This window comes from Glycomyces sp. NPDC047010, from assembly GCF_040644205.1.
In the GTDB taxonomy this organism is placed as follows: domain Bacteria; phylum Actinomycetota; class Actinomycetes; order Mycobacteriales; family Micromonosporaceae; genus Glycomyces.
In genome coordinates this window covers 1-57,196 of the sequence record NZ_JBEYVY010000009.1, presented here as the reverse complement: position 1 = coordinate 57,196, position 57,196 = coordinate 1, and the positions used below count along the sequence as shown (strand labels likewise).

At 72.5% G+C, this 57,196-nt stretch carries 44 protein-coding genes and 1 pseudogene (1 of these 45 cut by a window edge); 21 read left to right on the top strand and 24 right to left on the bottom strand.

Features of this window, described 5'->3' with window-relative positions:
* Positions 1-409 carry the 5' portion of a catalase gene (locus AB0A65_RS18625; RefSeq protein ID WP_359952688.1) on the bottom strand. 1,058 nt of this gene lie to the left of the window's left edge, so only the first 409 of its 1,467 coding nucleotides appear in the window; it begins with the start codon at positions 407-409; the stop codon falls past the left edge of the window.
* A 235-nt stretch (positions 410-644) separates the two neighbouring features.
* On the opposite strand from AB0A65_RS18625, the gene AB0A65_RS18620 reads away from it, so the two are divergent.
* Positions 645-1,418, top strand: coding sequence for a MarR family transcriptional regulator (locus AB0A65_RS18620; RefSeq protein WP_359952686.1), 774 nt, complete (start codon positions 645-647; stop codon positions 1,416-1,418).
* Between the two features lie 79 nt (positions 1,419-1,497).
* Here AB0A65_RS18620 and AB0A65_RS18615 read toward each other — a convergent pair whose 3' ends face one another.
* The 4 genes and pseudogenes from AB0A65_RS18615 to AB0A65_RS18600 all read right to left on the bottom strand — a co-directional run bounded on the left by AB0A65_RS18615 (position 1,498) and on the right by AB0A65_RS18600 (position 6,453).
* Positions 1,498-3,504, bottom strand: a complete 2,007-nt coding sequence (locus AB0A65_RS18615; RefSeq protein ID WP_359952685.1) for a glycosyltransferase — start codon at positions 3,502-3,504, stop codon at positions 1,498-1,500.
* Positions 3,505-3,703: 199 nt separating this feature from the next.
* Positions 3,704-4,645, bottom strand: a pseudogene (locus AB0A65_RS18610) (HAMP domain-containing sensor histidine kinase); the annotation flags it as partial.
* A 455-nt stretch (positions 4,646-5,100) separates the two neighbouring features.
* The gene (locus AB0A65_RS18605; RefSeq protein WP_359953047.1) at positions 5,101-5,790 is read right to left on the bottom strand and encodes a response regulator transcription factor; all 690 of its coding nucleotides are present in this window, start codon (positions 5,788-5,790) and stop codon (positions 5,101-5,103) included.
* 135 nt (positions 5,791-5,925) lie between these two features.
* Positions 5,926-6,453, bottom strand: coding sequence for a twin-arginine translocation signal domain-containing protein (locus tag AB0A65_RS18600; protein ID WP_359952684.1), 528 nt, complete (start codon positions 6,451-6,453; stop codon positions 5,926-5,928).
* Between the two features lie 165 nt (positions 6,454-6,618).
* Between AB0A65_RS18600 and AB0A65_RS18595 the strand changes: the two genes are divergently transcribed.
* On the top strand, positions 6,619-9,171 hold the full coding sequence (locus tag AB0A65_RS18595; RefSeq protein WP_359952682.1) for a helix-turn-helix domain-containing protein: 2,553 nt from the start codon (positions 6,619-6,621) through the stop codon (positions 9,169-9,171).
* On the opposite strand, the gene AB0A65_RS18590 is transcribed toward AB0A65_RS18595, so the two are convergent.
* From AB0A65_RS18590 to AB0A65_RS18575, 4 genes are all read right to left on the bottom strand, one after another.
* Positions 9,139-9,789 (bottom strand): hypothetical protein, encoded by a 651-nt coding sequence (locus AB0A65_RS18590; protein WP_359952680.1) that lies wholly within the window; start codon positions 9,787-9,789, stop codon positions 9,139-9,141. The genes AB0A65_RS18595 and AB0A65_RS18590 overlap by 33 nt on opposite strands.
* An 81-nt stretch (positions 9,790-9,870) precedes the next feature.
* On the bottom strand, positions 9,871-10,824 hold the full coding sequence (locus AB0A65_RS18585; protein ID WP_359952678.1) for a DUF389 domain-containing protein: 954 nt from the start codon (positions 10,822-10,824) through the stop codon (positions 9,871-9,873).
* A gap of 49 nt (positions 10,825-10,873) precedes the next feature.
* Positions 10,874-11,137 (bottom strand): GlsB/YeaQ/YmgE family stress response membrane protein, encoded by a 264-nt coding sequence (locus AB0A65_RS18580; RefSeq protein WP_359952677.1) that lies wholly within the window; start codon positions 11,135-11,137, stop codon positions 10,874-10,876.
* A gap of 59 nt (positions 11,138-11,196) precedes the next feature.
* On the bottom strand, positions 11,197-18,159 hold the full coding sequence (locus tag AB0A65_RS18575) for a DUF5979 domain-containing protein (RefSeq protein ID WP_359952676.1): 6,963 nt from the start codon (positions 18,157-18,159) through the stop codon (positions 11,197-11,199).
* A gap of 177 nt (positions 18,160-18,336) precedes the next feature.
* Between AB0A65_RS18575 and AB0A65_RS18570 the strand changes: the two genes are divergently transcribed.
* The 4 genes from AB0A65_RS18570 to AB0A65_RS18555 all read left to right on the top strand — a co-directional run bounded on the left by AB0A65_RS18570 (position 18,337) and on the right by AB0A65_RS18555 (position 21,492).
* Positions 18,337-18,810: a MarR family transcriptional regulator gene (locus AB0A65_RS18570; RefSeq protein WP_359952674.1), complete on the top strand. Its 474-nt coding sequence runs from the start codon at positions 18,337-18,339 to the stop codon at positions 18,808-18,810.
* A 117-nt stretch (positions 18,811-18,927) separates the two neighbouring features.
* Positions 18,928-19,971: an LLM class flavin-dependent oxidoreductase gene (locus tag AB0A65_RS18565; protein ID WP_359952672.1), complete on the top strand. Its 1,044-nt coding sequence runs from the start codon at positions 18,928-18,930 to the stop codon at positions 19,969-19,971.
* Complete coding sequence (locus AB0A65_RS18560) at positions 19,968-20,597, top strand: NAD(P)-binding domain-containing protein (RefSeq protein WP_359952671.1); 630 nt, start codon at positions 19,968-19,970, stop codon at positions 20,595-20,597. The genes AB0A65_RS18565 and AB0A65_RS18560 overlap by 4 nt, the downstream gene beginning before the upstream one ends.
* A gap of 52 nt (positions 20,598-20,649) precedes the next feature.
* A complete protein-coding gene (locus AB0A65_RS18555; protein ID WP_359952669.1) occupies positions 20,650-21,492 on the top strand; it encodes a maleylpyruvate isomerase family mycothiol-dependent enzyme in 843 nt (280 codons plus the stop codon).
* Between the two features lie 12 nt (positions 21,493-21,504).
* Here the strand turns inward: AB0A65_RS18555 and AB0A65_RS18550 are convergent, their stop codons facing one another.
* Positions 21,505-22,071, bottom strand: coding sequence for a helix-turn-helix domain-containing protein (locus AB0A65_RS18550; protein ID WP_359952667.1), 567 nt, complete (start codon positions 22,069-22,071; stop codon positions 21,505-21,507).
* 94 nt (positions 22,072-22,165) lie between these two features.
* On the opposite strand from AB0A65_RS18550, the gene AB0A65_RS18545 reads away from it, so the two are divergent.
* Positions 22,166-23,086, top strand: coding sequence for an NmrA/HSCARG family protein (locus AB0A65_RS18545; protein WP_359952665.1), 921 nt, complete (start codon positions 22,166-22,168; stop codon positions 23,084-23,086).
* A 20-nt stretch (positions 23,087-23,106) separates the two neighbouring features.
* Here AB0A65_RS18545 and AB0A65_RS18540 read toward each other — a convergent pair whose 3' ends face one another.
* Both AB0A65_RS18540 and AB0A65_RS18535 read right to left on the bottom strand, forming a co-directional pair.
* A complete protein-coding gene (locus AB0A65_RS18540; protein WP_359952663.1) occupies positions 23,107-24,693 on the bottom strand; it encodes a Na+/H+ antiporter in 1,587 nt (528 codons plus the stop codon).
* Between the two features lie 45 nt (positions 24,694-24,738).
* Complete coding sequence (locus tag AB0A65_RS18535; RefSeq protein ID WP_359952661.1) at positions 24,739-26,121, bottom strand: tryptophanase; 1,383 nt, start codon at positions 26,119-26,121, stop codon at positions 24,739-24,741.
* A 116-nt stretch (positions 26,122-26,237) separates the two neighbouring features.
* Here AB0A65_RS18535 and AB0A65_RS18530 point away from each other — a divergent pair, with 116 nt between their 5' ends.
* Positions 26,238-26,720: an Lrp/AsnC family transcriptional regulator gene (locus AB0A65_RS18530; RefSeq protein WP_359952659.1), complete on the top strand. Its 483-nt coding sequence runs from the start codon at positions 26,238-26,240 to the stop codon at positions 26,718-26,720.
* 8 nt (positions 26,721-26,728) lie between these two features.
* Entirely contained in the window at positions 26,729-27,157 is a 429-nt protein-coding gene (locus tag AB0A65_RS18525) for a hypothetical protein (RefSeq protein WP_359952658.1), read from the top strand.
* Between the two features lie 36 nt (positions 27,158-27,193).
* Here the strand turns inward: AB0A65_RS18525 and AB0A65_RS18520 are convergent, their stop codons facing one another.
* A complete protein-coding gene (locus tag AB0A65_RS18520) occupies positions 27,194-27,649 on the bottom strand; it encodes a hypothetical protein (protein ID WP_359952656.1) in 456 nt (151 codons plus the stop codon).
* Between the two features lie 204 nt (positions 27,650-27,853).
* Here AB0A65_RS18520 and AB0A65_RS18515 point away from each other — a divergent pair, with 204 nt between their 5' ends.
* A complete protein-coding gene (locus AB0A65_RS18515) occupies positions 27,854-29,044 on the top strand; it encodes a molybdopterin molybdotransferase MoeA (protein ID WP_359952655.1) in 1,191 nt (396 codons plus the stop codon).
* Positions 29,045-29,152: 108 nt separating this feature from the next.
* Here AB0A65_RS18515 and AB0A65_RS18510 read toward each other — a convergent pair whose 3' ends face one another.
* Entirely contained in the window at positions 29,153-29,665 is a 513-nt protein-coding gene (locus AB0A65_RS18510) for a winged helix-turn-helix domain-containing protein (protein WP_359952653.1), read from the bottom strand.
* A 99-nt stretch (positions 29,666-29,764) separates the two neighbouring features.
* Here AB0A65_RS18510 and AB0A65_RS18505 point away from each other — a divergent pair, with 99 nt between their 5' ends.
* The 9 genes from AB0A65_RS18505 (at position 29,765) to AB0A65_RS18465 (ending at position 39,047) form a co-directional block, all read left to right on the top strand.
* Entirely contained in the window at positions 29,765-30,358 is a 594-nt protein-coding gene (locus AB0A65_RS18505; RefSeq protein ID WP_359952651.1) for a helix-turn-helix domain-containing protein, read from the top strand.
* A gap of 134 nt (positions 30,359-30,492) precedes the next feature.
* Positions 30,493-30,876, top strand: coding sequence for a group 1 truncated hemoglobin (locus AB0A65_RS18500; protein WP_359952650.1), 384 nt, complete (start codon positions 30,493-30,495; stop codon positions 30,874-30,876).
* Positions 30,877-30,880: 4 nt separating this feature from the next.
* Complete coding sequence (locus AB0A65_RS18495; RefSeq protein WP_359952648.1) at positions 30,881-31,987, top strand: globin domain-containing protein; 1,107 nt, start codon at positions 30,881-30,883, stop codon at positions 31,985-31,987.
* 13 nt (positions 31,988-32,000) lie between these two features.
* Positions 32,001-32,609, top strand: coding sequence for a DivIVA domain-containing protein (locus AB0A65_RS18490; protein WP_359952646.1), 609 nt, complete (start codon positions 32,001-32,003; stop codon positions 32,607-32,609).
* A 282-nt stretch (positions 32,610-32,891) separates the two neighbouring features.
* The gene (locus AB0A65_RS18485; RefSeq protein ID WP_359952644.1) at positions 32,892-33,893 is read left to right on the top strand and encodes an SAM-dependent methyltransferase; all 1,002 of its coding nucleotides are present in this window, start codon (positions 32,892-32,894) and stop codon (positions 33,891-33,893) included.
* 305 nt (positions 33,894-34,198) lie between these two features.
* Positions 34,199-34,681: a neocarzinostatin apoprotein domain-containing protein gene (locus AB0A65_RS18480; protein WP_359952642.1), complete on the top strand. Its 483-nt coding sequence runs from the start codon at positions 34,199-34,201 to the stop codon at positions 34,679-34,681.
* A gap of 66 nt (positions 34,682-34,747) precedes the next feature.
* On the top strand, positions 34,748-37,072 hold the full coding sequence (locus AB0A65_RS18475) for an HtaA domain-containing protein (RefSeq protein ID WP_359952640.1): 2,325 nt from the start codon (positions 34,748-34,750) through the stop codon (positions 37,070-37,072).
* A gap of 54 nt (positions 37,073-37,126) precedes the next feature.
* Complete coding sequence (locus AB0A65_RS18470) at positions 37,127-37,975, top strand: NAD(P)H-binding protein (protein WP_359952639.1); 849 nt, start codon at positions 37,127-37,129, stop codon at positions 37,973-37,975.
* Positions 37,976-38,024: 49 nt separating this feature from the next.
* Positions 38,025-39,047: a GTP-binding protein gene (locus tag AB0A65_RS18465; protein WP_359952637.1), complete on the top strand. Its 1,023-nt coding sequence runs from the start codon at positions 38,025-38,027 to the stop codon at positions 39,045-39,047.
* A gap of 9 nt (positions 39,048-39,056) precedes the next feature.
* Here the strand turns inward: AB0A65_RS18465 and AB0A65_RS18460 are convergent, their stop codons facing one another.
* Positions 39,057-40,775, bottom strand: a complete 1,719-nt coding sequence (locus AB0A65_RS18460; RefSeq protein WP_359952636.1) for a dihydroxy-acid dehydratase — start codon at positions 40,773-40,775, stop codon at positions 39,057-39,059.
* Between the two features lie 257 nt (positions 40,776-41,032).
* On the opposite strand from AB0A65_RS18460, the gene AB0A65_RS18455 reads away from it, so the two are divergent.
* A complete protein-coding gene (locus AB0A65_RS18455; protein WP_359953045.1) occupies positions 41,033-41,749 on the top strand; it encodes a GTP pyrophosphokinase family protein in 717 nt (238 codons plus the stop codon).
* A 5-nt stretch (positions 41,750-41,754) separates the two neighbouring features.
* Here the strand turns inward: AB0A65_RS18455 and AB0A65_RS18450 are convergent, their stop codons facing one another.
* Positions 41,755-42,930, bottom strand: coding sequence for an FAD-dependent monooxygenase (locus AB0A65_RS18450; protein ID WP_359952634.1), 1,176 nt, complete (start codon positions 42,928-42,930; stop codon positions 41,755-41,757).
* Between the two features lie 102 nt (positions 42,931-43,032).
* On the opposite strand from AB0A65_RS18450, the gene AB0A65_RS18445 reads away from it, so the two are divergent.
* Positions 43,033-43,623 (top strand): TetR/AcrR family transcriptional regulator, encoded by a 591-nt coding sequence (locus AB0A65_RS18445; protein ID WP_359952632.1) that lies wholly within the window; start codon positions 43,033-43,035, stop codon positions 43,621-43,623.
* Between the two features lie 5 nt (positions 43,624-43,628).
* Here AB0A65_RS18445 and AB0A65_RS18440 read toward each other — a convergent pair whose 3' ends face one another.
* The 8 genes from AB0A65_RS18440 to AB0A65_RS18405 all read right to left on the bottom strand — a co-directional run bounded on the left by AB0A65_RS18440 (position 43,629) and on the right by AB0A65_RS18405 (position 57,082).
* On the bottom strand, positions 43,629-44,186 hold the full coding sequence (locus AB0A65_RS18440; RefSeq protein WP_359952630.1) for a dihydrofolate reductase family protein: 558 nt from the start codon (positions 44,184-44,186) through the stop codon (positions 43,629-43,631).
* Between the two features lie 47 nt (positions 44,187-44,233).
* On the bottom strand, positions 44,234-45,274 hold the full coding sequence (locus tag AB0A65_RS18435) for a DUF916 domain-containing protein (RefSeq protein ID WP_359952628.1): 1,041 nt from the start codon (positions 45,272-45,274) through the stop codon (positions 44,234-44,236).
* Between the two features lie 53 nt (positions 45,275-45,327).
* Positions 45,328-45,933 carry a hypothetical protein gene (locus AB0A65_RS18430; protein WP_359952627.1) on the bottom strand — a complete coding sequence of 202 codons (606 nt, stop codon included), beginning with the start codon at positions 45,931-45,933 and terminating at the stop codon, positions 45,328-45,330.
* Positions 45,934-45,998: 65 nt separating this feature from the next.
* Entirely contained in the window at positions 45,999-50,333 is a 4,335-nt protein-coding gene (locus tag AB0A65_RS18425) for a family 43 glycosylhydrolase (protein ID WP_359952625.1), read from the bottom strand.
* A 114-nt stretch (positions 50,334-50,447) separates the two neighbouring features.
* A complete protein-coding gene (locus AB0A65_RS18420; protein ID WP_359952623.1) occupies positions 50,448-53,333 on the bottom strand; it encodes an immunoglobulin-like domain-containing protein in 2,886 nt (961 codons plus the stop codon).
* Between the two features lie 100 nt (positions 53,334-53,433).
* Positions 53,434-54,462: a sugar ABC transporter permease gene (locus tag AB0A65_RS18415; RefSeq protein ID WP_359952622.1), complete on the bottom strand. Its 1,029-nt coding sequence runs from the start codon at positions 54,460-54,462 to the stop codon at positions 53,434-53,436.
* A complete protein-coding gene (locus AB0A65_RS18410; protein ID WP_359952620.1) occupies positions 54,459-55,520 on the bottom strand; it encodes an ABC transporter permease in 1,062 nt (353 codons plus the stop codon). The genes AB0A65_RS18415 and AB0A65_RS18410 overlap by 4 nt, the downstream gene beginning before the upstream one ends.
* Positions 55,517-57,082 carry a sugar ABC transporter ATP-binding protein gene (locus tag AB0A65_RS18405; RefSeq protein ID WP_359952619.1) on the bottom strand — a complete coding sequence of 522 codons (1,566 nt, stop codon included), beginning with the start codon at positions 57,080-57,082 and terminating at the stop codon, positions 55,517-55,519. The genes AB0A65_RS18410 and AB0A65_RS18405 overlap by 4 nt, the downstream gene beginning before the upstream one ends.
* Positions 57,083-57,196 lie beyond the last annotated feature (114 nt).

Sequence of the window (57,196 nt, the reverse complement as noted above, 5' to 3'; positions counted from 1 at the left end):
CCGGGGTGTTGTTGCCGACGAGGTCGTAGTTGCCCTCCTCGGTGTAGAACTTCAGCGCGAAGCCGCGCGGGTCGCGCACGGCGTCGGCCGAGCCGAGGTTGCCCGCGACGGTGGAGAAGCGCAGGAACGTCTCGGTCGCTTTGCCGGGCGCGGAGAGGAACGCGGCGCGGGTGTACGCGGTGACGTCGGCGGTCGCGGTGAAGGTGCCGTAGGCGCCGGCGCCGCGGGCGTGGACGACGCGCTCGGGGATGCGCTCGCGGTTGAAGTGGGCGAGCTTGGCGAGGAGGACCTGGTCCTGGACGAGGAGGGGCCCGCCGGGCCCGGCGGCCTCGCTCTGGTTGTTGCTGCTGACGGGCGCGCCGGTCTCGGTGGTCAGCGGTCCTGCGGTGGTGTCGAACTCGGTGCTCACGTGCGAGCCTCCTCTGCGTGCGGCTGGTCCCCGGCTCCGGCGGCGGGCGTTCCTTGCTGGATTCGATCCTAGCTTAGACTTCGTCTAAATCAAGGGCGGATGAGCAGCGTGACACAGACAACGAAGGGTCCTGCAAATAATCGAAGGTACCTGTTGTCTTTTGAAGGTTCCTTCGTTTATGATGTACGAAGGAACCTTCGGAGATCCCGGAGGTCCGTACCGAAGGGAAACAGTCATGTACGACGAACATGATGAGAACGACACGGAGCGCGCCGACGAGGCCGCTCCCGCATGGGACGACGAGGAGACCGGCCGCAACCTCGGCGGACGCCTCGCGTACCTCTTCCTCCTGCTGCGGCGCGGCGACGCGCACCTGCGACGCGGGGACCACCCGCGGGCCGGGGCGTTCCAGGGCCAGGGACGGGTGCTGCACCTGCTCTCGCTCCAGTCGCCGATCGCGCAGAAGGAACTCGCCTACCTGCTGGGCATCCGCTCGCAGTCGCTGGGCGAGCTGCTGGGCAAGCTCGAAGAGGCCGGACTCGTCCGGCGCGAACCGAGCCCGGAGGACCGCCGCACCAGCATGGTCGACCTGACCGAGGCGGGCCGCACGGCCGCCGAGCAGCGCGAGGAGACCCCCAGCGCCGACCCGTTCACCGTCCTGAGCGACGAGGAGCAGGACCAGCTGGCCGGGCTCCTCGACCGCGTCATCGGGGCGATGGAGGAGCGGCTGCCCGGCGGCGCCGACGCGCACATGCGCAAGTTCAAGCAGATGGCGTTCGGCTTCGAGGGCCGCGGCGGACCGGGGTTCGGCCCCGGTTTCGGTCCCGGGTTCGGCCCGGGCTTCGGTCCCGACTTCGGCGAACGGGGCCGGCGCGGACACCACGGGCACCGCGGCGAGCGGGGCGAGCGGGGCGAGCGCGGCCGTGACCGCGGCGAGCGCGGCGACCGTGGACGCGGTGAACGCCGCGACCGCGACCGCTCCCCGCGCGGTGAGCGATGGGGCCGGTGAGCGCCCCGCTCCCCCGCCACCACCTACGAGAGCACTGAGGGCTCCGCGGAACACCGCGGAGCCCTTTCGCGTTGCGGCGCTAGGCGACCGCGACCGGCTCCGGGACGACGGCCGGAACGTTCGCGATGTCGAGGTAGACCCGCTCGTACTCCTCCAGCGTGGCGTCGAGGTCGTGGGAGGCGATGAGGTCGAGGCTCGCCTTGCCCATGGCCGTGCGGGTCGGCTCGTCGGCGAGGATCGCGCCGAGGCGCAGCGCCAGTTCGGCGGTGTCGCCGGGCGGGTAGAGCCAGCCGTTGCGCCCGGGGCGCACCAGGTGCGGGAGGGCCATCGCGTCGGCGGCGACGACCGGTTTGCCCGCGGCCATGGCCTCCATGGTGGCGATGCTCTGGAGCTCGGCCGTGCCGGGCATGCAGAACACGTGGGCGCGCTGGTACGCCTGCACCACTTCGTCGTCGGTGATGAAGCCGTGGAAGACGACCCGGTCGGCGATGCCGAGGTCGGCGGCCTGCCGCTCCAGGCGCGGGCGGGCGCTGCCGTCGCCGACGAGTTCGACGCGCACGTCCTCGGGCAGGGACGCGGCGGCCGTCAGCAGCTCGTCGACGTTCTTCTCCGCTTCCAGGCGGCCCACGAACAGGACCGTGGGCGCCGCGGCGAGGCCGGTCGAGCCGGCGTAGCGCTCGCGGTCGATGCCGCAGGAGATCGCCATGACGGGCCGGTCGAGGCCGTTGCGCTCCAGCAGTTCCGCCGCGCGCGGCGTCGGCGTGGTGCAGACCGTGGCCTTCTCGTAGAGGCGGGTGAGGTCGCGCCAGGCGGCGGCCGCGATGAGGCGGTGGGTCCAGCGCGGCGCGGGCCACATGAGGTTCTCGGGCATGAAGTGGTTGGTGGCGACCAGCGGCGTGCCGGCGGCCGTCGCGGCGCGGACGGCGCTGCGGCCGACGAGGAAGTGCGCCTGGGTGTGGACGAGGTCGGGTTCGATCTCGGCGAGCAGCGCCGGGACCGCGCGGGCCGCGCGCCAGGGCGGGCAGAACCGGAACGTCGGGTGGAAGGGGGTGCGGACCGAGGCGATGCGGTGGACGGTGACGCCGTTGACCGCGGCGGTGAACGTGTCGTTTCCGGTGGAGGGGCAGACGACGTGGACTTCGTGGCCGCGCGAGACCAGGCCGGTGGCGAGGCGGTGCGCGAAGTTCGCGGCGCCGTTGACGTCCGGCCAGTAGGTGTCGGCGGTGATGGCGATCCGCAGCGGGCCCTCGCGGCGCTCGGGTGTCGCGGCGGGCGCGCTGCGGGGCGGGAGGGCGCGGGCGAGGACCACGAGCCCGGTGACGGCGAGGGCGGCGGGCGCGGTCATCGCGACGAGCGTGGTCCCGGAGGTCTCGGCGAACGCGAGGCCGCCGATGAGGACCGCGACGAGCGGGTCGACGATCGTGGTGGCGCCCACGGCGGTCGCGGCGGGCCCGGCCGCGTACGCCTTGTGCAGCAGCCAGGCCCCGGCCAGCGCCGCGACCGCGGCTTCGGCGAGGACCAGGACGAGCAGCTCGGCGGCGATCGGGGCGACGGCGGCCGCGCGGACCAGGGCGGACGTGAATCCGAAGAGGACGGCCGCGGCGACGGCGAGGAGCAGGGCACGGCTCGCGCCGGTCGCGAAGCGGGCCGCGAGCGCGGCGGCGGCCGCGGCGAGCAGGGTCCACTGGGCGGCGCCGATGTCGGGGGCGGGCACGACGGTGCCGGTGCCGAAGGTGGACAGCACGGTCAGGCCGACGACGCCGAGGACGCTCATCGCGAGGGCGAGCGCGACGGTGCGGGTGAGGGCGACGCCGGTGAGGACGACGGTGAGCACCAGGGCGAGCATGCCGATCGGCTGCACGACGGTGATCGGGGCGAGGGTGAGGGCGATGATGTGGAGTCCGGCGCCGAGGACGACGAGGCCGTTCCCGAGGTACCACTCGGGGGTGCGCAGGATGGTGCGGAGTGCGGACAGGCGCAGGACCGGGCCGGTGGTCGACCGGTGGACGGCCCCGTGCTGGAGGTGGGCGGCGCCGGCCATGCAGCTGGCTCCGGCGGCGGCGAGAACGATGGCCAGGATCAGCATGAGGTCCTCTCAGATCGCGGCACTTGCGGGCGGGGGGTGCGCACGGGTCCGGGACCCGTGACCCGACTCTCGCGGCCGCGGATGAAAACTTCTTAAGAGAGGTCGCCGAGTTCGTTAAGAACTGGCGCAGCCGCCCGCTGACCGGCAGGCGCACCCGCAGTTCCGCACCGCCCGAAGGCGAGGCGCCCGCCTCAGCGTCGCCGCCGTGGGTGGCGACGACCTGGGCGACGATCGCGAGGCCGAGGCCGGAGCCGGGCATGGAGCGGGCCTCCTCGGCGCGGTAGAACCGCTCGAAGACCTTGGGCCGGTCGGGTTCGCCGATGCCGGGGCCCTCGTCGGCGACGGTGAGCACGGCGCGGCTCCCGCTCGCGGAGATGCGAAGGCGCACTTCCACTATGGCGCCTTGGGGGCTCCACTTCGCGGCGTTGTCGAGGAGGTTGAGGACCATGCGGGCGAGGCCGCCGGGCTGGCCGTCCATGACGGCGGTCGCGGTGGCGACGGCGAAGACGATGCCGGGCCAGCGGGCGCGGGCGCGCGTGACGGCCCCGTGGACGACCTCGGCGAGGTCGAGGGGCACGAGCGGTTCGGGGTCGGTGTTCTCCATGGCGAGTTCGACGAGTTCGGCGGTGAGCGCGGTCAGCTCCTCGGCCTGCGCGCCGAGGTCGCGGAGCAGGCGGGCGCGGTCCTCGGCGGCGAGGGTGCGGCCCGAGACGGCCTGCGTCTCGGCGTAGGTGAGGAGTTCGACGTTGTTGCGGAGGCTGGTGAGCGGGGTGCGCAGCTCGTGCCCGGCGTCCTGCACGAGCTGCTGCTGCGCGGCCTTCGCGGTGTTCAGCGCGGTCATCATGCGGTTGAACGCCGTTGCGAGCCTGGCGATCTCGTCCTGGCCGTCCACGGTGATCGTGGAGTGGAGGTCCTGGGTGCGGGCGACGTCCTCGACGGCGCCGGTGAGGCGGTGGAGCGGGCGCAGGCCGGTGCGGGCGACGCCCCAGCCGACCACGCCGGACAGGAGCGCGCCGAGGAACCCGACGTAGGCGACGAGGAACAGCAGGTCCTCAAGGACGCCTTCGATGCCGGTGACGAGGCGGGCGACCTGGACGGCGCCGTCGTCGGTGCGGATGGTCGCGACGCGGTAGACGGTCATGCCCCCCGGCCCGGCGTCGGCGATCTCCAGGCCGATGCCGTGGTCGGCGAGGAGGGGCGGCGGCGGGTAGACGCCGCCGAGCCACTGGGAGCCCTCGGTGCTGGAGACGGCGAACCCGTCCTCGTCGAGGAAGCGGACGATGATCGGCGGCGGCGGGCCGTCGTAGGTGAGGAGCCGCTGCGCCTCGGCGGGCAGGTCGTCCATCTCGCGCCAGTCGCTGGCGGGGAGGTCGGCGGCGTACATGTCGTGCAGGGCGTCGTCGGGGGTCTCGGCCTGCGCGGCGGTCTCGGCGTCGTTCTGGAGCTGCATGTCGAGGTTCTCGTACATGCGCTTGCGCATCATGTACCAGGCCGAGAGCGACACGACGGCGACGGCGAACATGACGCCGATCGCGGTGAGCAGCGCGACCCGGGCGTGCATGCTGAGGCGCCCGGGGCGGGGCCGCCGGCGCAGCCTCACAGGGCCGCTTCGCGGAGCACGTAGCCGACGCCGCGGACGGTGTGCAGGAGCCGCCGCCCGCCGTCGGCCTCCAGCTTCTTGCGGAGGTACCCCAGGTAGACGTCGAGGCTGTTGGAGCCGCCGCCGTAGTCGAAGCCCCAGACGTCCTCGAACAGGACGGACCGGGTGAGCACCTGCCGCGGGTGGCGCATGAACAGTTCGAGGATCGCGAACTCGGTGCGGGTGAGGCGCACCTGGCGGCCCGCGCGCTCGACCTCGCGGGTGACGGGGTTGAGGGTGAGGTCGTCGAAGCGGAGCTCCGGGGTCTCCTCGGCGAGGGCTTCGTACCTGGTGCGGCGCACCAGGGCCCGCACGCGGGCGAGGAGCTCCTGGAGGGCGAAGGGCTTGGCGAGGTAGTCGTCGGCGCCGGAGTCGAGGCCCGCGACGCGCGCGTTCACGTCGTCCCGGGCGGTGAGCATGAGGACCGGCACGAGGTTCCCTTCGGCGCGCAGCAGGCGGCATGCCTCCAGGCCGTCGAGCACGGGCATGGTCACGTCGAGGACGACGCCGTCGGGGCGGTGCTCCCGGATCGCGTCCAGGGCCTCGCGGCCGTCCTTCGCGGTGCGGACCGCGTACCCCTCGAAGCGGAACGTCCGCGACAGCGAGTCGCACACGGCGTCCTCGTCGTCGGCGATCACGAGCAGCAATGCCACCACCTCCGTCACCGATGCTCTGCCGCCGCGTCGAGCGGGGAGTGAAGCGGCGGCCAACAGAATGCGAAGGATTCTATGGCGCGCGGGCCACCCCGGGCCGCCGGGCGGCGGTCCCGGGGCGGGCGGCGGTCAGTTGTCGCGGATGCGGTCGTAGCGCCAGGGGATGTAGTTCTGGGCGCGCAGGTTCGCGGTGGTGACCTGGACGTGCCGCATGTCGAGCTCGGGCGTCGCCAGGTCGTAGATCCAGATCTTGCCGCTCGTGGTGCTCCACTTGTGGAACAGCATGCAGTGGTTGTCGTAGGAGTTGACGATGTCGCCGGGCTTGAGCTGGCCCCAGTTGATCCGGGTGCACAGGTCCGGGAGCGTGCGGGTGCTGTGGCCGGGGGTGGCGCTGTGCCAGCTCATCGAGACGAAGCCCGAGCAGTCCTGCCGGTACGTGTGCGCGCCGTCGATGTCGGTGGCGCGGCTGCCGCCGTTGTACTGGATGTTGCGGTTGTACCAGTTCTGCGCGCGCTCGATCACGTCGGCGCGGACGATGTTGCCGAGGTACGCGGCGTTCGCGGGACTCCCGACGGCGATCACCGGGACGGCCGCCGCGGGGACGAGGGCGGCGGCCTGGAGCAGGCGGCGCCGGGAGAGGTTCGGTCGTTCGGTCATGACGTGCTCCTCAGAGGGGGGACGGCCGGTACGGGATCGTCCGGCCGGTCCCCCTCATCCTTCGCGGACGGGCCCGCGGCGGCGAGGCGGAACGACGGCGGGATACCGGCGGCCCGGGCCGTGGGAACGCGGGAGCCCAGTGGAGGGGCGGCCTATCATTGCCGCATGCCCGAAGCCCATGTCAATCTCCGGCCGCTGCGCCTGCGGGCGATGATGTCGCAGGAGGAGCTGGCGCTGAAGGCGGGCGTCGGCACGCGCACGGTCCGCGACATCGAGTCCGGGCGGGTGCGGCCCCAGCCGAAGACGCTGCGCCTCATCGTGGACGCCCTGGGCCTGGACGAGGACGGCCTGGCAGAGCTGTACGGCGGCCCCGCGGCCCCGCGGGCCACGGCGCCGGTGACGCTCCCGTCGGGCACGGCACAGTTCACCGGGCGCGCCGCGGCCCTCGCGGTCCTCGACGCGGCCCCGCCGCTCGTGGTCCTGACCGGGGTCGGCGGCGTCGGCAAGACCATGCTCGCGCTCCACTGGGGGCACCGGTCGGCGGCGCGGTTCCCCGGCGGGCGCCTCTACATCGACTTGCGCGGCTTCGGACCCGAGGGGGCCGCGACGGACCCGGCCGAGGCCGTCCGCCACCTGCTCGCCTCCCTCGGCGTGGAGGCCGGGCGCCTCCCGGCCGCGCCCGAAGCGCAGATCGCCATGTACCGCAGCGTCATGGGCTCGGCGCGGCGACTCCTCATCCTCGACAACGCCAGGGACGCCGCCCAAGTTCGGCCGCTCCTGCCGGACGCCGCGCAGGTCCACACCGTCGTCATCAGCCGCCGCAGGCTCGTCGGCCTCGCCGTCTCGCACGGCGCCGCGGTGGTCGAGGTCGAAGCGTTCGGTTCCACTGAGGCGGCCGTACTGCTGGAGCAGCGGCTCGGGTCCGCCAGGATCAAGGCCGAACCCGAAGCGGCGCAGCGGATCACCGACCTGTGCGCCGGACTCCCGCTGGCACTCGCCATCGCCACCGCCCGGGCCGCGGCGCAGCCGGGCCTGCCGCTGGGCGCCGTCGCGGACGAACTCGACCGCTCGCGGCTCGACGCGCTCGCCGTGGACGAGGACTCGGTGGACCTGCGGGCCGTGTTCTCCTGGTCCTACCGGGCCCTCGAACCCGACGCGGCGCGGCTGTTCCGGCTGCTCAGCCTCGTCCCCGGGCCCGACTTCGGGACCGACGCGGCCGCCGCGCTGCACGGCGGCCCCGAGGCCGCCCGCGCGTTCCGGACACTGGTCGAAGGCCACCTCGTGGAACCCGACGGCGGCGGCCGGTACCGGCTGCACGACCTGATCCGCCTCTACGCCGCCGAACTCCTCGAAGCCGAAGCGCCACAAGAAGACCGCGACGCGGCCCTGGACCGGCTGCTCGACTGGTACCTCCAGAGCGCGGGCGCGTGCCGCTCCGCGCTCTACGGCGCCATGGTCGGCCTGGAGCTGCCCGAGCCGCTCCACGCGTACGCCGCGCCCGAGCATCCCGCGCAGTGGCTCGCCGCGGAGTGGGAGAACCTCTGCGCCGCAGTCGAGTACGCCGCCGACCAGGGCCGGGCGCCGTTCACGTGGCTCATGGCCGACGTCGTCCGCGGGTACGCGTGGCTGAACATGCTCGGCGCCGACGGCGCCCGCCTGAGCCGCACGGCCCTCGAAGCGGCCACCGTCGCGGACGACCGGCTCGGACGCGCCGCCGCCGCGATGGCCCTCGGCTGCTCGCTTCTGCGCCTCACCGAGTACGACGAGGCCATCGCGCACCTGCGCGAGGCCGCCTCCCTTGCGCGCCAAGCCGACTGGCCCGCGGGCGCGGCCTCGGCCGAAGGGAACCTCGCCGTCGCCTGCTACCACCGCGGCCGCATGCCCGAAGGGCTCGCGCACGCCCAGAACGCCCTCCACGCCTACCGCGAGATCGGCGAGCACCGCGCCGAGACCACCAACCTCCACTGGCTCGGCCTCTTCCACTCCCTCCTCGGCGAGCTCGACACCGGCATCGGCTACCTCGAACAGGCCGTCAAGCTCACCAAGGCCGCGGGCAACGACGCGATGAGCGTCATCGTCCTCACCCACCTCGCCGAGATCGAGGGCTTCCGCGGGCGCCTCGACATCGCCAACGCCCACCTCGCGGAGGCCACCGCGCTCCTCGGCGGCACCGGCGGCGTCGACAGGACCGGCGACCTGCCCGGCGTGCGCGCCCGGCTCCTCCTCACCGCCGGGAGGACCGCCGAGGCCCGCGAGCTGGCGTCCCAGGTCGTCAGCGAACGGATAGAGGCGGCCGACCACCGCATCAGGGCCGCGGGCATGGTCACGCTCGCGGCGGCCTGCGACGCCGAAGGGGACGCGGCCCAGGCCGTGGCCCTGTACGACCGCGTGCTCGCCATGACCGAGCACGACGCCACGGTGTTCCACCGCGTGGAGGCGCTGGCGGGCCGGGCCGCGGCGCTGCTCCACAATGGCGACTCAAGTGCGGGGGCGGCCGCCGAGCTGGCGTACCGGACCGCGCGGGACGCGGGTTACCGGTTCCTCGAAGGGCGCGCACTGAACGTCCTCGCCGCGGTCGACCTGGAGGCGGGGCGCGTCGACGCGGCCGCCGAGCGGGCGCGCGAGGCGCTCCGGATCCACCGCGAGACCGGGCACGGGCCCGGCGAGGCCGTCTCGGTCCAGCTCCTAGCCGACTGCGCAGAACGGCAGGCGCAGTAAGACGTTCGCGGTGTCCCGCACCGGTTCGGGCTCCTCGGGGGCGGCCGGGCGCAGGGACTTGCGGCGCCTGATCACCCACGTGAGCACGCCGCCCGCGCCGAGGAGCGCGGCGATCCAGCCCACGAGGGACTCGACGTCGGGCCCGGCGATCGTGGCCGCCAGCAGGCCCAGGCCCACCGCGTACACCGCCCACAGGCTCGCGCCGAGCGCGGCCATGCGCGCGTAGGGGACCCGTTCGGAACCGGCCGCGACCCACGCCAACGCGGTGCGCCCCGCGGGCAGGAACCTGGCGGCGACGGCGGCCCGGTACGGGTGGGCGTCCACCGCGTGGCGAAGGGCCCGTTCGACGTCGAGGACGGTGCGGGTCACCAGGCCGGTGACCGCGCGCGGCGCGTCGGTGCGGCGACCGCTGCGGACGGCGCGGAAGATCCGGTGGCCGAGCACCTCGCCGAGCCACGAGGACCCGGCCGCGGCGATCAGGACCGCCGCGATGAGCGCGGGCTCGTCCCGGCTGAATCCGACGACGGTGGTCACGACCGCGGAGCTGGGGACCACCGGCAGGAAGAAGTCGGCGAGGACGACCCCGCCGACGAGCATGAGCGACAGGAGAAAGGTCATCGGTTCCGCACGCAATCACACCGGGGTGGCCGGCAGGGGACGACCGGGCCTCCGGGGGATGAACGGCCCATGGCCGTCGTGTCAGCGCCCTCGCGGCACGGCGGACGTGTTGAGGCCGAGCTCGAAGCGGTTCCAGAGGAACCGCTGGACGAGGAGGGTGCCGATCCCGGCGACGACGAGTCCGGCGAGGTTGACGCCGAGCTGGACGAGGGACGCGCCCACCTCGTCCCAGTGCGCGAGGGCGATGGCGACGGCGATGTTCCCGGCCGCGGGGACGGTGGTGACGGAGATGAAGACGCCGACGAGGGCCTGGGACTTGCGGGCGGTCATCGAGAGGATGCCAGCGACCCCGGCGAGGACGGCGACGATGAACGACCAACGGTCGGGGTGGATGATGAAGCTGGTCAGGGGCCGGTCGTCGAGCATCGACGGCTCGATCCAGCCGAAGACGCGGCTGACGGCGGCGCACGCGAGGGTCACGGCGATGGCGACGGCGAAGCCGACGAGGAGCGTGCGGGCGGCCCGGCCGATGAGCGGCAGGTCGCGGCGCATGGCGCCGAAGCAGAACGCGGCGACGGGCCCGAAGTCGGGGCCGAGGACCATGGCGCCGACGATGAGGATCGGCTGGTCCAGGAGGGCGCCGATGGCCGCGATCTGCACGGCGAGGGCCAGGAACACCAGGTAGGACCAGGTCAGGCGGGTCTCGGCGGCGGTGCGCGCGGCGAGTTCCTCCCAGATGACGGCGTCCTCGGAGTGGCCGGGCGCGTCCGCTTCGGCCTTGTCGGCGGCGTCGGAGATCGACAGGTCGATCTCCTCGACGGTGATGGCGCCGGTCTCCTTGAGGCCCAGGGCCCGCAGGTCGGCGAGGATCTCGTTGGCGCCCTCGCGGGCCACGTCGAACTCGACGCAGTCGCCGGCGGGGTCGACCGCCGCGCCGGGCAGGCGGATCACGTTGGCGACCGCCGGGCAGTCGACGGCGGCGGTGAGGACCTCGCCGGTCAGGGCGGCCGGGGTGATGACTCGGACATGCAGCACAAGGGGCATTGTGCCCCATCGCGCCTACCCGGCCGCCGACCGGCGGGCGCTAGTGGGCGGTCTTGCCGCGGCCCGAGGTGATCGCCTCGGCCACGCCGATGAGCAGCACCGACGCGATGACCGCGACGATGAAGCCCAAAATGTTCAACTCCCAGATGTCGCCGGTGCCGAGCAGGTTGGCGACGGTGCCGCCGATGACGGACCCGACGATCCCGAGCACGAGCGTGGCGATGATGCCGAGCGACTGCTTGCCGGGCTTGATCAGGCGCGCGAGCGCACCGATGACGAGTCCGGCGACGATGAATCCGATCATGGCGACCTCCCGTGGTCTGTGGATCGTCCTGTCTCCTCTGTTCCCCCGCCGCGCGGGTTTCACACCCGGCGCCGCGTCCCGAGGAGCAGTCCCGCGCCGACGACCAGGAAGACCAGGGCCGCGGCGGCCGCGGAGCGCAGGTCCGTGCCGGTCACGGTCAAAGTGGAACCGTCCCAGGTGTTGGTGACCTCGGCGGCGTCGCAGGTGTCGTCGTCGCAGGCGGCGACGGTGAACGTGCCGCCGTCGGCGCCGTTGACGCTGAGCGCCGTGCGGTCGGCGCCGCCGTCGCCGGGTTCGGTGAGCGTGCAGTCGGCGCCGACCGGGAGGTCGGTGTACGCGGCGGTGCCGCCGCCGGTGATCGTGCGCTCGGCACCGCCGGGGACGTCCACGCTGGAGCCGTCCAGTGTGCACTTGAGGCTGACGGTGAACTCGTCGCCGCGGTGGTCCGCGGCGCCCGCGCCGTCGAGGCGCTTGGCGACCGCGAGGCCGCCGAGGTCGAACCGGTTGGTGACCGTCAGCTCGGCGGTGTCGCGGAACGGGATGGTTGCCGGGTTCTCGCCGGTGACGGTGACCTCGGTGGCGCCGCCGGTCTGCGTCTCGGTCGCGGTGCACACCGAGCCGGTCGGCAGGCCCTCGTAGAGCGCGGGTTCGTCGGCGGTGAACTCGCGGGTCGGGCCGCCGGGGACGGTCACGGCCACAATGCCTTCGCCGGTGTCGAACGTGCAGTCGAGCGAGACGGTGAAGGGCCCGGCGCCGTACAGGTCGGCGCCGTTCCCGGTGACCTCCTTGGTGATCCGGAGCGAACCGGAGGAGAGCACGTTGAAGGCGTAGAGCGTGGAGGTCGTCCCGGAGCCGACGGTGACGGACCTGGGCAGGATCGCCGAGAGCGTCGCGCCGCCCTTGCCGGTCTCGACGGCGGTGCACGCCGCGCCTTCGGGGAGGTCCGCGATGGTCGCGTCGAGCGGCCTGGTGCCGCCGAGGACGATCGATCCCTCGTAGACGGTGCGGGTGCCCGAGTCGTCGTCGAGCGTGCAGGTGACCTCGATCGTGAAGGGGCCGGGGGTGACCGGGCCGGTGCCGGACCCGAAGACCTTCTTCAGGAGCCGGAGCGAGCCGGTGCCGAAGGTGTTCGACATGGTCGCGATGTTGACGGAGCCGTCCGCGTCGGCGGAGAGCGTGATGTCGGCGCTGGAGCCGTTCGTGGTGACCGCGTTCCCGCCGTCGTCCACGGTGATCGCGACGTCGGCGCCCTTCGCGTCGGTCTCGGCGACGGTGCAGGCCGCGCCCGCGGGCAGGCCGGTGAAATCGGCGGTGGCGCCGTCGCTCAGCTCGGCGGTCATCGGGTCGTCGGCGCTGTAGCCCGTGGCGTAGACGGGCTCCCCGAGGAACGTGCAGTCGACGCGGACGGTGAAGGGCCCGTAGGTGATCGGGTCGCCGTTCTGGTCGACGGCCGCCGAGTCGACGCTCTTGCGCACGACGAGTCCGGCGAGGTCGTAGGTGTTCACTGCGACGATCGTGAGCGGGTCGTCGGTCTCGCGCGTGACGGTGACGGTGGTGGTCTCGAAGGAGGTCGCGCCGTTCGCGTCGTCCTCGGTGACGGTGCACTCGGCGCCGTACGGGAGGTCGGTCACGGTGACGGTCTCACCGGCCGTCACGGTCTGCACGGCGTCGTCGCCGAGGTCCACATCGTCCTCGACGCGGGTGCCGACCGCCGAGCGGCACTTCAGGTTGAGGACGAACTCCTCGGGCGCGTACGCGGCGCCGTCGCCGGTGACCTCCTTGCGGATCGCGAGGTGGCCGGTGGCGAGGGCGACGCCGACGCGCTCGCCCTCAGTGAGCGGCAGCTCGATCGACGCCTCGGTGCGGCTCCCGGTCTGGGCGATGCCGCCGACCGAGGCGGAGTTCCAGGCGATCGTGTCGGGGCCGTCCTCCGGCGAGGCCGCGGGCGCGGTCATGCGGAACTCGAACCCGACCTTCTCCAGCGGGTCGAACAGGTCCCCGTCGGGGAAGACCGCCTCGTAGCGCAGCGCGGTGACGCTCTCCAGGATGTCCTCGGTGAACGCGGGCCCGCCGTACTGCGGGAACGGGGTCCAGGAGATCGCCGGGCAGTCGACGGCCTTCGTCCTGGTGCACTGCTTCGGGTCGGCGGTCCAGTACAGGCGCAGCACGGTCCCGGCCGGGACCGGCGTGGTCAGGCGCGCGGTGCCCTCGAAGACGGGGCGCCACGCGGAGCCGCGCTGGTTGGGGTTGATCGCGCCGGTGTCGCCGGGCGCGGGCAGCTGGTCGAAGCCGGTGACCTCGCTGAGGGAGAGGTTCCCGGAGTTGGTGGCCTCGAAGCGCCACCAGTGGTCGCCGCCGGGCTTGAGGATCGGCACGCACGGCGACTTGTAGAACCCGGCCGAGTCCGGCGTGCAGTCCGCGGCGTCGGTGCCCGCGTCGGTGGAGAGGTTCCCGAGTTCGTCGTCCTCGGCCATGACGGTCTTGACCGAGCGCATGGAGGCCGCGGCGGTCACGGTGACCGAGGCGGTCGCCTTGCACTCGCCGGTGGCCGCGTCCAGGGTGCCGTCGCACTCGTCCCAGGGCCGGTCGCCGCTCACGCCGACGGTGTTGGCGACGACCGTGCCCGCGGCGACGCCGGGGCGCACGGTCAGCTGGATGGTGATCGTGTAGGTCTGGCCCACTTCGAGGACGGAGCCAGCGGGGAACGTGAACTCGATCCGCTCGACGTTCCCGGTGATGTCGGGCGCGACGTCGGCGGCGTCGGTCGGCAGGGCCGTGCCGCTCGGGGGCTCCGGGGCGTCGCCCGCGAGCGCGTACGCGAACGCGCCCTCGCCGCCGGGATATTTATCCTCGTCCCACCGGAGCTGGGCGCCGGTGGCGTCGGTCGGGAGCACGTCGGTGATCACGGGGTCCACGACCGCGCGGCTGCCGGTGTTGGTGATCTGGAGCGTGTACGGGACGGCCGCGGAGGGGGCCTTGACACCGCCGTCGACCGCGCCGTCGGCGAGCTTGACCACCTTGACGGCGTTATTGACGTGCCGGTACAGGACCGTGGCCGTCGCGGAGTCCTCGGCGCTCACGGGCTCGCCGTCCACGATGACCGCGCCCTTCGCGACGACGTCCACGGTGTTGGTGGCGATGCCCGCATCGGACTCGCCGGGCGCCGGGTCGTTGCCGGCCAGGTCGGACTGGACCGGGCCGCCGGTGCGCAGCTCGTCGCGGCGGACGAGGGCGACGTTGACGGCCTGGAGCGGGTTCGCCGGGTTCTCCCAGATCTTCCCGTCGGCGCGGGTGAAGGTGAACCGCAGGCCCTGCACGTCGGCGGCGGCGACGCCGTCCGGCAGCGCGAGCGAGGTGGCGGGCGTGCCGTTCGTCCAGGTCGCGCCGGTGACGGTGACGCCCGAGCCGTCGTCGGTGAACGTGCCGCCGGTGAGGACGTCGACTTGGACCCGGTCGATCGGGGCCGTGAACTTGAACGTGCCGAAGCCGGAGAAGTCGTACTGGTTCCACAGCAGCGGCTCGTCGTCGGTGAGCGTCATGAGGTTCGCGCGGGTGGTGCCGCCGGGCCTGCCGGTGATCGTCATCGTGACGGGGCCGTTGGAGGGCTCCACGATCTGGGTGGGGCTGAAGGACTTCCCGGCGGTGACGGTGAGGTCGACGCCGGTGAGCACGATCGCGGCGTCGTCGGTGGCGGTCGGCTTGTCCTCGTCGGTGCCGCCGAGGTCGGCGACCTTGGCCTGCACGTCGTTCGCGACCGGCGAGTCGGCGGTGGTGACCGCGTCCCCGGTGGAGCGGTGCGTGGCGCGCAGGCGCAGGTCGAGCGTGAGGCCCGCGGTGGCGCCCGCGTCGATGCGGCCGTCGTGCGCGACGGTGATGCCGACGGCGTCGGCGAGGTCGGCCTCGGTGAGCGCCAGCGCCTCGTCCGCGGTGTACGCGCCGGTCGTCCCGTCCGCGAACGTGAGGGTCACGGTGGTGGAGGTGGCGCCGTCGGGGACGGTGATCGCGACGATCTGCTTGAGGTCGAACACGTCGAACGGGTCGTCCGTGTTCGGTTCGGCGATGGTGAGGTTGTCGACCTTCGCGGCGGTGCGGTTGGTCGCGGTGATCGAGACGCGCCCTGACGGGTAGCTCGCGGCGTCGGTGCCCGTGGGCGGGACGCCGAGGGGTCCGCCGGTCCAGTCCTTGGCGACGTCGACGTTCAGGGGCACGTCGATGATGAGCACGTCGTCGGCGCCGGTGTCGGTGACGACCTGGTCGCCGCCGGTGGAGCCGGTGGCGCGGGCGGTGTCGTGGACCTCGCCGGGCGATCCGGCCACGTTGTACTCGCGGGAGCCGAGGACCGGGTCGGGGTCGGCCTGGGGGTCGCGGACCTCGTCGCGGATCTGGAAGGTGAGGCGCAGGGCGCGGTCGTTGCCGCTGGAGCGGGAGACGCCGTCGCCGACCTGCGGGAGGGTCGGGTCGGCGCCGATGCGGTCGGCGCGGGTGGGGCTCTCGGTGAAGACGAGGCGGACGCTGGTGGTGGACGCCTGCTCGGCGGCGGTGAGCGTGTAGCCGGGGAAGGTCCCGTCGCACGCGTCGGGGCAGGGGTCGCCGGAGGCGCGGACCCATTCGGTGCCGTTCCACAGTTCGACGCGGTCGACGGCGTCGTAGGTGAGCCAGGGGTCGTCGGCGGCGCTGACGGCGTCGATCGCGACGAGGTCGAAGGCGTTGAAGAACGAGTCGCCGACGGCGGTGGTCTCGGGGTCGGCGACGTCGGAGATGACGACCTGGTCGAGGCCGGAGTAGCCGCCGGTGGACCAGTTGATCTGCGCGTCGATCCGGTCGCCGGAGCGGGCGGTGATGGTCTTGCCCGCGCCGGGTTCGGTTTCGAGGAAGGTCTTGTCGATGAGGGAGCCCTCGCCGGGGTCGACCGGGATCAGGTCGACGGTGGCGCAGGCGTCGTCGGGGCGGGGCGCGGTGACGTCGTCGCTGGAGGCGGCGGCGGAGGCGCAGTCCGTGATGGTCTCGTCGGACCCGGCGGCGGCGCCGGAGCCGTCGCGCTTCTGGTCGCGGAGGGCCGCTTGGAAGTTCGGGGACACGGAGGTGCCGGGTTCGAAGCCGTCGGGGTCGTAGTAGTCGAATTTCAGGCCCTGGATGTCGTCCTGGAGGTCGGCCGGGATCGGGATGTTGACGACGGCCGCGCCTTGGAGGTCCTCGGCGCCGGGCAGGACGACCCACTGGGTGCCGTCCCAGTAGGACACGGTGAGGGTGGCGCCCGCGGGGATCGCGGTCTGGGTGATGGCGGTGGCGTTGAAGCTGTTCCAGAACGGGTCCGGGTCGGGGTTCGGCGGGACGGTGGCCGGGTCCTGGACGACGATGTGGGTGGCGTCGGCGGTGGAGGCCGGGAACGGCGAGACGCGCGACGGGAGCTGGACGACGACCTTCTCGCCCGGGACGGAGTTGATCTCGGTCGGGGTGATGCGCTTGCCGACCTCGACCGCGAGGCGCGCGGCGAGGGTGGTGAGCGTGTCGGAGGCGGTCGCGGAGCCGGTGTCGTCGCCTTCGGCGACCTCGACGAGGACCTGGTTGGCGTGGACGGTCTCGTCGGCGGTCTGGTCGGGGTCGGTGTCCACGGTGAACGGGATGGTGGCCTGGGCCCCGGCGATGATGTCGCCGGTGTAGACGACGGTGAAGCCGGTGACGGTGCCGTTCGGCGCGGGGAGCGTGTCGGGGTCGGTGGCGTCGAGGGTCTCGGTGGTGCCGTCGTCGTAGGTGTAGGTGACCGTGGCGGCGGTGGCGCCGCTGGGCCAGGCGACGCCGTCGGTGAAGCCGGTGAAGGTGAGGCCGTTCGTGAACGGGTTGGCCGTGGACGGGTCGGGCTCGGTAATGGTCATGGTGTCGACCGCGGTCCCGGCGTTCGTGCCGGTGAGGGTGACGGTGGACGGGTCTCCGGCGGCGACGGGGTCGGGGTCGAAGGTCTTGGTCGCGGCGGCGGCGATGTCGAGCGGGACGATCGTGTAGTCGGCGGCGGCGTCCCCGGTGGCGGTCTGGCCTTCGGCGGCGGTCTCGGCGGTGACGGTGTTGGCCGCGACGGTCTGGGCGTCGATGTCGGTGACGTTGTCGCGCTGGACGAGGTCGATCTGGACGCCCGCGGTGCCGCCCGCGGGGAGCGGGTCGCCGCTGGAGTCGGTGTAGGTGAGGCGCACGCCGCGCACGTCGGCCGCGTCCACGCCGTCGGGCAGGACCGCTTCGGGGCCTGGCGTCCCGGCGACCCAGGCGCCGTCCACCCAGACTTCGACGAGGACCTGGTCCGCGCCTTCGGGGAGGGTGGTGTCGCCGAAGCCGGTGAAGGCGAGGTAGTCGAAGGGGTTGGGGCTGGCGGCGGGGTCGGTCGGGTCGGTGATGGTGAGGGAGTCGACGTCGCCGTTGGAGGCGTCGGTCGCGCCGAGGGTGAGGGTGGTGGCGGTGCCGGGTCGGGCGACGGCCTGGTCGGGGTCGAAGGACTTGGTTGCCTCGACGGCGAGGTCGAGGGGGACGGAGGGCGTGACGGTGGCGCTGCCGCTCTTGCTCGCGGCGTTCGAGGCGGTGACCGTGGCGTTGTTGGTGACCGGGATGCCGTCGGCGGAGTGCGGCAGGTCGGGGTCGACTTTGACCTGGATCTGGACGGTCGCGGTCGCGCCGGCGGCGAGGCCGGTGGTGCCGTCGCTGAAGCTCTGGTCGAACACGACGGTGACGGTCTGGCCGTCCACCGTGGAGGCGCCGGTGCCGCCGGTGACCTGCGGGGCGCCCTGGACGATGAACTCGGAGGGGACGACGTCGGTGAGCACCGCGTCGGCGCAGCTGGGCGTGAAGGAGGTGCAGCCGATGACCACGGTGTACGTGAAGGTCTCGCCGGGCTGGACGGTCTCTGCGGAGGCGGTCTTGGCGAGCGTCAGCGTCCCGTCCTGCTGGGCCGAGGCGGCCGTGGCCGGGACGAGCAGCATGACCAGGCCCACCGTCAGCGCGAGGAACGCAGCCGCCGTCTTCCGTCCGAACGACCGCATGGACACCTCCGCTATCGACGACCGGCCACTGTGCACGGGGCACAGCCTTCGGGACGGTATCACTCCCGGTGACGAAGAGATGTCGGAAAGTGCGGACCGTCCTCTGTCCGCGCCCGCGCGCCTTCGCCCCGCGGGTGCATAATTGACGTATCAGCTACCCGGAACCGGAGGTCGCCCATGTCGCAGCGCAGAGGCCGCACCGCGCTCACCCGCACCGAGCTCGACAGCTGGCGCGTGTTCGTCGAGACCACCGACGACCTGCGCGCGACCCTGGCCGGGCGGCTCCAGTCCGAGAGCGGGATCTCGGCCGGGGACTACCGGGTGCTGCTGGAGCTGAGCGAGGCGCCCGGGCGGCGCCTGCGGTCCTCGCACCTGGCCGACGCGGTCGGCTGGGAGCGCAGCCGCCTCTCGCACCACCTGGGGCGCATGGAGAAGCGGGGCCTGATCCGGCGCGAGGCCGCCGCGGGCGACAACCGCGGCGCCGAGGCCGTGCTCACCGACGAGGGGCGCGACGCGCTGCGCCGGTCGAGCGTCCCGCACTTCCACGCCATCCGGGAGCTGTTCCTCGACGCCCTCACCCCGGACCAGCTGGCCGCGGCCCGCGACGTGGCCGAGACGCTCCGGGACCACCTCGCCGCACTGGAGCGGTAGCGGCCGGGGGTGTCGCGCGCCGCACTCGGGGCCCGAATAGTTGACGCGTCATCGACAGGCTCTTATGATTGACACGTCAACCAGTCTCCGGCCCCGGGCCGGGAGAAGGAGCGCACCGTGAACGCCATCGAGTTCGGCATCGACAGCTTCGGGGACCTGCCCCGCGACGAGGACGGCCGGGTCGTCTCGTACGCGGAGGCCATCCGCGCCACCGTCGAGGAGGCCGTGGTCGCCGACCAGGCCGGCGTCGACGTCGTGGCCCTCGGCGAGCACCACCGGCCCGAGTTCGCGATCTCCTCCCCCGAGACCGTCCTGGCCGGGATCGCCGGGAGGACCGAGCGCATCCGCCTCTCCTCCGGCGTGACCGTCCTCAGCTCCGACGACCCCGTGCGGGTCTTCCAGCGGTTCGCCACGGTCGACGCGCTCTCGAACGGGCGCGCGGAGATCATCCTCGGCCGCGGCTCCTTCACCGAGTCGTTCCCGCTGTTCGGGTACGACATGGCCGACTACGACGTGCTGTTCGAGGAGAAGATCGACCTGTTCCACAAGCTGCTCGACGAGCGGCCCGTCACGTGGAAGGGCACGCAGCGCGCGGCCCTCGTCGACCAGGACGTGTTCCCCAAGACCGAGTCCGGCCGCCTGCCCACCTGGGTCGGCGTCGGCGGCAGCCCGCAGTCGGTCGTGCGCACCGCGAAGTACGGCTTCCGGCTCATGCTCGCCGTCATCGGCGGCCCCGCCGACCGCTTCGCGCCCTACGTCGACCTGTACCGCCGCGCCACCGACCAGCTCGGCACCACCGCCTACCCGGTCGGCCTCCACTCCCCCGGCTTCGTCGCCGACACCGACGAGGAGGCCAAGGAGCTGTTCTACCCCGGCTACAAGGTCGTGCGCGACCGCATCGGCGCGCTCCGTGGCTGGCAGCCGCTGCGCCGCGAGGAGTTCGACAGCGAGGTCGCCCACGGGTCCCTCTACATCGGCTCGCCCGAGACGGTGGCCCGCAAGGTCGCCGCCGCAATCCGCGCGCTCGACGTCGGCCGCTTCGACCTCATCTACTCCGCGGGCGGCGCGATGTCCGCGAGCGCCCGCCTGCGCGCCGTGGAGCTGTACGGCGACAAGGTGATCCCGATGGTGAAGGACCTCCTGTCGGACGGCCCCCGATGAGCCTCCCGCAGACCGTGGGCGTCCTCGGCGCGGGCAAGGTGGGCACCGTCCTCGCCCGCCTCGCGGTCGCCGCCGGGTACCGGGTCCGCATCGCCGGTTCGGGGGACCCCGCGAAGATCGCCCTCACCGTCGAGGTCCTGGTCCCCGGCGCGGAGGCGGTCGCCCCCGAGGAGGCCGTGCGCGGGGCCGACATCGTGGTCCTCGCGCTGCCCCTGGGCAAGTACCGCACCATCCCCGACCCGGGCGGCGCGCTGGTCGTGGACGCCATGAACCACTGGTGGGAGGTCGACGGCCCCCGCGAGCGGGTCCTCGACCCGGGCGTCACCTCCAGCGAGGCCGTGCGCAAGCACCTCGGCGCCGACCACTACGCCAAGGCGTTCAACCACATGGGCTACCACGACCTCCAGGCCGAGGCCCGCCCCGCGGGCGCGCAGGGCCGCAAGGCGATCGCCGTCGCGGGCGACGACGACGCCGACACCGCGGCCGCCGCGTCCTTCGTGGACGCACTGGGCTTCGACCCGGTCCTCGCCGGCCCCTTGTCCGAGGGCGCCCGCATGGAACCGGGCACCCCGGTCTTCGGCGCGAACGTCGCGGCCCCGGAGCTCCGGAAGCTGCTGGGCGCCTGAGGCGTGCCGCAATCCGGTTGAGGACCGGCGTGGCGCCGGGCAGAATCCGGGCATGACTTCCGCGCTTGACGACCTCGCCTGGCTCGGCGGACCGATCGACGCCCGCCCCCTCTTTGCACCCGAGCACGGCGCGCTGGTGTCGCTCCTGCGCGGCCTCTCCGCCGCCGACTGGACGGCCGAGGCCGTGCCGGGCTGGACCGTGCGCGACCTCGCCTCGCACGTCCTGGCCGACTGCTACGGGCGGCTCAGGAGCCGCGACGGCCACCGGGGCGGGCCGGAGTTCGCGCCGGGCGAGACGCTGGAGGCGTTCATCCACCGCGTCAACGACGAGTGGGTCGCGGCCTTCGCGCGGGTCAGTCCGGCGGCGCTCACCGACACCCTCGACCTGATCGGCGGGCAGACCGCCGCGTACTTCGCCGCGGCGGACCCCGACGCCCCGGCGCTCGGGGTGTCGTGGGCCGGGGCCGACCCGGCGCCGATGTGGCTCGACACCGCCCGCGAGTTCACCGAGATGTGGACCCACCGGCAGCAGATCCGCCGCGCCGTCGGGCTCGGCACCGACACCAATCCGCGGTTCCTGTCGGTCGTCCTGGACGCCTTCATGCGGGCGCTCCCGCACACCATGCGCGCCGTGGACGCTCCACAGGGCACCCAGGTGCGAGTCGGCGTCGACGGTCCCGCGGGCGGCGTCTGGAACGTCACCGCGACCGGCGGCCGCTGGTCCCTCGCCGAGCCCGCCGCGGAGCCCGCGGCGTCGGTCGGGCTCGACGCCGAGACCGCCTGGCGCCTCTGCACCCGCGGCCTCGAACCCGACGCGGCCCTGGCCCGCGCCCGCGTCGAGGGCGACGCCGACCTGGCCGCGGCCGCCTGCCGCATCGTGTCGATCGTCTACTGACGGGCGTTCAACTCAGGGTGTCGGGCCGAGTCCGGTGAAGGCGAGCCGGAACAGCCGGTGCGCCTGCGCGGCCGGGTCGGGGTAGTGCTCGGTCGCCATGGCGATGCCCGCGATCAGTGCGAGCAGGTCGGCCAAGGCGGCCTCGGGCGACACGGTGCCGTCCCGCACTGCGTCCCGAAGCAGCGGCGTCGCGGCGTCCTCCAGTGCCGCCGCGCACCCGTTGACGTGCGCGGGATCGACCTCGGCGCTGTCGGGGACCAGGACGGCCGCCAGGCCCCGGGCGGTCGCCGAGTAGTCGACCACCTCGTCCAGCCACGCCAGGAGCACCGACCGGCTGTCACCGGTCCCGGCCAGCTCCCGGGCCCGCTCGCTCAGGTCCTCGATCCGCTTGTGGGACACGGCCTCCAGGAGCGCCCTGCGGCTCGGGAAGTGCCGCCGGACCGTCGCCGACCCGACTCCCGCGACCCGCGCGATCTGCTCCAGGGACGCGTTCGCGCCGTGTTCGGCGACCTCGTCCACGGCCACGGCGAGGATGCGCCCGTAGTTGCGCCGAGCATCGGCGCGCCGCCCCTCGGGCATCGCTCCACCTCCAGGTTTGCAGAAACGGCGGGGTCCGCCATATCATAGCCGGAGCAAAACGGCGGACCCCGCCGTTTCTGATCCGAGGAGACCCATGACCACTCCCACCGCACCCGTCCTCGTCACCGGCGCCACCGGCAAGCAGGGCGGCGCGACCGCCCGCTCGCTGCTCGCGGCGGGCGTGCCCGTCCGCGCCCTCGTGCGCGACCCCGGCGCCGGACGCGCCCGGGAACTCCAGGCCCTGGGCGCCGAACTGGTCCCCGGCGACCTGCTCGACCGCGACTCGGTCGTCCGCGCCGCGACGGGCGCCCGCGCCGTGTTCTCGGTTCAGCTGCCCGCCTTCACCGGCGACGGCTTCGACTTCGCCGGGGAGGTCGCCCAAGGCGTCAACCTCGTCGAAGGCGCCCTCGAAGCCGGGGTGCCGCAGTTCGTGCACACCTCCGTCAGCGGGGCCGGCGGGCACACCGGGGTCCCCGGCTGGGACGAGGGCCGCTGGGACTACATGGCGCCGACCCTCGGCGCCAAGAGCGCGGTCCAGGACCGCGTCCGCGAAGCCGGGTTCCCGCACTGGACCCTGCTCAAGCCCGCGTTCTTCATGGAGAACTTCCTGCCGTCCATGGCGTTCCTGTTCCCGCGCGGCCTCGACGGCGGCCTGGTGAGCGTCCTCCACCCGCACACCCGCCTGGCGGTCGTCGCAGTGGACGACATCGGCACCGCCGCAGCGGCGGCCCTCGCCGATCCCGGGCGGTTCGACGGCGTCGAACTCGAACTCGCGGGCGACTTCCTGACGATGGGCGAGATCGCCGAGGCGCTGTCGGACGCCCTGGGCCGCAGGCTCGAAGCGCCCGACATGGACGAACGGGAGGCGCTGGCCGCCGGGATGCCCGCGATGGGCGCCTCGCACCAGTGGATGAACGACGTCCCCCAGCCCGCGCGCCCCGAGTTCGCGCGGGCGCTGGGCCTGCCGCTCACCGACTTCGCGACCTGGGCGAAGCGGCACATGCCTGCCGCGTGAACCGCAGCCGACGGCGCCGTCTAGTCCTCGTCGTCGTCGGGGGCGGCGATGAGTCGGACCTCCTCGATGTCCAGGGACGCCTGCATGCGGCGCAGGACGGCGTCGTCGATGCGGCGCTCGTTGCGCAGCCGGATCATGGTGGTGCGCTTCTCGGCGATGACGGCGAGGCGCAGGCGGTTGTAGTCCTCGTGCAGGCGCGCGGCCTCGGCGGGGTCGCCGTCGGCGCCGGTGTCGAGGGCGTCGAGGTGCTCGCGCATCTCGGCGTCGAGGCGGCGGACGGTCTCGGGGTCGGCGTCGGTCTCGTCGGCGAGGCGCGGCAGGGCCTCGATCGCGGCCGTGGTGGTCTCGGTGCGGGCCAGCGCGAGTTCGTCGTCGAAGCGGGTGTCGGCGGGGAAGCGGGCCCAGCGGATGACCGCGGGGAGGGCGAACGCGGGCATGAGCATCACGATGATGACGCCGAACGTCACGAAGACGATCGTGTCGCGGTCGGGGAAGGGCGCCCCGGAGTCGAGGAAGTGCGGCACGGCCAGTGCGACGGCGAGGGAGACGGCGCCGCGGAAGCCGCAGAGGCCCGAGACGATGCGGGAGCGGTCGCTGACGCGCAGGAGCTTTTGCTGGGGGCGGCGGTCGACGGCGCGGATGAGGTAGGCGGCGGCGAACAGGAACGCGATGCGCGTGGCGATCATGACGGCGGCGATGGCGACGACCATCGCGAGGGCGCGGAGGAGACCCGTCCCGTCGAGGCCGCGGACGGCGGGGTGGGCTTCGATGCCGATGAGGACGAACAGGGCGCCGTTGAGCAGGAACGTGACGAGGCCCCAGAACGCGAAGACCTGGCGCCGGGCGGGCGCGGTGCCGTAGATCGGGCTGGTCTGGCTGACGATGAGTCCGGCGGCGACGGCGGCGAGGACGCCGGAGGCGTGGATGAGTTCGGCGAGGAGGTACCCGGTGAAGGGGATGAGGATGAAGATGGTGCTGGCCGCGAGGGTGTCGGTGAGGAAGCGGCGCACCCAGACGCCGACGGCGGCGGCGAGCGCGCCCGCGGCGATGCCGCCGGCGTAGGAGACGAGGAGCTCCCATCCGATGTGGAGGGCGCTGAGGTGCTGCTCGCCCACGACGACGCCGACGGCGAGGCCGAAGACGACGAGGGCGGTGCCGTCGTTGATGAGGCTCTCGGCGCGCAGGACGGTGAGGTTGCGGCGGGGCAGGAGCCGGGAGACGACGCCGACGGCGGTGGCGTCGGTGGGGGCGAGGGCGGCGCCGAGGACCCAGGCAGGGCCCCAGGGGAGGCCGAAGGCGTGGGCGGTGGCGGCGACGGCGCCCGCGGTGACGACGACGAGGAGGGTGCCGCTGAGGAGGATGCCGCGCCGGAACTTGCGGATCTCGCGCAGGGGCGTGTTCATGGCCTCCCACCACAGGAGGGCGGGGAGGAAGAGGAGGAGGACGACGGCGGAGGGGAGTTCGAGGCCGGTGAAGGCGGGGATGAATCCGAGGAGGACTCCGGCGGCGAGCAGCAGGATCGGTGCGGCGATCCCGCTGCGCTGCGCGCCGACGCGGCAGGCCACGAGGGCGGCGCCGATGACGACGATCAGTTCGAGTCCGAGCATGGTGTGGATTCTCCCAAGCCCGGGGGCGGGCCGGGCCCGCTTGGCTCAGGCGATCGGCTCGAATCGGGCCGTGAAGTGGCGCAGGGCCTTCGGTTCGTCGGTGATGCGGTAGCCGGGGAGGCGGTGGGCGCGCTCAGCGAGGCGTTCGCACACTTCGATGACGTAGTCGATGTGGCTCTGGGTGTAGGTGCGGCGGGGGATGGCGAGGCGCACGAGGTCCATGGCGGCGGGCGCCTCGGTGCCGTCGGGCCTGCGGCCGAACATGACGGTGCCGATCTCGCAGGTGCGGACGCCGCCGATCTCGTAGAGGGCGACGGCGACGGACTGGCCGGGGTAGTGGAGCGGGTCGACGTGCGGGAGGAGCGCGCGGGCGTCGATGTAGACGGCGTGGCCGCCGATGGGGTTGAGGACGGGGATGCCGGCCTTCTGGAGGGCTTCGCCGAGGTAGGCGGTGGAGGTGATGCGGTAGCGGAGGTAGTCGTGCTGCACGGCCTCCTTGAGGCCCTGGGCGAGCGCTTCGAGGTCGCGTCCGGCGAGGCCGCCGTAGGTGGGGAAGCCCTCGGTGAGGATGAGGACGTTGCGGCACTCCTGGGCGAGGTCGGGGTCGTCGAGGGCGAGCCAGCCGCCGATGTTGCCCATGGGGTCCTTCTTGGCGCTCATGGTCATGCCGTCGGCGAGGGCGGCGATGTCGCGGACGATGTCGGCCACGTCGCGTTCGCCTTGGCCCGCTTCGCGTTCGCGGATGAACCAGGCGTTCTCGGCGAACCGGCAGGCGTCGAGGAAGAGGAGTTTGCCGTACCTGTCGCAGACCTCGCGCACGGCGCGGAGGTTGGCGAGGGACACGGGCTGGCCGCCGCCGCTGTTGTTGGTGATGGTGACGAACACGCACGGCACGTCGGGGCCGCGGGCGGCGAGGAGCGCGTCGAGGGCGTCCAGGTCCATGTTGCCTTTGAAGGGGTGGGGCGAGGCGGGGTCCTTGCCCTCGGCGATGACGAGGTCGACGGCTTCGGCGCCGGTGGCCTCGACGTTGGCGCGGGTGGTGTCGAAGTGGGTGTTGTTGGGGACCACTTTGCCCGGTCCTCCGAGGACGGACATGAGGATGCGCTCGGCGGCGCGGCCCTGGTGGACGGGGATGACGTGCTCGAAGTCGAAGAGCTCGCGCACGGCGTCGCGGAACGTGAAGTAGGAGGGGGACCCGGCGTAGGACTCGTCGCCGCGCTGGATGGCGGCCCACTGGTCGCGGCTCATGGCGCCCGTGCCGGAGTCGGTGAGGAGGTCGATGAGGACGTCGTCGGCGTGGAGCTGGAACAGGTTGCAGGAGGCGGCGGCCAGGTGGGCCTTGCGCTCCTCGGCGGTGGTCATGCGGACGGGTTCGACGGTGTGGATGCGGAAGGGTTCGATGATCGTGCGGAACACGGGCTCGCTCATGCGGACACTATGGCACCGTGCGGGCCGGGGCTGAAGGTGAAGCGCGACATGCGAGGGGCGGGATGAGTTATGTTCGCAACCTGTTCCCCTGATCGACTTTACGAACGGAAGACGGCATGGATCGCATGGACTGGCGGCTGGTCGAGGAGCTCCAGGCGGACGCCCGGCTCTCCTACAACGAGCTGGCGCGGCGCGTCCACCTGTCCGCGCCGACGGTGGCCGAGCGGGTGCGGAGGCTGGAGGCGGCCGGGGTCATCAGCGGCTACCACGCGCATGTGGACCCGGCGGCGGTCGGCCTCCCGGTGCAGGCCGTGGTCGTCATGGACTGCTACGGGCCGCGGTGCCTGCTGCGCGACCCGGAGGTGCCGTCGTGGACGCAGATCAGGCAGTTGTTCCGCATCACCGGGGACGGCTGCTCGGTCCTGATCGCGGCCGTGCCGTCGATGGCCGAGTTCGAGTCCTTCATAGACCGCCTCGCACGCTATGGCCGTCCCAGTAGCAGTATGGTGCTCTCCCAACCGCTTTCGTGGGCGCCGGTCGGGGCGCCCGAGAGCGCGGGGCCCGACCGCCGGTCCGGCGGTCACACCTCTCATCCCTAGGAGAGCCCATGCGCAGACGCATTGCAGCCCTGATCGGGACGCTCGCGACGGCGTTCGCGATCGTCCTGGCGACCGCCTCCCCGGCGGCCGCGTACGAGATCAACTACGCCACGGACGTCGACTGGAACACCGACTACGCCAAGGTCTGCACCATCGACACCTACGTCTTCGGCGCCGGCCAGGCGTGCGTGCAGCCGACCGGCGACGACATCTGGGTCAAGGACAACGACAAGAACGGCTACCAGGTGGCCGTGTACTGGGACGACCTGAACTCGGCCCGCGCGGGCAAGTGCGTCGACGATCTGGGCGTCGACAAGGCGTGGGTCCTGTGCAACAAGGACTGGACCGAGGGCCACACCATCCGCTGGCGCTTCGCGTGGGAGACCGCGAGCGGCTGGGTCATCCCCGACGCCCCCTACTGGGACACCAAGGTCTAGCGGGATCTGAGGGGACCGGCCGCGGCCGGTCCCCTTTCACTGTCCTGAGTAGGCGTCGAGGCGGATGGCGACGACGCCGCTGACGTTCCGGGCGCCGCACGAGTCGCCGGGCACGGCCAGGTGCGGGCCCTCCAGATCGAGGGCGAGGCCGTCGCGGACCAGGCCGAGCACGATCGGGCCGTTCCCGAACTCGGGGTCGATCTCGCCCCACGAGAGCACCGCGCGGTGCCCGTCCGAGGCGAGAAGCGCCACGAAGTACCGCAGCCGGGCCTTGCGGTCCTCCCCCGCGAACTCGGGGACGGCCAGCGCGAGGGCGTCGCGCAGCAGGGGGCCGCGCATCCGGTGGCTGCGGGGGCCGGTGGAGCGGCAGGTGTAGACCACGTCGAGCTCGTGCTGCGGCAGTGCGCCCAGGTCGGGGACCGTCCAGGTCCGCGGTTCGCGCACGGCGCCCGAGACCGTGACGGCGGCGAGCGCGCTTCCAGCGGCGGCCATGGCGCCTCCTTCGCATCCGGGTGCGTCTTCAGCGTATGTCGGATATCCGCAGAAGCCATCCCCAAGGCGGCTTCGGCCTTGCAGACGCCCCAGCCGGGCCTACGGTGGAGTGGCAGGTGCGAACCCGGGCCTCCGCACGGCGGCGCGGGCGTGATGTGCACCGACGGACCCGCGGGCGACATCCGCAGATGGGAAGGTACCGCCATGGTCGACGCCCTCACCACCGCCGAACCGGCGACCCGCCGGGACATGCCCTGGCCCGCGGCCCGCGAGGCCGCCCACGCCGCCGCCGAGCCGCTGGGCCCCGTCGCGGTCCCGCTGCGCGGGGCCGCCGGGTCGGTCCTCGCGGCGGACCTCGTCGCCCCGACCCCGCTGCCGGGGTTCGACACGGCCGCGATGGACGGCTACGCGCTGAACGGGCCGGGCCCGTGGCGCCTCGCGGGCGAGGCGGTGCCCGGGAGCCCTTGGCCCGGAAGCACTCTCGTTCCGGGCGCGGCGATCCGGATCGCCACGGGCGCCGTGGTCCCCGCCGGAGCACACGCGGTCCTCCCGGTGGAGCACGGCGTGCTCGACGGCGACTCGCTCACCGGCCCCGAGCTACCCGCGGGCAAGCACATCCGCTACCGCGGCGAAGACGCCCCGGCCGGGGCCCGGCTCGTCGCCGCGGGGACCCGGATCGGGCCGTCGCTGCTGGGCCTGGCCGCGGCCTGCGGGTACGACGCGCTCCAGGTCGCGCAGGCGCCGACCGTCCGGCTCGTGGTCACCGGCGACGAACTCGTCCACGCCGGGATCGCGCCCGCGGGCCGCGTCCGCGACGCCCTCGGCCCGCTCCTGGAGTCGTTCCTCCCGCGCCACGGCGCGCTCGTCACCGAGTCCGTCCACGCCCCCGACCACCCGGGCAGCGCGCTCGCCGACGCGGTGACCGCCCCCGGTCCGCACGTCGTGGTCGTCGCCGGTTCGACGTCGGTCGGCACCACCGACGGCCTCCGCCCGCTCCTGCGCACGCTCGGCGCCGACCACCTCGTGGACTCGGTCGCGTGCCGTCCCGGCCACCCCCAGATCCTGGCCCGCCTCGACTCCGGCGCATACGTCGCCGGCCTCCCCGGCAACCCGTTCGCGGCCCTCGCCGCCGCCTACACGACCCTCGTCCCCCTCCTCCACGGCCTCACCGGCCGGCCGCTCCCGGCCCTCCCCCACGCCGTCCTCTCCACCCCGGTCCCCGCCCTGCCCGGCCGCACCCGCATCGTCCCGGTCACCTGGAACGGCCCCACCGCCCACCCCCTCGGAAACCCCCGCCCCGCCTTCCTCAACGGCGCCGCCACCGGCAACGCCCTCGCAGTGATCCCCCCGAACGCCGCCCCAGAAGCCCCGGTCCCCCTGCTCCTCCTCGACTGACCCGGTTCCACACCGGCACCACTTTCTCTCCACATCGGGCGGGCATGATCGTCCTCGTTCATCGCGACCACCCACTAGGAGAACGAATGACGAAACTCCGCCGCGCCCTCATCGGCGAGCGGACGCGGAGAGGCGGCCCTGCATCCGCAGCAGACGTCCCGTCATGTAGTGGGCGTGGGCTTCTCCGGTGCGATCGCCCGCGGCCCGGCTGTGGGCCATGGCGCGCTCCAGGAACACCTGCGCCTCGTCTCGGCGCCCAAGTTCGATCCAGGACCCGGCCAGCAGACGCGAGAGCGTTGCCTGGGCGACCTGGTCGTCGAGGCGGCGGACGGCGGTGAGGGCCTCGAACCGGGCCGAGTCGAGCGCGTCGGGCGGGATCTGGAGCAGGTACCCGCCGCCCTTGCCGTGCAAGGCGATCCGGTCGTCGGCGGCGAGGCGCCGGCGCAGCTGGTAGGCGTAGGTGCGGAGCGTGGCGACGGCCGCCGCGGGCGGGGCGTCGCCCCACAACTGGTCGACCAGCCAGTCCCGGTTCGCCACCACGTCGGGCTTCAACAGCAGCAGCGCCAGGAGGGCCTGCGGCTTCGCCGTCAGCGACGGCCCGCTGCGCCGCCATCTTCTCACCCCGATCCCCGGCGGAGGCCGCCTCCCCGGGGGCGACCTTCCGTTCGGTAGGGGCTGGCTATGCTGGGGCCGCGAGCGGAGGCGAAGGGGCGGGGAGCGATGGGCGAGGCGGCGGGGACGCGGGACCGGATTCTGGAGACGGCGCGGGAGCTGTTCAGCGCCAACACGTACCGGGCGTCGACCATGCGCGAGCTCGCCGCGCGGCTCGGGATCACCAAGCCCTCGCTGTACCACCACTTCACGTCGAAGTCGGAGATCCTGGAGCACCTCGTGCGGGCCCCGATCGAGGCGCTGGCCGCCGCTGTCGACGCGGCCGAGCAGGCCGGGCCCGAGGAGGCCGGATCGGTGCTGCTGCGCGGGTGCATCGCGGTGGTCACCGAGCACCGCGAGGTCATGCTGCTGCTGTTCCGGGACGCGTCGGTGTACACCGACGAGAGCTCGACGCAGATCGTCGCCGACGTCGTGAGCACTGTGGACCGGGCGGTCGCGGTCCTCGCAGGGCCGGAACCGGACTGGCGCAGGCGGCTCCGCGCCGCCCAGGCATTCGCGGCCGCGACGGACCCGGTGGGCCAGTTCGCCGACGCGCCCCTGGACGAGCTGCGCGAGGAGCTGTACCTCGGCGCCGCCAGTCTGCTCGACCAGCCCTCGGCGGTAAGCGTTCGGGAACGGTCCGCTGACGGGTCGAGACACTAACGGTGACCGTCCACTTACGATTTACTATCGCAACAAAGGAAGTGCCGAAAACATGAGTGGCACTATGGATCTTGAGGGGGATCGTCGGTAGGCTCTGGCGCGTATCTGATATCACGCTTAAGGATGATCGCCCCATGAATGCAGCCGATGAGCAGCAGATGTCCCCGTACGACCGGATCGGCGGCGCCCCCGCCGTCACCGAAGCGGTGGAACGCTTCTACAAGCGCCTCCTGGCCGACGACGAATTGTCCGGGTTCTTCTCGGGCAGCGACATGCCGCAGCTCAAGCGCCACCAGGTGGCCCTGATCTCCCAGGTCCTCGACGGGCCGAAGTCCTACGCCGGGCGCGAGCTCGCCGAGGCGCACCGGAGCATGGACATCTCGGTCGGCCAGTACAAGGCGGTCGGCGCGCACCTCACGGCGGTCCTCGAAGAACTCGACGTCCCGCAGGACATCATCGACACCGTCAACGAGGTCCTCGCCTCCGTCGCCCCCGACGTCATCGGGGCGGACGACTAGGCGCATGATCGACGCCGACCGGTTGAAGAAGAACTGGAGCCTGGTCGCCGCCCGCGGCGACCAGGTCCCCCTGTACTTCTACTCGACCCTGTTCCTCTCCTATCCCGAGACGCGCGACCTGTTCCCCATGAACATGGCCGCGCAGCGAGACAAGCTCGTCAACGCCCTCGGGGCCGTCGTCTCCAACGTCGACACCATCGACGCGGTCGTCCCCACCCTCCAGGCCCTCGGCCGCGACCACCGCAAGTTCGGGGCGCTCCGCGGCCACTACCCGGCCGTCGGCGAGGCCCTGCTCGCGACCCTGGAGCACTTCAGCGGCGCGCACTGGACGCCCGCCATCGCCGCCGACTGGGCGGCGGCCTACGAGCTCGTCGCCGCGACCATGGCCGACGCCGCCGACGCGGCCGCGCACTACACGCCGGCCTGGTGGGACGCCGAGGTCGTCGGCCACGAGCGCCGCGACCTGGAGACCGCGATCATCACCATCGCCCCCGGGACGCGGCTCGACTACGTTGCGGGCCAGTCGGTCTCGCTGTGCACGAGCCTGCGGCCGCGGGCCTGGCGGCAGTACTCCCCCGCCAACGCGCCGCGGAACGACGGCACCATCGAACTCCACGTCAGGGCCGTCGACGGCGGCGAGGTCTCCTCCGCGCTCGTCTCCCTGCTCCGGCCCGGCGACTCGCTGCGCGTCGGACCGGCATTCGGGTCGGGCCTCACGCTGCGGCCGGGCTCGGGCCCGGTCGCGATGATCGCGGGCGGCACCGGCGTCGCCCCGATGAAGGCGCTCATCGAGCAGATCGCCGCGACGCCGCGGCCGGTCAGCCTGTACTGGGGCGCGCGCAGCCCCGCGGGCCTGTACTGCCTCGACCAGATGCAGGCGCTCGCGGCCCGGTTCGAATGGCTGGAGCTCGTCCCGTGCGTCGACGAGGACATGTTCGGTTCCGGTGTGCGCGTGGGGTCCCCGGCGGAGCTGGCCGTGGCGCACGGGCGCTGCACGGGGGCCGACGTGTACCTGTGCGGGCCGACCGGGATGGTCGAGTCGAGCGGGAAGTACCTGGTCGGCGCCGGCGTCAGGGCGGACGCCATCCACTTCGAGCCCACGGGCGCGTGAGAGAGGACGTTCCATGGTGTACAACTATCGGTCGCGCGATGTGAAGGTCACTGTCGGACAGGTCAACAACGCCAGGTTCTCGATGACGAGCCTCACCAGGCGCGGCTACCAGCCCGACGAGGTGCACCGGTTCCTGGAGCTCGTGGCGGACGAGCTGGCCAGTCGCGACCAGCGCGAGGCCGCGCTGCGCACCGACGCCGAGAAGCTGAAGGAGGCGCTGCGGTCCTGGCAGTCGCAGCAGAGCTCCCTGCGCTTGCAGGCGGCCCTCCCGACCACGCCGACCTCGACGGCCGTCAACCTGGTCTCCCAGGCGCAGCAGCAGGCCGAGAGCTACGTCAACCAGGCGCAGCACTACTCGCGGCAGATCATCGCGCAGGCCCGGTCCCAGGCGTCGGAGCTCATGCGCCAGACCCAGGAGCGCGCCAAGGACGAGGCGGACCGCGCCGTGGCCGAGTACCGCCGCGACAACGCGGGCCGGCGCAACCAGGAGGCCGAGGACCGGATCAGGCAGCTCGTACGGGCCCGCAGTTTCCTTGAGGCCGTAGAGGTCGCCGAGGAGCAGCTGCGCCTCACCCGCGAAGGGCTCGAACAGGAAGTGGCGAAGCTCCAGCACGAGAGCTGAACAGAGGCGAGACGACGGCGGGTCCTGGTCCAGGACCCGCCGTTCAGCCGTGAACCCGCCAGCGCCCGGCACCGGGACGGGGACCGCGCCGGTGTCGGCGGCGCGGCGCAGCACCTCGGTTTCGAGCGCGAAGCGGGAACGTGCGGAGGCAAGTTCGTTTGCACGATCGGGGGGCGGGGGAATCGGCTGGGATAGGATAGCGGGCGCGGATCGGGGCCGGGAATGGTCCGGGGGCACAGGGTTGAGGGAATTGGAATGGCATTGCGGAAATCGTTGGTCTCCATGGCGGCGGATTCGATCGGGAACGCCAAGGAGGAGATATTCCGGAGTGTCGACGACGTGGTCGAGATGCGGCGGATCGGCGCTGAGTGCGCGATTGTCGAGACGCGGTACTCGACGGCGGAGGACCTGTCCGACATCGTGAATCGGGTGCCGCTGGTGTTCCCGCGGCATGTGACGAACGTGGTCGCGGAATTCGATCCTTCCGATTCGGGACTGGCCGACGTGGCCGATGCGGTCGATTCGGCGATTCGGGAGCAGCACCGTTCCCCGGAGGTCTCCCTCCAGGTCTGGCAGAGCGGGAAGACGGTCTACGGGTTCAATCGGCGCGAGGCCTGGGACGCGGCGGCGCAGGTGCTCGCCGATCGCGGTTTCACGGTGTCGCGGACGGGGGCCGAGTACGCGGTGTCGGTCTGCTACACGCCGAAGACCGCGGTGGTCGGGTTCAACCGGGTCGCCGACAGCCTGAGCTCGTGGCCGGGCGGCGAGGTGCGGCTGTCGCGGCCGCCGGAGCAGGTGTCGCGGGCCGAGTTCAAGCTCGAAGAGCTGTTCAAGGAGTACGACCTGCCGTTCGCGGACGGCGGGACCGCGCTCGACTACGGGGCGGCGCCCGGGGGCTGGACGCGGATCCTCGCCGAGCGGGGCTTCAGGACCACCGCGGTGGACCCGGGTGACCTGGACCCGACGGTGCTCAAGCGGCCCGACGTGGTGCACGAGCGGACCACCGCGGGGAACTACCTGCGCAACAGCGACCGTCGCTTCGACCTGATCGTCAACGACATGAAGATGAGCCCGGACCGGTCGAGCCAGCTCATGATCGACAGCCTCCCGCTGCTCAAGCGGCACGGGATGGGCATCCTGACCTTGAAGACCGGGGTCCACCACGCCCTCGCCCAGCTCGACGCGTCGTTCGCGATCCTGCGGCGCGGGTTCACGATCGAGTTCGCCAGGCAGTTGCGGCACAACCGGAACGAAGTGACCGCGGTGCTCCGGTCCCTGGACTGAACGGAAAGCAGTCGACCGATCACGGCCCGTATCACAGACACGGCCCGTTAGGTAAGGCTTGCCTAAATTCAGGATCGCCGTTATGGTCTTCCTGGGCGCGGGAACAGTCCCATGCGGACCGTCCGCGCTCGGGAGCCCAACGGCGGCTTGGCAGTCACCGGAGGAGCGCCGGGGCGAGCACTTTCCACAGACCTCGCCCCGGCCGCCTCGCGGCTCCCTCCACACCCGTTCGGCACCGCCGTCCGGGCCTTGATCGAGGACGAGGCCGCAAGGCCGACTCCACTGTATAGAAGAGAGTGGAGCGCATGGCATTCCGTCATGACACCCGTAACCCCCGCTACCGCCGCGCCGTCGGCTGGGCCCTCGGCGCGACCGCCGCCGCCGCGATGGTCCTCGGCGCCGCGTCCCCCGCGGGCGCCGCGACGATCACCACCCCCGGGTCCCCGCTGTCGGTGGTGGACGACCAGAACGTGACCCTGACCGGCACCGGGACGCCCGGCAACTACGTCGCGGTCGCCCAGTGCGACTTCACCACCGGCGGGTACAACGCCTCCGACTGCAACGCGGCGGGCAGCCAGTACCCGATCCAGATCGACGCGAACGGGAACTGGTCGGCCACCGTCAAGGTCGACGACACGTTCACCAACTCCAGCTTCTCGGGCCTCCCGCCGACCCAGGCCGCGAGCGACTGCTACGCGGACGTCTGCCAGATCCAGGTCTCGGAGTACACCTCCTGGCCGCCCGCGGGCGCCCCCGCCGGCTTCGACAGCATCGACCTCGTCTTCTAGTCGCCGAGGCCCGGCCCGCAGGGAAGCGCGGGCCGGGCCGCACCCGTCTCCCCGAACGGCTCGACCATGACCGCACCCTTGCGCCGCCTCGCGGCCGTCCCCCTGCTCATCGCCGCGCTCGCCGCCCCGCTGCTCCTGGCGACCGCCCCCGCCGGGGCCGAACCGGCCGCGATCGAGGCGGGCTCGCTCACGTGGGGCCTGCGCCAGTCCTGGCGCACCTACATCGGGCCCGAGAACGTCGAGACCGCGGGCGGCGCCGCCTCTGACGCCGCCGGGATCGTCACGTTCCCCTTGGCGGACGGCACGTTCGACGAGGCCACCGGCGCCACGGTCCTCGACTTCACCGGGAGCGTCCGGTACACCGCCCACTGCGGCCACTACGCGAACGGGACGCCCGAGGACTGCGCCCTCGACCTGACCCTCAGCGACCTGCACGCGGTCATCGACGCGGGAGCGCAGACGCTCTCGGCGCACGTCCTCCAGCGCCCGCTGACCACCGGTGACGACCCGCCGCCGCTCGAAGACCTGGGCGTGGTGGACCTCGTGGACCTCGACCTGCGGGGCTTCACGCCCGAGACCGGCGGCGGGACCACGACATGGGACGCGCTGCCCGCGTTCCTGAACGCCGCGGCCGTGCCCGTCTTCGGGTCCTACCAGGCCGGGGCCGTCATGGACCCCGTGACGATCCGGTACGAGGGCCCCGGCGGGCTCCCGGACTTCGACGAGGAGTGGACCGCGCCCGGCACCGTGCTCATGGAGCAGACCGCCTCGTTCACCGACACCGGCTCGTGGGCCAAGGCGAACTACCTGTTCCCCGACGAGGCCAACGGCGTCGTCCACGCGATCGGCGACCTGCCGCCGACCTGGACCGCGTTCGCAAAGGCCCTCGACGCGGACACGCTCCGGCCGGTCGGCGACAGCGGGGGCTTCGGGACCGGCCTCACCGCGGGCACCTCGGTCGCGGCCTTCGACGCCGATACGAGCACCGTCTACACCGTCGCCAAGGGGACCGTCGCGGAACTGTGGGCGCTGACCTGGCGGCCCGACACGGGAACCTATGCGCCGCAACTGGTCGACTCCCTGCCCGCCGACGCCGTCACCGGGACGGCGCTGGTGTGGGACGACTCGGCCTCGCGCCTGTACCTGCGGGTGCGGACCGGCGGCGCCCAGGTCCTCTACGCCTGGCAGCGCGAGGGCGCGGGCTGGGCGAGGACCGAGTACCGGCTCCCGCAGGTCGAGGGCTGGAACCCGAACACGTACTACAGCGAGGCGAACGCGCGGTCCTTCACCGCGGCCGGGGACGGCTCGCTCCTGCTCGCCCGCGCGGTCGCCCGCACCGCGACCAACCAGGCGCTCTACGACCCGACCGTGCTGCGCCTGCGGTTCGACGGTGATCAAGTGGCGGTCGAGGAGGTCCCCGGGAGCGGCACGAACCGGCCAGCCGCCGAGGTCGGCAACCTGTCCCCCGTCGCCATCGCGGTCGACGGCGACCGGATCGCGATCGTCAGGTCGAATGCGGGCCTGTCCTCCAGTGTCCAGTTCGGTTCCACCGCAAGCGGTTCCGTGGTCCTCGACGCGGAGACCCACGACCTCGGCGTCGCCGCGGCCACGCTCACCGCCGCGTTCGACCCCGCGAGCGACCTGCTGTGGGTGAAGAACCACGGCAGCGGCGCCCACTTCGCGCTCGACGCCGCAGGGGACGTCAAATCCGCGTTCACCATCAGCGGCGGCGGCTTCACCGCCCCGCTCGCCGTCACCGCCGACCACGCCGTCATCACCTCCTGGCGCGACGCGGGCAGCGTCCCGGGCACCGCCCGCTTCGACCGCACCGCCGTCTCCCCCGGCATCGCCGCCGATCCGGCCGACACCGCCGTCACGGTGCAGGGCCCGAGCGGGACGGCCGAAGCGGTCTTCGAGGCCACCGCGTCCGAAGACGCGACGGTCCGGTGGCAGACGAAGGCACCTGATGCGCTGTCCTACAGCGACATCGACGGCGCCACCGACCCGGTCCTGCGCACCGCGGTCGACGCCTCCCACGACGGCCGGCTGTTCCGGGCGGTCTTCACCAACCCCGCCGGATCGATCGCCACCGCACCGGCCGCACTGACGGTCACGGTGGAAGAGGTCCCGACCTCGGAGGAGCCCTCGACCCCGGGCAGTCCCTCCCCCACCGAGTCCCCCGACGACCCGAAGCCCTCGGTCCCCATGCCCGACCCCACGGACATCGCCGACACCGACGGACCCGGAGGCGCCCCGAACAACCCCGGCGGCCCGAAGCTCCCGGTCACCGGCGCCAGCCTCGCGGCCCTCCTCGCCGCGGCCGCGGGCCTCATCGCGACCGGCGCGATCCTCATGGCGCGGAGAAAGAGGACGGTCCCGCGCGAGGTCTGATCCGGGCGGCGCGCATACTCGGCCGAGGAGTTCGGACTGATTGGAGTGCAACGGATGTCGAGTGACGAGTCTGCTTACCTGGTCGCCGGGGCGACCGGGAACGTCGGGGCCGAGGTCGTCCGGGCGCTGGCCGCTCAGGGCCTGCGCGTGAAGGCGCTGGTCCGCGACGCGGGCCGAGCGAAGCTGCCTGACGGCGCGGAGGCCGCGGTCGGGGACCTCGACCGGCCGGAGTCGCTGGAACCGTGGCTCGGCGGCGTCGAAGGAGTGTTCCTGCTGCCCGGGTTCGCCGACATGCCCGGGGTGTACGCGCGGCTCCGGAATGCCGGAGTCGAGCGGGTCGTGCAGTTGTCCGGGAGCTCGACCGAGGTCGGGAACCCGGAGAACGCGGTCACGGCGATGATGATCGGGTCCGAGGCCGCCGCGCGCGAGTCGGGGCTCCGCTGGACCGTGCTGCGGCCCAACGGGTTCATGTCGAACGCGCTCCGCTGGCTGCCGCAACTGCGAAAGGGAGACGTCGTGCGCGCGCCGTGGGGCGACATCCCCGTGGCCTGCATCGACGCCGCCGACATCGCGGCGGTCGCGGTCGCGGCGCTCACCGGCGACGCGCACCACGGGCAGGTGTACCGGCTCTCCGGCCCGAGGGCGATGGTCCCGGCCGAGCAGGTCGCCGTCCTCGGCGAGGTGCTCGGGCGGCCGCTCCGGTTCGAGGGGCTCACGCTGGAGGAGACCCGGGCGGAGCTTGAGGCCACCATGCCCGAGAAGTACGTGCGGGCGTTCTGGGAGTTCTACGTCGAAGGCACGCTCGACGAGTCCGTGGTGTACGCCGACGTCGAGCGAGTGACCGGGCGCCCGCCTCGGACGTTCGAGGAGTGGGCGCAGGCCCACTCGGGCGACTTCACGTAGCCGCCGGTCGTCGGCCGGGCCGGTGCCGGGGGCCGACTACGGTGGACCGGTGGCGAAGAACGAGGGCGGGCGGGACCGGCGCGTGCCGGTGGTCGTGCTCGCGGGGTACCTGGGCGCGGGCAAGACGACGATGCTGAACCACCTGCTGTGCCGGCCGGGCGCCCGGGTCGGCGTGGTGGTCAACGACTTCGGCGAGGTGAACGTCGACGCCGGACTGGTGACCGGGCAGGTGGACGAGCCGGTCTCGATCGCCGGGGGCTGCCTGTGCTGCATCGAGGACCTCGGCGCCCTCGACGCGGCCCTGGAGAAGCTCACGCACCCGAGGTTCGGCCTGGACGTCGTCATCGTGGAGGCCAGCGGCATCGCCGAACCCGGCGCGCTGGCGAAGATGATCTACTTCAGCGGCGCCAAGCGGGTGCGGCCCGGCGGGGTCGTGGACGTGGTCGACGCCGTCGAGTACTTCAACACCGTGGACCGCAACACGAACCCTCCGAGCCGGTTCGCGGCGGCGACGCTCGCCGTCGTCAATAAGTGCGACCGGCTTCCCGAGGACGAGGCCGAGGACGCGCTCAGCGCGATCGAAGCGCGCATCCGCACCTCGAACCCGGACGTGCACATAGTGCGGACCTCAAGGGGCCGTATCGATCCGGCGCTGGTGTACGACACGGCCTCGGCGGACGACCCCGAGGACGAGCTCCCGCTCGCGGCGCTGGCCCGCGAGGCGCACCGGGACGAGGCCGGGCACTCGCACGCGAAGTCCGTGACCGTGCGCGCGTCGGGGCCGGTCAGCCCCGCGGACCTCCTCGAACTGCTGGAGCAGCCGCCGCCGGGCGCCTACCGCATGAAGGGCGCGCTCCAGGTGGCGGCGGGCGCGCGGCCGCGCGGGGTCCTCGTGAACGTCGTGGGCGGCCAGATCGACCTCGCCGCGCACGAGGCAGGACCGGGCGGCGAGCTGGTCGCGATCGGGGCCCACCTGGACGCCGAGGCCGCGCGGGCCCGGATGGAGAAGGCGCTCGCGCCCTCGGACGACGCCGCGGGCCTGCGGCAGCTCATGCGGTACCGGCGCGGGTAGTCAACGGGCTCAGTGGGATTCGCGGTGGACCTCCGAGCCGCTCGAACCCTGGAGGAAGTCGAGGTCGGCGCCGGTGTCGGCCTGAGTGACGTGGTCGATGTAGAGGCGCTCCCAGCCGCGGACGGGCTTCGCGTAGCCGTCGAGGGTGGCCGCGCTCGGGGCGCGGGCGGCGAGTTCCGCTGCGGGGACGTCGATGTCGAGGCGCCGGGCGGCGACGTCGAGGATCACCGTGTCGCCGGTCCGGACGAGCGCCAGAGGCCCTCCGGCGGCGGCCTCGGGGGTGACGTGGAGGACGACGGTGCCGTAGGCGGTGCCGCTCATGCGGCCGTCGCAGATGCGGACCATGTCGCGGACCCCCTGTGCCAGCAGCTTCTTGGGCAGCGGCAGGTTGGAGACCTCGGGCATCCCGGGGTAGCCCTTGGGGCCGCAGCCGCGCAGGACCAGCACGGTGTCGGCGTCCACGTCCAGGTCGGGATCGTCGATGCGGTCGCGGAAGTCCTCGATGGAGTCGAACACGAGGGCGCGGCCGCGGTGCTGGAGCAGGTGCGGTGAGGCCGCCGACGGCTTGACGAGGGCGCCGCCGGGGGCGAGACTGCCGCGGAGCACGGCGATCCCGGCGGCCTTCTGGAGCGGTTCGCCCCGCGGCGAGATGACGTCCTCGTCCCAGATCCGGGCCTCGTCCAGGTAGGACACGAGCGGCTCACCGGTGATGGTGAGCGCGTCCGGGTCGAGCAGGTCGCGGACCTCCCGCAGGACCGCGAGGAAACCGCCGGCCCGGTGGAGGTCGTCCATGAGGTACTTCCCGGCGGGGCGCAGGTTGACCAGGAGCGGCACGTCGGCGCCGATGCGGTCGAAGTCGTCCACGGTGAGGTCGATGCCGAGGCGCCCCGCGATCGCGAGGAGGTGGACGACCGCGTTGGTGGAGCCGCCGATGGCGGCCAGCGCGACGATCGCGTTGTGGAAGCTGGCCTTGGTGAGGAACGTGGAGGGGCGGCGGTCGGCGGCGATGAGCTCGACGGCGAGGCGCCCGGTGCCGTGCGCGGCCTCCAGGAGGCGCGCGTCGGGGGCGGGGGTCCCGGCGAGGCCGGGGACGGTCATGCCGAGGGCCTCGGCGACGAGCGCCATCGTGGAGGCGGTGCCCATGGTGTTGCAGTGGCCCTTGGAGCGGATGGTCGCGGACTCGGACTTGAGGAAGTCGGGTTCGCTGAGCGTCCCGGCCCTGACCTCTTCGGACAGTCGCCACACGTCGGTGCCGCAGCCGAGGGCCTCGCCGCGGAAGTGCCCGGTGAGCATGGGGCCGCCGGGGACGACGACGGCGGGGAGGTCGACGGAGGCGGCGGCCATGAGGAGCGCGGGGATGGTCTTGTCGCAACCGCCGAGGAGGACGACGCCGTCGACGGGGTTGGCGCGGAGCATCTCCTCGGCGTTCATCGCGGTCATGTTGCGCCACAGCATGGCCGTGGGCTTCACGAGGGTCTCGCCGGGGGCGGTGACGGGGAGGTTGAGGGGGATGCCGCCCGCTTCGTAGACGCCGTGCTTGACGGACTGGGCGACCTCGTCGAGGTGGGCGTTGCAGGGCACCAGCTCGGACGCGGTGTTGGCGATGGCGATCTGGGGGCGGCCCTGGAAGGCGCTGTCGGGGACGCCGCGGCGCATCCAGGCGCGGTGGATGTAGGCGTTGCGGTCCGTGCCCTCGTACCATTCGGCGCTGCGTAGCGGTGTGTCCATGCGGTGCCTGCCTCCGTGTAACTGCGGTGTCTTACGGGACAGGGCGAGCATAGCGATCAACGCGTACGGAACGTAAGGGGCGATCGCGTCTCAATCGAGGGAGACCGGGGTTACAGGTCGTGACCTAGATGACGATGTCGATGCTTTCTGCGGCCTTGACTGGCGCATACGCTCGAATCGTGGATGCAATCCGAGGCGGGTACGACACCGACGTGTACGGCGCCGCCGAGCACGAGGGCGCGGTGCCGGACGCGCACATGATCGCGTACGCCCGCCAGATGCGCGAGGACTTCTCCCGCTTCATGATGGCGTACCAGTTCGGCGCCGAAGAGGTGCTCACCAAGGTGGGCATCCTCCGCAAGGAGTTCCTCTACCTGCACCGGTACAACCCCATCGAGCACGTCACCTCCCGGATCAAGTCCCCCGAGAGCATCCTCGACAAGGTGGCGCGGCGCGGGCTCGCGCCGTCGCTCGACTCGATCCGCGAGCACATCACCGACATCGCGGGCGTGCGCATCACGTGCAGCTTCATCGCCGACACCTACCGGGTGCTCGACGCGCTGACCTCCCAGGACGACGTGCGCGTGCTCACCGTCAAGGACTACATCGCGGAGCCGAAGCCCAACGGGTACAAGAGCCTCCACGCGATCATCGAGATCCCGGTGTTCCTGTCGACCGGCCCGGTGCCGGTGATCGTGGAGGTCCAGATCCGGACCATCGCGATGGACTTCTGGGCGAGCCTGGAGCACAAGATCTTCTACAAGTACGACGGCGACGTGCCCGCGCACCTGGCCGACGAGCTCACCGAGGCCGCGGCGGCGGCCGAGCACCTCGACCGCCGCATGGAGCAGCTGCACGCCGAGGTGCACGGCTCATCCGCCGCGATCGCGAACGAGCCCGCGAGCACCGAGCTGGACGAGGCGCTGCTGAAGCGCCTGTGGGAGCTGTCGCAGCGGCACGCCGAGGCGAACTGACCGCGTTACTTCGCTGCGCGGGCGGCGCGCAGCATCAGGTTGCGGAACGCCGGTACGCGCATGGCCCGCATCGCCGCCTCGTTCATCCAGATGTGGCCCTTGGTGGGCGGCGCGAACTGGGCCATGCCGCGGCGGGCGAGGGCTTGGCGCTTCGCGGTTTCGGGGCGCAGGCCCGCCTCCCAGGACTTGAGCGCGGCCGGGACGTCGTGCTGTTCGAGGGCGTCGCCGAGGCGGTCGGCGCCGCTCATCGCCAGGGCCGCACCGTAACCGGCGAAGAGCGTGACGCACCAGGCGGCGTCGCCGAGGAGCACGACGCGGCCGCTGCTCCAGGAGTCCAGGCGGACCTGGGAGGCCGAGTCGAAGTAGGCGGGGCCGGGGTCGGCGCGCAGGCGGCGCAGGGCGTCGGGGACGCCGCCGCCGAGGTCGCCGAACGCCTCCGAGAGCGCTTCGGCGGGGCCGAGCCGCAGTTGGGCGGCGGTGTCGGGGGTGCGGTAGGCGAAGAACGCGGAGGACCGGCCGGGGCCGAGGCTGATGACCGCGGCGGTGCGGCCGGGCCCGATGAAGGTGGTGCCGGTGCCCTCGCCGAGCCCGGCGGGCGACGCGTCCAGGGGGATCGCGCCGACCATGTGGCCCATGTCGACCAGGGGGTCCGGTGCGGCGCCGAAGACGAGTCCCCGGGTGTCCGAGTGGAGGCCGTCGGCGCCGATCAGGAGGTCGGCGCGTTCGGTGCTGCCGTCGGAGAGGACCGCGGTGACGCCGTCGGCGTCCTGCTCGATCGCGGTGGCGGTGGTGCCGAAGCGGATCTCGGTGTCGTCCCGGACCGCTTGGTACAGCACGGTTTCGAGGTCGCCGCGGAAGACGGACATGGCGCGGGGGCCGACCGAGGCGGCCACGATCTCCTTCGGGACGGCGAACTTCGCGGTGCCGTCGGCGCGGACGATGACCGAGGTGAACAGGCCGAGGTCGCGCTCCTTGAGCGCGGGGACGAGGCCGAGGTGCTCGGCGGCGTCGAAGCCGCCGTCGACCAGGTTGATCATGTACCCGCCGCTGCGGCGCGCGAGCGCGCGTTCGACCACGAGCGTGCGCCATCCGGCCCGGTGCAGGCGCAGCGCGGCGGCCAGTCCGGCGATGCCCGCGCCGATGATCAGCGCGCGCCGTTCCCGGGGTCCCGAGGTTCCCATGTGCGACTCCTCACGAGTATGAGCATGTGTTCATTCTCAGTATGAACGACCGCTCATCCCCGATGCGGGCGGGTCGGCGGGCGCGCCGATAGACTGGGGCGCGTGCCCAGAGGAATCGCGATCCCCCAGCTCAGGCAGCATCTGTTCGCCGCCGCCGAGACCGTGGTGCTGCGCGACGGCCCGGCGAAGCTCACCGGGCGGGCCGTCACGTTGGAGGCCGGGGTCGCCACCGGGATCATCTACACGCACTTCGCGGACTTCGACGGGTTCCTGGCCGCCTACGCGGTCGACCGGTCCTTCACGATCGCGGCCGCACCCGGATTCGCCGAGCGCGTCGGCACCGGCGAGGTCGCCGCGAACCTCGCTGACGGGCTCGCCGCGGTCCCCCGACCCGCGCTCACCGCGCTGGCCCGGCTGCTCGCGATGCGGCCGGAACTGGTGGCGCGCATCGAGGACGTCCTGGGCGCGGGCGGCTCCGGGATCGACGCGGTCGAACGGGCCGCTGCGGAATACCTTGCGGCCGAACAGGTCGCGGGGCGTCTCGGCGCGGGGGCCGATCCGGCGGCGCTGGCGCTGGCCGCGGTCAGCGTCCTGCACCGGCTCGTGCTGGCCGGTTCAGGGGACCTCGACCGACTCCGGGGCGCCGTGGCGGCGCTGGTCGCGGGCACCGCGGGGGCGCACGGCCCCGCGTGAGACGGTCAGCGCTTGGGCACGAACCGCATCGCGGTCGCGCCCGAGGCGAACTTCAGGCTGCTCACCAGGGTCAGGTCGACGTAGGCGGAGAGGCCCTTGAACGGCGTGGGGCCGTGGCCCGCGATCCGCGGGTGGACGATGAACTCGTACTCGTCGATGAGCCCGGCGTCGGCCAGCGCGAGCGGCAGGGTCACGCCGCCGACGTAGAGGCCGTTCTCGTACTCGTCCTTCAGGCGCCGCACGGACTCGACGAGGTCGCCCTGCACGAGTTCGGCGTTCCAGTCGGGCGCTTCGAGGGTGCTGGAGACGACGTACTTGCGCTTGGCGTCGATGGCGCGGGCGAACTCGGCCATCGAGGGGTCCATCCACTCGGGCAGCTCGCCGGAGGCGGGCAGGCGCCAGGCTTCCTCCATCATCCCGTAGACGACGCGTCCGAAGAGGAGGGCGTCGGCCCGGTCGATGATCTCGGCCGAGTATTCGTGCAGTTCGTCGTCGGCGAGACCGGCGCGGTGGTCGCAGCAGCCGTCCACAGTGACGTTGATCGAGTACCGAAGGGCTCCCATGGCGCGAGCGTACCAACGGGGACCGACACTCCCCTGGGATGCGCCCGTCAGGTGGCGGCGGGTTCGTCTTCCGCTTCGCGGCGGCCTTCCTCGCGGGCCGCTTCGAGGAGGGTCTCCAGGCGGGTGCGGGAGCGGGCGCGGCCCCGGAAGGTGGAGAAGATCAGGAGGCCGATGCCCGCGAGGGCGATGAGCTGCGGCCAGGGGACGGCCCAGAACCCGGCGTCGGCGGTGACCGGGTCGATCGCGGCGCCTTCGCCTTCGACACCGACCACGGGGGTGATTTCGAGGGCGGCGGGGATGTAGACCAACGGCCACACGTCGTCCACTGTCACCGAGAAGGTGCGCTCATCCCCCGGCAGGAGCTCCTGGTCGATCTCCTCGGGGCCGGGGAAGCCGGCCTCCCCGCCCGCGGCGGTGAGGGCGCCGGTGACGAGGAGGCGGGCGTTCCCGGTGTTGACCACGGTGAAGGTGACCTGGGCGCTGCCGGGGGCGAAGGGGTTCCAGGACAGGTCGTAGGAGGACGACACGTCCTCAAGGGACACGGCGGGGGCGAGGTCGCCGGTCACGCGGGTCATGACGCGGAAGCCGACGCGGGACTCGACTCCGACGGTGGCGCCGTCGGCGCCGACCTGCTCGGACAGGACCGAGGCGGCGATACCGGCGGCGTGGTCGCCGGGGGTCGCGTTGTCGGGGACGGTGGTGGTGAACGGGACGACGGCGGTCTCGTCGGGGCCGACGGTGACCGTCTCCTGCACGTCGATCCAGAGACCTGCGTCCACTGAGGGCTCATTGGAAGGCAGCATGCTGAAGCGGCCGTTGTCCTGGAAGAAGCCGTCGGCGGCGGAGAGGGCGAAGGTGACCTCGGTGTCGGAGAGGTTGCGGACCGCCATGTGCTCGGTCGCGGTCGCGCCGGGGTCGAGTTCCTGTTCGACCCAGGCGCGACCGTCCTCGCCGGAGGCGTCGGCCGGGCGGACCGACCAGGTCACCGTGCCCGCGTCGTCGTTCGTCTGCGCCGCAACGGGAGCGGCGGGGACGGCCAGGAGCAGGAGGGCGGCGAGGGGCAGGGCGCGGAGGGCCGGGGATGCCATGGCGGGGGCCTTTCACGTCGGGCGGGCGCCGCACGGCGCCCGCCCGAGCGGTCTCATTCGAACAGGGAGAGCGTGATGGTGGAGGTGTAGTTCCCGGGCTCGGTGCCGGCGGGGACCTGGAGGGTCAGCTCCGCGCCGGCCTCCCACGTGCCGATCGCCTCTTCGCTGGTGAGCGCCATGGCGAGGAGTTCGCGGCCTTGGAGGCCGACGTTGTTCGGGTCCTCGTCGGTGTCCAGGGCGGGGGCCACGTCGGGGCCGACCGCGACGGCGCCGGAGCCGTCGTCGGCGAGCGTCGGGGACCAGCCGAGGTTCTCGGCGCCGATGGGGTCCTGGCCCGCGTCGCCGGTGAAGCTCGCCGCGGTGCCCTCGACCCACCAAAACGCGCCGTCGGGGATCTCGTCGGCCGAGCGCGTGTCGGTCACGGTGACGGTGGGGAGTTCGCCGGTGAACTGGCGCACGGTGCCCGTGGAGCCGTCCTCGACCAGGGTCGCGGTCGTGCCGTCCACGCTCATGGCGAGGACGCCTTCGTCAATGTCCTCGATCGCCACGTTGACGTCCACGTCGGAGCCGGAGCCGACCTGGTCCTGCGCGAACGCCGCGCCCGCGACGCCGGCGAGCATCGCGCCGCCGACCGCGGCCACCGACGCCCGTTTCACCATTCCACGATTCATAAGGGGTCCTTTCAGGGATTGGACCGGGGGGCGAGGACCGCCCCCCGGGTGGATCAGCCGCAGTCCGCGGCGGCGTAGGCGGTCTCCCGCGTGTAGACGGCGCCGTCCTGGCCGGTGGCGGTCACGGTCACCGTGCCGGCCTCGATTGAGGCGGCGCGGGTCGTGTACGCGCTGGACGAGACGCCTCCGGACCCGAGGGCCTTGAACGTCCGGTCGCCGTAGGGGGTCGAGACGAGGAGGCCGACCGTGCCGTCGCTGTCGTTGGCAACGGACACCGTGATGACGACCTTGCCTGCGACGCAGCGCGATCCGAGGGTCACGGTGATCTGCGGGCCGACGGGTTGCGGTGCGACGCTGGTGAGCGTCGGCTCGACGGGCTGGAAGAGCCCGTCCTCGCCGATGTCGAGGGCGTCGACGGTGGTCTCGCGGTGGGTGCCGTCGCCGCCGGAGAGGGCGAAGCGGTGGTAGGCGATGTACCAGTCGTCCGTGCCGGGCACGTTGATGATCGAGCTGTGGCCGGTGGCGCGGATGCCGAGCGAGGGGTCCTTCTGGAGGATCACGCCGCGGTAGGTCCACGGACCGTCGAGGCTGGTGGCGGTCGCGTAGCCGACGCGGTAGTTCTCCGAGCCGGTGTCGTCGATGGAGTAGGTGAGGTGGTACAGGCCCTCGCGGTAGTTGAGGAAGACGCCCTCGCGGAAGTCGGTGAGGCCCGAGATCCGCTTGTAGGTGCCGGTCTTGATCGACACCATGTCGTCGTTGAGCTCGGCGATGACCGGGCCGCTCGTGGCGCTGCCGTTGCCCCACGCGATGTAGTACTTGCCCGAGACCGGGTCGTGGAAGGCCGCGGGGTCGATCGCCTGGCCGGAGGTGACGGCCTCGTTGTTGAGGATCATCGCCGCGGGCTGGGCCGTGAACGGGCCCTCGGGGCTGTCGGCGACCGCGACGCCGATGGTCTTGCGGTTCAGGGCGGTGTTGTGGCCGCTGAAGTAGAAGTAGTACTTCCCGTCGCGTTCGATGATGGTCGGCGCCCACGCGTTGCCGCTCGCCCAGGGGACGTCGCCGCTCGCGCCGTCCAGGGTGAGGATCGGCTCCTCGGAGCGGGTCCAGTCCACGAGGTCCTTCGAGGACCAGACGTAGAAGTCCTTGCCGCCCCAGCCGGAGTAGCCGTCGGTGGTCGCGTAGATGTAGTAGGTGTCGCCGAAGACGGCGATGTTCGGGTCGGCGTAGAGGCCGGGCAGGACGGGGCTGTTCACGGTCTGGGCGGAGAACGTCCAGGTGGTGGACTCGCCTCCGGCCGTGACCGTGTACTCGACGGGCGCGGAGAGGTCCACGACGGTGCCGGAGGCGGGCGAGGCCGTCGCGCCAGTGGCGGTCGTGAACGTCGGTGCGAGGGACGTGACGTCGGTGCCCGGGACGACCGGGAGGACGACGGTGCGCGCGTCCATGTCGATGAGCGGGGCCGTCGCTAGCGCGGCGGGGTCGGTGAGGGACACGTCGGTGACCGCGCCGGTGGCGCCCGCCCGGTCGAGGACTTCGGCGGGGCTCAGGGCGCGGTCGTAGATCGCGAAGGACTTGAACTTGCCCTTGAAGCGGCCGTCCTGCTCGTAGAGGGAGCGGCCGAGGTAGTTGGCCCAGGTCTCGCCGCCGGAGATGTCGCCGGGGTCGACGGTGACGCCGTCCTTGGTGGAGACGAGGACGCCGTCGAGGTAGAGGCGGGCGGTCTCGCCTTGGAGCGTGTAGGTGAGGTGGGCCCAGCGGCCGCGCGGGAGGGCCGCGCCGGAGCTCGCCGTCTGCTCCGAACTGTAAGTGCTCGTGGTGATGCTGGTGCGGTAGGAGCCGTCGCCGGTGGTGAAGAGGTACCCGCGTCCGCTGCCAGCGGCGTCGGTGTTGCCGAGGCCCCAGATGAAGTAGTTGCCGGACTGGGCGGTGTCGACCCACACGTCGGCGTCCACGGAGATGTCGGTGAGGCCGGCCATGAGGTCGTCGGGCAGGTCCACGTAGTCGTCGGTGCCGTCGAAGCTGAGTGCGCCGTCGGATCTGGTGGCGCCGTTGATCTGCGCGTCCCGGCCGTTGCCGGAGGCGTCGGTGAGGACGGTGCCGGAGCCGTTGGCGAAGTCGTAGTCCACGACCTGGCCGTCCTCGTTGGAGGAGATCGGGGCGCGGCCCTCGTAGAGGCCGGCGAGTTCCGCGGCGGTCACGGGGATGACGGTGCCGTGCCGCGGGCTCGCGGGGAGGTCGTAGTCCTCCGCGACGGTCCACCCGCCGGTCGCGATGTCGTCGGTGGTCAGCGGGATGTACCCGCGCCCGCCGTACTCGTCCACGAACAGGTAGTGCTTCCCGCCGCCGTTGACGTCGCCGGGGTTGGCCTGGAAGATCGAGGGGCCTTCGACCGCGCTCGTGCCGGCGTCGCGGCCGATGCAGGAGTCGATCATGGTCCACTCGTCGAGCGGGGCGCGCAGGGTGGTCGAGGACTCCTGGATGATGTCGGAGCAGCCGGTGGTCCCGGCGCCCTCGTCCTTGGTGAAGCGGTAGTAGACGCCGTCGTCCAGGGTGACCGTGGAGTCGATGCGGGACATGCCGTCCTGCCAGATCCGCGGCTCGCTGAACGTGGTGAAGTCGCGGGTCGTCGCGTACATCATGCGGTTGTAGGTGGAGCCGGTGTGGGCCGGGTCGTCCTCGGCGTAGAGCTTGGAGGCCCAGAACACGACGTACGCGCCGAGGCCGGTGTCGTAGTACGCCTCGGGGGCCCAGGTGTTGCCCGCGGTCTCGGGCGAGACGAGCACGTGCCGCTGCGCCGACCAGTTGACGAGGTCGTGCGACTCCCACACTTCGAGGTAGCGGCTGCCCTGGCGCTGGGAGGTGTCCCAGGAGGTGCCGGAGCCGATGGAGAGGTCGGTCGCGATGAGGTAGAACGTGTCGCCCTCGGGCGAGCGGATGATGAACGGGTCCCGCAGTCCCTGCTCGCCGTACTGGGAGGAGAGCACGGGCAGGCCGCCGTTCAGCTCGTTCCAGGCGAGGGCGTTGTTCCCGTCGCTGGCGGCGAAGTGGACGTTCTCCCCCGCGACGGTGTTGCCGGTGAAGTACGCGAACGCGTAGCCCTCGTACTCGGCCTGCTCGTGTGCGGCGCGCACGGTGAGCGGGAACTCGCGGGACAGGCCGCCGGTGCTCGCGGTGAGGACCACGTCCTGGTCGGTGGCGCCGCGGGTGACGACGCCGGGGGCGATGTCGCCGTCGGCCTCGGTGGAGACGACGCCGCCGCGGGACGCGGTCCAGGCGATGGGGCCGCCGGTGACGGCCCCGGTCCGGGGCAGGTCGATGTTGCCGCGGATGTCGCTGGCGTTCGGGATGGCGATGGCGTCGAGGTCGGCCTGGTAGTCGGCGTCCCCGGTGGCGGGGACGGTGGCGGTGAACTCGCGGGTCGCGGTGGCCGAGCTCTTGACGGCGGTGGCCGTGAGGGTCACTTCGGCGGTGCCGCTTGCGGGTCGGGTGACGCGTCCGGTGCTGGAGATGACGGCCTCGTCGCTGCTGGTCCAGGTGACCTGGGAGCCGTTGGGCGCCGCGGTCGGGAGCGTGAGGTCGGCGGTGACGTTCGCGAGGTCGCCGAGGCCGATCGCGGCGAGGTCGCGCTGGACTTTCGTCTCGTCGGTGGGCTGGAGCGCGGCGACCTCGGCGGCGGTGAGGGCGGTGTCGTAGACGCGGAAGTCGCGCACGGAGCCCGCAAGGTACTTGTCGGAGGCGTAGTTGGAGCGCCCGATGTAGTTCGCGGTGGTGGTGCCGCCGCCGATCTGCGCGGGGGTGATCGTGACGCCGGTGTTCTGGGCGACCTGGACGCCGTCGAGGTACACAGTGGCGGTGTTGGTGGCGTCGTCGAGCGTGTAGGTGATCGTCTTCCACACGCCGCGTGCGAGGTTCGCGCCGCTGGTGGTGTTCTGCTCGCCCGACCAGTTGCCGGTGGTGATGGCCGTGCGGTAGGCGTTGCCGGTGGAGAACAGGTAGCCGGTGCCGGTGCTGGACGACGCGGGGTTGCCGAGGCCGTAGATGAAGTAGGGCGTGCCCTGCTCGGCGCGGACGAGGACCTCGGTGCTGACGGTGATCGAGGCGAGCCCGGCGAGGAGGTCGTTCGGGAGCTTGACGTGGTCGTCGCTGCCGTCGAGGCGGACGCCTTCGCCGCCGGTGAGGGTGGCGCCGCCCGCGATCACGGCGTCGCGGCCGTTCCCGGAGCTGTCGGCGGCGACCGTGCCGGTCGTCTCGTCGAGCGCGTAGTGCGCGATGAGGTGGTCGTCGGCGGCGGCCTGGGCCGCGCTGGCGCCGGAGACGGCGATGCCGAGTGCCGTTGCGGCGGCGAGGGAGCGGAGCGTGAACCGGCCCGCGCGGGTTGAGGCGACCATGCGCTCTCCTTCAAGGGGAAGCGGCAACAGCATTGTTACCGGTACCAGATATTAGCGATGTCAGGTGACCTGGGCAAGAGCCCGCGGCCCGGCCTCGCGACCGGGCCGCGCGGCTCAGCCGCAGTCGATTGCGGGATAAGCGGTTTCGAGGACGGCGCCGTCCGCGGTGGCGGTGACGGTTCCGGCGGTGACGGCGGCCTGCCGCGTCGCGAACGCGGCGGACGCGGCGGCCCCGGGGGCCAGACCGGTCAGGGTCTTGGTCCCGAAGCCGGAGGAGAGGACCACGTCCACAGTGGTACCGCCCGTGTTCTGAGCGGTGACGGCCACCGTGGCCTTGCCCGCGACGCACCGCACGGAGGCGGTGAGCTGGATGGGGGCGGTCACGGTCACTTGGGCCGTGACCGGGGCGCGCGAGTCGTCTTGTGCGACACCGGCGACGGTGAACGTGCCGGGCTGCGCGTACTGGGCGGCGTCGATCGCGTCCCAGGCGACCGCGACGTCCTGGACCGAGCCGTCGGCCTTCGTCAGGTGCGCGCCGGGCAGGACCGGGGCCATGCCCGCGGGGGTCGTGACCGCGATCTGGGCGGTGTCGGCGACGGCGAGGTCCGGCGCGAAGGCCGCGAGCACCGCCTCGTACTCGGCCCGCGTCACCGGGACGACGGTGCCGTGGCGGGGCTTGCCGCCGTCGGCGTTCTCCGGCAGCTGCTCGCGCAGCGTCGAGCCGACCGGCTCCCACGCGTCGCCGTCCGCGATGTCGGTGGTGGCGAACGGGATGTAGTAGTTCGGGCCGCCGTGGTACGAGGGCTGGTCGATGAAGAGGTACCAGTCGTAGCCGTTGACGTCGCCCTCGTTGGCGGGGAACACGCTCGGGCCCTCGCCCTGCGTGAACGTACCGCCCGGCTCACCGTTCGGGAGGCCGGTCGCGACCTGGTCCTTCACGAGCGTCCACTCGTCGGCGGCGCCCGTCGTGCCCGGCAGGGCGCCTTCCACGGTGGAGAGGAGGTCGTCCGAGCGCTCCTGGCGGATCGTCATCGACGCCTCGTCCTTGATGAACCGGTAGTACGTGTCGTCCACCTGCGCGATCGTGGCGTCGATGGTGCCGCGGCCGGTGCCCCGCTTGACGTCGACCCACGGCCGCGCCTCGGAGAAGGTGGTGAAGTCGTCGGTCGTCGCGTACATCATGCGGTTGTAGGTGACGGCGGTGCGGTCGGCCGGGTCGGTCGTGTCGTACAGGTTCGAGGCCCAGTACACGACGTAGGTGTCGAGCTCCTCGTCCCAGTACGCCTCTGGCGCCCAGGTGTTGCCCGCGTAGTCACCGGAGACCTTGACGTGGCGCTGCTCGGACCAGTTCACGAGGTCGTTCGACTCCCACACCTCGATGTACAGCGAGCCGCTGCGCTGCGCGGTGTCGAAGCCGCCCGCGAGGCCGTCCACTTTGAGGTCGGTGGCGAGCATGTAGAACCGGTCGCCTTCAGCGGAGCGGATGATGAACGGGTCGCGCAGGCCCTCAGTGCCTTGCGTGGAGGTGAAGAGCGGCTCGCCGTCGTTGAGGGTGTTCCAGTTCAGGGCGTCGTTGCCGCGCGAGGCCGCGAGGCTGACGCGTTCGGCGCCCGCGCCCTCGCCGGTGAAGAACGCCCACACGTACGCCTCCTCGTCGGCCCCCGCGGCGGGGAGCGGCTGGAGGCGCAACGTGAAGTCGCGGGTGCGGACGGCACCGCCGATGCGGGCCGTCGCGGTGACGACCGCGGACACCGGGTCCCCGCCCGCGGCGGGGCGGTCGACCACGAGGGTCTGCGAGCCTGCGGCGGCGCCGTCGCGGAGTGCCACGGGCGCACCGGAGGGGACGGTCCACTCGATCGCCGCGCCGTTGGCGCCCGTGGTCGGCACGGAGAGGTTGGTGCGCACGTCGTCGGCGTTCGGGATCGCGATCGACGCCAGGTCGGCGTCGGCCTTCTCGGTGTCGGTGAGGTCTTCGGGGACCGTGACCGAGTAGGACCGGGTGCGGGTCTCGCCTGCGGCGGTGAACGTGGCGGTCAGGGTGACGACGGCGTCGCCGGAGCCCGGGGACGGGCGGGTCACGGCCGCGGTGCCGCCGTCGACCGCGATGGCGTCGCCGTCGGAGGCCCAATTGATCGTCGCACCGTGAGACGAAGTGGGCAGCGTGAAGTCCGCGGTCGCGCTGGCCTGCAACGAGACCGAGGCGACGGCTCGGTCGAGGGCGCCTTCGCTGTAGAGCGCCTGCGCCGCTTCGGCGTCGAGGGCCGAGCCGTAGACGGCGAGGTCGTCGAAGTCCCCGGCGAAGTACGCGTCCTTGTAGGTGGAGCGGCCGAGGTAGGCGACGAGGTTCGCGCCGAAGTCGGCGACGTCGCGGCCGATGGCGTGCTCGGTGGTCTTCACGCCGTTGACGTAGAGCGTGAGCTCGCCGTTCGTGCCGTCGATGACGGTGGTGTAGAGCGCGGCCCCGGCCGGGGTGCGCACGCCCGCTGTAGGCGTTCCCGTGGCACCCGCGCCGATCTCGGTGCTCCACGGCGCGGAGGCGTTCGCGGTGTTGGTGACGACGGACTTGACGTACCCGCTCGGGTTGGAGGGGTTGAGGAGCCAGTAGGCGCTCGAAAAGGACGCGCCGGAGGCGACGGGGGCGCCGATGAAGGCGGCCGCGACGTTGGCGGCGCCGGAGCGGTCGTCGACCCAGGCGGAGACGGTGAGGTCCTGGAGGCCGACGAGGTCGGCGGTGGGGATCTCCACGTACGCGGCAGTGCTCGTGGAGGAGCCGCCGGGGAGGGAGAGCACGCCGTCGGTGAAGGCGGCGCCGGACTGGCGGACGAGGCCGTCGTTGCCGTTGCCGGACTCGTCGGGGATGGTCGTGCCGTCGGCGGGCGCGGCGTCGAAGGTGTAGTGGAGGAGCGGTGCCGCGTCGGCGGCGTGCGCGGGGACGGCGGTGACGGCCAGGCCCAGGGCCAGCGCGGCGGTGGCGCCGGCGGCGGCGATTCGGGGGTGCATGGGGGCGCCTCTCGTCGTTGAGATGGGCATTGCGATGGGAAGGGGGTGAGTGGTCGCCGCAGGCGCACCGCGAATCCGGTGCGCGGTGCGCCTGCGGCGCCTATTCGCGCCGTCTGGCGAGGACGGCGCGCTGGAGGAGGACGAACACGAGGAGGATGCCCCCCGTGATGATGGTGGTCGCTTCGGGCGGGATGCTGCCGTCGCGGGTGATGAGGACGTTCATGAGGCCGAGGACGAGCGCGCCCACGACCGAGCCGAGGACGAACCCGGCGCCGCCGGTGAGAAGGGTGCCGCCGATGACGGCGGCGGCGATGGCGTCGAGCTCCCAGCCGATGCCGGTGATGTTCTGGGCGCTGCCGAGGCGGGCGGTGTAGACGACGGCGGCGAGCCCGGCGAGGGAGCCGCTGATGATGTACACCCACATCTTGGTGGCGGCCACGGGCAGGCCCATGAGCTGCGCGGACTGCTCGGAGCCGCCGATGGCGTAGACGGTGCGGCCGGTGCGGGTGCGGTGGAGGACGAAGAACGCGGCCAGGACGACGACGGCCGCGATGATCACGCCGGGCGTGATGGCGATGTCGTTGACCTTCGGGCCGTCGTAGACCTTGATCTGCGTGCCGAGTTCCCGCACGGGCGAGTCGTCGGCGAGGCGCTCGGGGACGGTGCTGAGGATCGAGGCGAGGCCGCGGCCCAGGAACATCATCGCGAGGGTGGCGATGAACGGCTGGACGTGGAAGTACTGGATGAGCACGCCGGAGGCCGCGCCGAAGGCGGTGCCGATGAGGACCATGAGGACCATGGCGATCCAGGGGTTCCAGCCCGCGTTCATGAGCATGACGCCCGCGACGGAGCTGAAGGCGATGACCGCGCCCACGGAGAGGTCGATGCCGCCGGTGAGGATCACGAAGGTGAGGCCCACGGTGAGGATGATGAGGTGGGCGTTGTTGATGAGCAGGTTGGACAGGGTGTTGAACTGGACGATGCGCCCGTACGCGGCCTCGCCGTAGACGATCATGCCGATGAAGATGACGACGGCGGCCGCGGTGGGCAGCGTGTCGAGGTGGAGGGACAGGCGCTTGGCGAGCGCGCGGGCGCCGGTGGGCTCGGGGGCGGTGGTGAGGGTGCTCATGCGGCGACGGCCTCTCGCTCGGCGGGGCGGGCGGCCGCGCGGCGCTGACGGAACGCGCGCCGCACCCGCTCCGACTGGAGGAGGCAGAGCACGACGATGACGACGGCTTTGAACGCCGGTGTGGCCGAGGAGGACACGCCGAGGAAGACGACGGTCTTGTCGAGGGTGGCGATGAGGATCGCGCCGACGACGGCCCCGGTGATGTTGAACTTGCCGCCCGCGAGGGACGTGCCGCCGATGACGACGGCGAGGATCGCGTCGAGTTCGAGCTGGTAGCCGGTGCGGGAGACGTCCACGGTCATGACGCTGGCGGTGGCGAACACGCCCGCGAACCCGGCGAGGACGCCGCCGAGGATGTAGACGGTGAACAGGAGCGCGCGGCGGTTGACGCCCGCGAGGCGGGCGGCCTTGGGGTCCATGCCGATCGCTTCGAGCATGAGGCCGAGGGCGCTGCGGCGCACCAGGAGTCCCATGGCGAGGGCGAGGAGCAGGGCGAGGAGGAAGACGACGGGGAGGCCGAGGACGTAGCCGTTGGCGATCCACCGGAACGTCTCGTTCGTGGCGGCCGTGTTCTGCCCGCCGGTGATGACCTTCGCGAGGCCGCGTCCGGCGAGCATGATGACGAGCGTCGAGATGAAGGGCTGGAGGCCGACGACGGACACGAGCAGGCCGTTGACGGCGCCGAGGGCGGCGCTGACGGCGATGACGAGGCCGATCGCGGCGAGGCCGGAGGCGGGGGTGTCGGGGGCGCCGGAGAGGAACTCCATGGAGACGGCTCCGGCGACGACCATGACGGAGCCGACGGAGAGGTCGATGCCGCCGGTGGCGACGACGAGGCACATGCCGACGGCGATCAGGACGACCGGCGCGGCGGCGCGGAGGATGTCGATGACGTTGCCGACGAGGTTGCCGGAGGACCCGATGGAGACGGCCAGGTAGCCGGGGTCCTTGACGAGGTTGACGAGGAGCAGCAGCGCGATGGCCACGATGCCCCAGAAGTACTGGCGGCGGACGAGGCCCTTGAGTGCCTCGGCCGGGCCGTGCGCGTGCGCGCTCATGTGGTGGCCTCCTCGCGGACGGCGGTGTCCGCACTCGGGTCGCCGAGGCCGTCCTCGGCGATGACGGTGACGATGGATTCGGCGGACACGCCGGGCCCGCCTTCGAGTTCGGCGATCTTCCGGTGGTCCTTGAGGACGACGATGCGGTCGCTCTGCCTGACGACCTCCTCGATCTCGGAGGAGATGAACAGGACGGCGAGGCCCTCGTCGGCGAGGTCGGCGACGTACTCCTGGATCTCGGCCTTGGCGCCGACGTCGATGCCGCGGGTCGGCTCGTCCAGGATGAGCAGGTCCGGCTCGGTCGCGAGCCAGCGGCCCAGGAGGACCTTCTGCTGGTTGCCGCCCGAGAGCAGGCGCACGGGCCGCTCGGGGTCGGCGGGGCGGACGCCCAGGGCCGCAAGGTACTTCGCTACGATGGCGTCCTGCTCGCGGCGCGGCAGCGGGCGGGCCCAGCCGCGGCGGGCCTGGACGGCGAGGACGAGGTTCTCGCGGACGCTGAGGTCGCGGACGATGCCCTCGTCGCGGCGGTTCTCGCTGGAGAACGCGATGTGCTTCGCGAGGGCCTTCGCGGGGGTGGTGATCTCGGCCTTCTCGCCGTCGACCGCCACGTCCCCGGTGTCGGGGCGGTCGGCGCCGTAGACGAGGCGGGCGAGCTCGGTGCGCCCGGAGCCGAGGAGGCCCGCGAGGCCCACGACCTCGCCGCGGTGCAGCTCGATGTCGACCGCGTCGATGGCGCCCTTGCGGCCGAGGCCCTTGGCGGCGTACAGCGGGGGGCCGTCGCCGCGGACGCGGCGGGACTCCTTCGCGTCGAGGGACTTGAGGGCCGCGAGGTCGCGGCCGATCATCTTGGCGATGAGCTGGGCCCGGTCGAGTTCCTCAGTGCGGTACTCGCCTTCGGAGCGGCCGTTGCGCAGGACCGTGAGGCGGTCGCTGATCGCGTAGACCTGGTCGAGGAAGTGCGACACGAAGAGGATCGCGACGCCCTGGTCGCGCAGGTTGCGGATGACGGTGAACAGCTGCTCGACCTCGTTGGCGTCGAGGCTGGAGGTCGGCTCGTCGAGGATGAGGACCTTGCACTTCGCCACCATGGAGCGGCTGATCGCGACGAGCTGCTGGAGGGCCAGCGGCAGCGCGGACAGCGACTGCCTGGGGTTGAGGTGTCCGAGCCCGAGCTTCGCGAGGGTCTCGCCCGCGGCCTTGTTGGTGGCCCGCCAGTTGATGCCCGCGGGGCCGCGCACCTCGTGGCCGAGCATGACGTTCTCGCCGATGGTGAGGTTCGCGCAGAGGTTGACCTCCTGGTAGACCGTGGAGATGCCCGCGTGCTGCGCGTCGGCGGTCCCGCCGAGGCGCCGCGGCTCGCCCGCGATCCGGATCTCGCCCTCGTCGATCTTGTAGACGCCGGTGAGCGCCTTGATGAGCGTCGACTTCCCGGCCCCGTTCTCGCCCATGAGAGTGTGCACCTCGCCGGGGAAGAGACGGAGGCCCACGCCGTCGAGCGCCTTGACGCCCGGGAACGCGATCGAGATGCCGACCATCTCGACGATCGGAAGCGATTCTGGCATCGCGTGCTCCACATCCTGTCGCCGCGGCCGCGCCGCGGGGTGGTCCGGGGCGCGGGGTCCTCGTCGGACCCCCCCCCCGGGGGGGGGTAACGGGGGCGAAAAAAACAGGAGGGG

What these genes read in the sequence shown, in the direction of transcription:
- AB0A65_RS18420 (WP_359952623.1), bottom strand. Translation starts at nt 53,333, where the DNA reads ATGCACCCCCGAATCGCCGCCGCCGGCGCCACCGCCGCGCTGGCCCTG.
- AB0A65_RS18475 (WP_359952640.1), top strand. Translation starts at nt 34,748, where the DNA reads ATGACCGCACCCTTGCGCCGCCTCGCGGCCGTCCCCCTGCTCATCGCC.
- AB0A65_RS18410 (WP_359952620.1), bottom strand. Translation starts at nt 55,520, where the DNA reads ATGAGCGCGCACGCGCACGGCCCGGCCGAGGCACTCAAGGGCCTCGTC.
- AB0A65_RS18490 (WP_359952646.1), top strand. Translation starts at nt 32,001, where the DNA reads ATGGTGTACAACTATCGGTCGCGCGATGTGAAGGTCACTGTCGGACAG.
- AB0A65_RS18415 (WP_359952622.1), bottom strand. Translation starts at nt 54,462, where the DNA reads ATGAGCACCCTCACCACCGCCCCCGAGCCCACCGGCGCCCGCGCGCTC.
- AB0A65_RS18535 (WP_359952661.1), bottom strand. Translation starts at nt 26,121, where the DNA reads ATGAGCGAGCCCGTGTTCCGCACGATCATCGAACCCTTCCGCATCCAC.
- AB0A65_RS18520 (WP_359952656.1), bottom strand. Translation starts at nt 27,649, where the DNA reads ATGGCCGCCGCTGGAAGCGCGCTCGCCGCCGTCACGGTCTCGGGCGCC.
- AB0A65_RS18440 (WP_359952630.1), bottom strand. Translation starts at nt 44,186, where the DNA reads ATGGGAGCCCTTCGGTACTCGATCAACGTCACTGTGGACGGCTGCTGC.
- AB0A65_RS18525 (WP_359952658.1), top strand. Translation starts at nt 26,729, where the DNA reads ATGCGCAGACGCATTGCAGCCCTGATCGGGACGCTCGCGACGGCGTTC.
- AB0A65_RS18580 (WP_359952677.1), bottom strand. Translation starts at nt 11,137, where the DNA reads ATGATCGGATTCATCGTCGCCGGACTCGTCATCGGTGCGCTCGCGCGC.
- AB0A65_RS18435 (WP_359952628.1), bottom strand. Translation starts at nt 45,274, where the DNA reads ATGGCATCCCCGGCCCTCCGCGCCCTGCCCCTCGCCGCCCTCCTGCTC.
- AB0A65_RS18560 (WP_359952671.1), top strand. Translation starts at nt 19,968, where the DNA reads ATGAGCCTCCCGCAGACCGTGGGCGTCCTCGGCGCGGGCAAGGTGGGC.
- AB0A65_RS18430 (WP_359952627.1), bottom strand. Translation starts at nt 45,933, where the DNA reads ATGGTGAAACGGGCGTCGGTGGCCGCGGTCGGCGGCGCGATGCTCGCC.
- AB0A65_RS18515 (WP_359952655.1), top strand. Translation starts at nt 27,854, where the DNA reads ATGGTCGACGCCCTCACCACCGCCGAACCGGCGACCCGCCGGGACATG.
- AB0A65_RS18485 (WP_359952644.1), top strand. Translation starts at nt 32,892, where the DNA reads ATGGCGGCGGATTCGATCGGGAACGCCAAGGAGGAGATATTCCGGAGT.
- AB0A65_RS18595 (WP_359952682.1), top strand. Translation starts at nt 6,619, where the DNA reads ATGCCCGAAGCCCATGTCAATCTCCGGCCGCTGCGCCTGCGGGCGATG.
- AB0A65_RS18530 (WP_359952659.1), top strand. Translation starts at nt 26,238, where the DNA reads ATGGATCGCATGGACTGGCGGCTGGTCGAGGAGCTCCAGGCGGACGCC.
- AB0A65_RS18575 (WP_359952676.1), bottom strand. Translation starts at nt 18,159, where the DNA reads ATGCGGTCGTTCGGACGGAAGACGGCGGCTGCGTTCCTCGCGCTGACG.
- AB0A65_RS18570 (WP_359952674.1), top strand. Translation starts at nt 18,337, where the DNA reads ATGTCGCAGCGCAGAGGCCGCACCGCGCTCACCCGCACCGAGCTCGAC.
- AB0A65_RS18545 (WP_359952665.1), top strand. Translation starts at nt 22,166, where the DNA reads ATGACCACTCCCACCGCACCCGTCCTCGTCACCGGCGCCACCGGCAAG.
- AB0A65_RS18600 (WP_359952684.1), bottom strand. Translation starts at nt 6,453, where the DNA reads ATGACCGAACGACCGAACCTCTCCCGGCGCCGCCTGCTCCAGGCCGCC.
- AB0A65_RS18450 (WP_359952634.1), bottom strand. Translation starts at nt 42,930, where the DNA reads ATGGGAACCTCGGGACCCCGGGAACGGCGCGCGCTGATCATCGGCGCG.
- AB0A65_RS18620 (WP_359952686.1), top strand. Translation starts at nt 645, where the DNA reads ATGTACGACGAACATGATGAGAACGACACGGAGCGCGCCGACGAGGCC.
- AB0A65_RS18550 (WP_359952667.1), bottom strand. Translation starts at nt 22,071, where the DNA reads ATGCCCGAGGGGCGGCGCGCCGATGCTCGGCGCAACTACGGGCGCATC.
- AB0A65_RS18555 (WP_359952669.1), top strand. Translation starts at nt 20,650, where the DNA reads ATGACTTCCGCGCTTGACGACCTCGCCTGGCTCGGCGGACCGATCGAC.
- AB0A65_RS18590 (WP_359952680.1), bottom strand. Translation starts at nt 9,789, where the DNA reads ATGACCTTTCTCCTGTCGCTCATGCTCGTCGGCGGGGTCGTCCTCGCC.
- AB0A65_RS18470 (WP_359952639.1), top strand. Translation starts at nt 37,127, where the DNA reads ATGTCGAGTGACGAGTCTGCTTACCTGGTCGCCGGGGCGACCGGGAAC.
- AB0A65_RS18495 (WP_359952648.1), top strand. Translation starts at nt 30,881, where the DNA reads ATGATCGACGCCGACCGGTTGAAGAAGAACTGGAGCCTGGTCGCCGCC.
- AB0A65_RS18480 (WP_359952642.1), top strand. Translation starts at nt 34,199, where the DNA reads ATGGCATTCCGTCATGACACCCGTAACCCCCGCTACCGCCGCGCCGTC.
- AB0A65_RS18455 (WP_359953045.1), top strand. Translation starts at nt 41,033, where the DNA reads ATGATCGCGTACGCCCGCCAGATGCGCGAGGACTTCTCCCGCTTCATG.
- AB0A65_RS18460 (WP_359952636.1), bottom strand. Translation starts at nt 40,775, where the DNA reads ATGGACACACCGCTACGCAGCGCCGAATGGTACGAGGGCACGGACCGC.
- AB0A65_RS18615 (WP_359952685.1), bottom strand. Translation starts at nt 3,504, where the DNA reads ATGCTGATCCTGGCCATCGTTCTCGCCGCCGCCGGAGCCAGCTGCATG.
- AB0A65_RS18540 (WP_359952663.1), bottom strand. Translation starts at nt 24,693, where the DNA reads ATGCTCGGACTCGAACTGATCGTCGTCATCGGCGCCGCCCTCGTGGCC.
- AB0A65_RS18500 (WP_359952650.1), top strand. Translation starts at nt 30,493, where the DNA reads ATGAATGCAGCCGATGAGCAGCAGATGTCCCCGTACGACCGGATCGGC.
- AB0A65_RS18505 (WP_359952651.1), top strand. Translation starts at nt 29,765, where the DNA reads ATGGGCGAGGCGGCGGGGACGCGGGACCGGATTCTGGAGACGGCGCGG.
- AB0A65_RS18405 (WP_359952619.1), bottom strand. Translation starts at nt 57,082, where the DNA reads ATGCCAGAATCGCTTCCGATCGTCGAGATGGTCGGCATCTCGATCGCG.
- AB0A65_RS18425 (WP_359952625.1), bottom strand. Translation starts at nt 50,333, where the DNA reads ATGGTCGCCTCAACCCGCGCGGGCCGGTTCACGCTCCGCTCCCTCGCC.